Source organism: Cupriavidus sp. 8B (genome assembly GCF_054589115.1).
Map to the genome: position 1 here is coordinate 1 of NZ_BAAILO010000039.1, position 51,189 is coordinate 51,189.

General features: G+C 61.6%; 50 protein-coding genes, 2 tRNA genes and 5 pseudogenes. 33 read left to right on the forward strand and 24 right to left on the reverse strand.

Going from position 1 to position 51,189, the window contains the following annotated elements; genetic code table 11:
• The first annotated feature begins 178 nt into the window (after positions 1-178).
• From ACYP5B_RS04115 to ACYP5B_RS04125, 3 genes are all read left to right on the forward strand, one after another.
• A tRNA-Gly gene (locus ACYP5B_RS04115) sits at positions 179-252 on the forward strand.
• A 2-nt stretch (positions 253-254) separates the two neighbouring features.
• A tRNA-Ile gene (locus ACYP5B_RS04120) sits at positions 255-333 on the forward strand.
• Between the two features lie 578 nt (positions 334-911).
• Positions 912-2,531, forward strand: a complete 1,620-nt coding sequence (locus ACYP5B_RS04125; RefSeq protein WP_400102908.1) for a methyl-accepting chemotaxis protein — start codon at positions 912-914, stop codon at positions 2,529-2,531.
• Between the two features lie 274 nt (positions 2,532-2,805).
• Here ACYP5B_RS04125 and ACYP5B_RS04130 read toward each other — a convergent pair.
• Positions 2,806-3,509, reverse strand: a pseudogene (locus ACYP5B_RS04130) (IS6 family transposase).
• 57 nt (positions 3,510-3,566) lie between these two features.
• The gene (locus ACYP5B_RS04135; RefSeq protein ID WP_459568648.1) at positions 3,567-4,946 is read right to left on the reverse strand and encodes a Fic family protein; all 1,380 of its coding nucleotides are present in this window, start codon (positions 4,944-4,946) and stop codon (positions 3,567-3,569) included.
• A 769-nt stretch (positions 4,947-5,715) separates the two neighbouring features.
• Between ACYP5B_RS04135 and ACYP5B_RS04140 the strand changes: the two genes are divergently transcribed.
• The 5 genes from ACYP5B_RS04140 (at position 5,716) to ACYP5B_RS04160 (ending at position 8,159) form a co-directional block, all read left to right on the forward strand.
• Positions 5,716-6,141, forward strand: a complete 426-nt coding sequence (locus ACYP5B_RS04140; protein WP_459568649.1) for a hypothetical protein — start codon at positions 5,716-5,718, stop codon at positions 6,139-6,141.
• Between the two features lie 423 nt (positions 6,142-6,564).
• Positions 6,565-6,855: a hypothetical protein gene (locus ACYP5B_RS04145; protein ID WP_267600393.1), complete on the forward strand. Its 291-nt coding sequence runs from the start codon at positions 6,565-6,567 to the stop codon at positions 6,853-6,855.
• 1 nt (position 6,856) lies between these two features.
• Entirely contained in the window at positions 6,857-7,468 is a 612-nt protein-coding gene (locus tag ACYP5B_RS04150; protein WP_459568650.1) for a DUF6036 family nucleotidyltransferase, read from the forward strand.
• Positions 7,469-7,612: 144 nt separating this feature from the next.
• On the forward strand, positions 7,613-7,822 hold the full coding sequence (locus ACYP5B_RS04155; protein WP_459568652.1) for a hypothetical protein: 210 nt from the start codon (positions 7,613-7,615) through the stop codon (positions 7,820-7,822).
• 208 nt (positions 7,823-8,030) lie between these two features.
• Entirely contained in the window at positions 8,031-8,159 is a 129-nt protein-coding gene (locus tag ACYP5B_RS04160) for a hypothetical protein (protein WP_459568653.1), read from the forward strand.
• 247 nt (positions 8,160-8,406) lie between these two features.
• On the opposite strand, the gene ACYP5B_RS04165 is transcribed toward ACYP5B_RS04160, so the two are convergent.
• The gene (locus ACYP5B_RS04165; protein WP_459568654.1) at positions 8,407-8,745 is read right to left on the reverse strand and encodes a helix-turn-helix domain-containing protein; all 339 of its coding nucleotides are present in this window, start codon (positions 8,743-8,745) and stop codon (positions 8,407-8,409) included.
• Between the two features lie 856 nt (positions 8,746-9,601).
• Positions 9,602-10,207, reverse strand: coding sequence for a hypothetical protein (locus tag ACYP5B_RS04170; RefSeq protein ID WP_459568655.1), 606 nt, complete (start codon positions 10,205-10,207; stop codon positions 9,602-9,604).
• 56 nt (positions 10,208-10,263) lie between these two features.
• Between ACYP5B_RS04170 and ACYP5B_RS04175 the strand changes: the two genes are divergently transcribed.
• Positions 10,264-10,752 (forward strand): hypothetical protein, encoded by a 489-nt coding sequence (locus ACYP5B_RS04175; protein WP_459568656.1) that lies wholly within the window; start codon positions 10,264-10,266, stop codon positions 10,750-10,752.
• Between the two features lie 649 nt (positions 10,753-11,401).
• Here the strand turns inward: ACYP5B_RS04175 and ACYP5B_RS04180 are convergent.
• Entirely contained in the window at positions 11,402-12,283 is an 882-nt protein-coding gene (locus ACYP5B_RS04180) for a LysR family transcriptional regulator (RefSeq protein WP_459568657.1), read from the reverse strand.
• A 506-nt stretch (positions 12,284-12,789) separates the two neighbouring features.
• On the opposite strand from ACYP5B_RS04180, the gene ACYP5B_RS04185 reads away from it, so the two are divergent.
• A complete protein-coding gene (locus ACYP5B_RS04185; RefSeq protein ID WP_459568658.1) occupies positions 12,790-13,179 on the forward strand; it encodes an ester cyclase in 390 nt (129 codons plus the stop codon).
• A gap of 118 nt (positions 13,180-13,297) precedes the next feature.
• Here ACYP5B_RS04185 and ACYP5B_RS04190 read toward each other — a convergent pair whose 3' ends face one another.
• From ACYP5B_RS04190 to ACYP5B_RS04210, 5 genes are all read right to left on the reverse strand, one after another.
• Positions 13,298-13,603 carry a Dabb family protein gene (locus ACYP5B_RS04190; protein WP_459568659.1) on the reverse strand — a complete coding sequence of 102 codons (306 nt, stop codon included), beginning with the start codon at positions 13,601-13,603 and terminating at the stop codon, positions 13,298-13,300.
• Positions 13,604-13,640: 37 nt separating this feature from the next.
• The gene (locus ACYP5B_RS04195) at positions 13,641-14,498 is read right to left on the reverse strand and encodes an intradiol ring-cleavage dioxygenase (protein ID WP_459568660.1); all 858 of its coding nucleotides are present in this window, start codon (positions 14,496-14,498) and stop codon (positions 13,641-13,643) included.
• A 55-nt stretch (positions 14,499-14,553) separates the two neighbouring features.
• Positions 14,554-15,531, reverse strand: a complete 978-nt coding sequence (locus ACYP5B_RS04200; RefSeq protein ID WP_459568661.1) for an amidohydrolase family protein — start codon at positions 15,529-15,531, stop codon at positions 14,554-14,556.
• Between the two features lie 74 nt (positions 15,532-15,605).
• Complete coding sequence (locus ACYP5B_RS04205; protein WP_459568662.1) at positions 15,606-16,874, reverse strand: acyl-CoA dehydrogenase family protein; 1,269 nt, start codon at positions 16,872-16,874, stop codon at positions 15,606-15,608.
• Between the two features lie 277 nt (positions 16,875-17,151).
• Positions 17,152-17,679, reverse strand: coding sequence for a MarR family winged helix-turn-helix transcriptional regulator (locus ACYP5B_RS04210; protein ID WP_459568663.1), 528 nt, complete (start codon positions 17,677-17,679; stop codon positions 17,152-17,154).
• A gap of 60 nt (positions 17,680-17,739) precedes the next feature.
• Here ACYP5B_RS04210 and ACYP5B_RS04215 point away from each other — a divergent pair, with 60 nt between their 5' ends.
• The 4 genes and pseudogenes from ACYP5B_RS04215 to ACYP5B_RS04230 form a co-directional block, all read left to right on the forward strand.
• Positions 17,740-18,351: a flavin reductase family protein gene (locus ACYP5B_RS04215; protein ID WP_459568664.1), complete on the forward strand. Its 612-nt coding sequence runs from the start codon at positions 17,740-17,742 to the stop codon at positions 18,349-18,351.
• 33 nt (positions 18,352-18,384) lie between these two features.
• Positions 18,385-19,653 carry an MFS transporter gene (locus tag ACYP5B_RS04220; protein ID WP_459568665.1) on the forward strand — a complete coding sequence of 423 codons (1,269 nt, stop codon included), beginning with the start codon at positions 18,385-18,387 and terminating at the stop codon, positions 19,651-19,653.
• A 107-nt stretch (positions 19,654-19,760) separates the two neighbouring features.
• Complete coding sequence (locus ACYP5B_RS04225; protein ID WP_459568666.1) at positions 19,761-20,855, forward strand: porin; 1,095 nt, start codon at positions 19,761-19,763, stop codon at positions 20,853-20,855.
• A gap of 246 nt (positions 20,856-21,101) precedes the next feature.
• Positions 21,102-21,941 (forward strand): annotated as a pseudogene (locus tag ACYP5B_RS04230) (ISKra4-like element ISBusp5 family transposase); the annotation flags it as partial.
• Positions 21,942-22,045: 104 nt separating this feature from the next.
• Here the strand turns inward: ACYP5B_RS04230 and ACYP5B_RS04235 are convergent.
• Positions 22,046-22,927, reverse strand: a complete 882-nt coding sequence (locus tag ACYP5B_RS04235) for a LysR family transcriptional regulator (protein ID WP_459568667.1) — start codon at positions 22,925-22,927, stop codon at positions 22,046-22,048.
• Between the two features lie 118 nt (positions 22,928-23,045).
• Between ACYP5B_RS04235 and ACYP5B_RS04240 the strand changes: the two genes are divergently transcribed.
• The 3 genes from ACYP5B_RS04240 to ACYP5B_RS04250 all read left to right on the forward strand — a co-directional run bounded on the left by ACYP5B_RS04240 (position 23,046) and on the right by ACYP5B_RS04250 (position 26,399).
• A complete protein-coding gene (locus ACYP5B_RS04240; RefSeq protein ID WP_459568668.1) occupies positions 23,046-24,482 on the forward strand; it encodes an amidase in 1,437 nt (478 codons plus the stop codon).
• Positions 24,479-25,477, forward strand: a complete 999-nt coding sequence (locus ACYP5B_RS04245; RefSeq protein WP_459568669.1) for a tripartite tricarboxylate transporter substrate-binding protein — start codon at positions 24,479-24,481, stop codon at positions 25,475-25,477. Before ACYP5B_RS04240 ends, ACYP5B_RS04245 begins: the two co-directional genes overlap by 4 nt.
• Positions 25,478-25,601: 124 nt before the next feature.
• Positions 25,602-26,399, forward strand: coding sequence for a class II aldolase/adducin family protein (locus ACYP5B_RS04250; RefSeq protein WP_459568670.1), 798 nt, complete (start codon positions 25,602-25,604; stop codon positions 26,397-26,399).
• A 30-nt stretch (positions 26,400-26,429) separates the two neighbouring features.
• On the opposite strand, the gene ACYP5B_RS04255 is transcribed toward ACYP5B_RS04250, so the two are convergent.
• From ACYP5B_RS04255 to betC, 6 genes are read right to left on the reverse strand one after another with little or no spacing between them, the layout of a single operon-like run.
• A complete protein-coding gene (locus ACYP5B_RS04255) occupies positions 26,430-27,116 on the reverse strand; it encodes a GntR family transcriptional regulator (protein ID WP_459568671.1) in 687 nt (228 codons plus the stop codon).
• 31 nt (positions 27,117-27,147) lie between these two features.
• Positions 27,148-27,891, reverse strand: a complete 744-nt coding sequence (locus ACYP5B_RS04260) for a hypothetical protein (protein WP_459568672.1) — start codon at positions 27,889-27,891, stop codon at positions 27,148-27,150.
• Positions 27,892-27,895: 4 nt separating this feature from the next.
• Complete coding sequence (locus ACYP5B_RS04265) at positions 27,896-28,867, reverse strand: Bug family tripartite tricarboxylate transporter substrate binding protein (RefSeq protein WP_459568673.1); 972 nt, start codon at positions 28,865-28,867, stop codon at positions 27,896-27,898.
• Between the two features lie 38 nt (positions 28,868-28,905).
• Positions 28,906-29,781: a 3-hydroxyisobutyrate dehydrogenase gene (gene mmsB / locus ACYP5B_RS04270; protein WP_459568674.1), complete on the reverse strand. Its 876-nt coding sequence runs from the start codon at positions 29,779-29,781 to the stop codon at positions 28,906-28,908.
• Positions 29,782-29,807: 26 nt separating this feature from the next.
• Positions 29,808-31,310 carry an aldehyde dehydrogenase family protein gene (locus tag ACYP5B_RS04275; protein WP_459568675.1) on the reverse strand — a complete coding sequence of 501 codons (1,503 nt, stop codon included), beginning with the start codon at positions 31,308-31,310 and terminating at the stop codon, positions 29,808-29,810.
• Positions 31,311-31,320: 10 nt separating this feature from the next.
• Positions 31,321-32,844, reverse strand: a complete 1,524-nt coding sequence (betC, locus tag ACYP5B_RS04280) for a choline-sulfatase (protein ID WP_459568676.1) — start codon at positions 32,842-32,844, stop codon at positions 31,321-31,323.
• Positions 32,845-32,926: 82 nt separating this feature from the next.
• Between betC and ACYP5B_RS04285 the strand changes: the two genes are divergently transcribed.
• Together ACYP5B_RS04285 and ACYP5B_RS04290 are read left to right on the forward strand one after the other, a co-directional pair.
• Positions 32,927-34,150 carry a CaiB/BaiF CoA transferase family protein gene (locus tag ACYP5B_RS04285; RefSeq protein WP_459568677.1) on the forward strand — a complete coding sequence of 408 codons (1,224 nt, stop codon included), beginning with the start codon at positions 32,927-32,929 and terminating at the stop codon, positions 34,148-34,150.
• A complete protein-coding gene (locus ACYP5B_RS04290) occupies positions 34,147-34,878 on the forward strand; it encodes an enoyl-CoA hydratase/isomerase family protein (protein WP_459568678.1) in 732 nt (243 codons plus the stop codon). The genes ACYP5B_RS04285 and ACYP5B_RS04290 overlap by 4 nt, the downstream gene beginning before the upstream one ends.
• Positions 34,879-35,325: 447 nt before the next feature.
• Here ACYP5B_RS04290 and ACYP5B_RS04295 read toward each other — a convergent pair whose 3' ends face one another.
• Positions 35,326-35,664 (reverse strand): helix-turn-helix domain-containing protein, encoded by a 339-nt coding sequence (locus ACYP5B_RS04295; RefSeq protein ID WP_459568679.1) that lies wholly within the window; start codon positions 35,662-35,664, stop codon positions 35,326-35,328.
• A gap of 885 nt (positions 35,665-36,549) precedes the next feature.
• Here ACYP5B_RS04295 and ACYP5B_RS04300 point away from each other — a divergent pair.
• A pseudogene (locus ACYP5B_RS04300) lies at positions 36,550-37,022 on the forward strand (transposase).
• Positions 37,023-37,550: 528 nt separating this feature from the next.
• On the opposite strand, the gene ACYP5B_RS04305 reads toward ACYP5B_RS04300, so the two are convergent.
• From ACYP5B_RS04305 to ACYP5B_RS04320, 4 genes are all read right to left on the reverse strand, one after another.
• On the reverse strand, positions 37,551-38,783 hold the full coding sequence (locus ACYP5B_RS04305) for a type II toxin-antitoxin system HipA family toxin (RefSeq protein WP_459568680.1): 1,233 nt from the start codon (positions 38,781-38,783) through the stop codon (positions 37,551-37,553).
• Positions 38,783-39,256, reverse strand: coding sequence for a helix-turn-helix transcriptional regulator (locus ACYP5B_RS04310; RefSeq protein WP_459568681.1), 474 nt, complete (start codon positions 39,254-39,256; stop codon positions 38,783-38,785). The genes ACYP5B_RS04305 and ACYP5B_RS04310 overlap by 1 nt, the downstream gene beginning before the upstream one ends.
• A 291-nt stretch (positions 39,257-39,547) precedes the next feature.
• Positions 39,548-40,030 (reverse strand): hypothetical protein, encoded by a 483-nt coding sequence (locus ACYP5B_RS04315; RefSeq protein ID WP_459568682.1) that lies wholly within the window; start codon positions 40,028-40,030, stop codon positions 39,548-39,550.
• Between the two features lie 484 nt (positions 40,031-40,514).
• Positions 40,515-40,787 (reverse strand): hypothetical protein, encoded by a 273-nt coding sequence (locus ACYP5B_RS04320; protein ID WP_459568683.1) that lies wholly within the window; start codon positions 40,785-40,787, stop codon positions 40,515-40,517.
• Between the two features lie 104 nt (positions 40,788-40,891).
• On the opposite strand from ACYP5B_RS04320, the pseudogene ACYP5B_RS04325 reads away from it, so the two are divergent.
• The 3 genes and pseudogenes from ACYP5B_RS04325 to ACYP5B_RS04335 form a co-directional block, all read left to right on the forward strand.
• Positions 40,892-41,161, forward strand: a pseudogene (locus tag ACYP5B_RS04325) (zinc ribbon domain-containing protein); the annotation flags it as partial.
• A 44-nt stretch (positions 41,162-41,205) separates the two neighbouring features.
• Positions 41,206-41,349 (forward strand): annotated as a pseudogene (locus ACYP5B_RS04330) (RNA-guided endonuclease InsQ/TnpB family protein); the annotation flags it as partial.
• A complete protein-coding gene (locus ACYP5B_RS04335) occupies positions 41,309-41,602 on the forward strand; it encodes a GyrI-like domain-containing protein (protein ID WP_459568694.1) in 294 nt (97 codons plus the stop codon). The pseudogene ACYP5B_RS04330 and the gene ACYP5B_RS04335, both read left to right, overlap by 41 nt.
• Before the next feature lie 12 nt (positions 41,603-41,614).
• Here ACYP5B_RS04335 and ACYP5B_RS04340 read toward each other — a convergent pair whose 3' ends face one another.
• Positions 41,615-42,622 (reverse strand): LysR family transcriptional regulator, encoded by a 1,008-nt coding sequence (locus ACYP5B_RS04340; RefSeq protein WP_459568684.1) that lies wholly within the window; start codon positions 42,620-42,622, stop codon positions 41,615-41,617.
• A 168-nt stretch (positions 42,623-42,790) separates the two neighbouring features.
• Between ACYP5B_RS04340 and ACYP5B_RS04345 the strand changes: the two genes are divergently transcribed.
• From ACYP5B_RS04345 to ACYP5B_RS04390, 10 genes are all read left to right on the forward strand, one after another.
• Positions 42,791-43,738: a ketopantoate reductase family protein gene (locus tag ACYP5B_RS04345; RefSeq protein WP_459568685.1), complete on the forward strand. Its 948-nt coding sequence runs from the start codon at positions 42,791-42,793 to the stop codon at positions 43,736-43,738.
• A 10-nt stretch (positions 43,739-43,748) separates the two neighbouring features.
• Positions 43,749-44,144 carry a VOC family protein gene (locus tag ACYP5B_RS04350; protein ID WP_459568695.1) on the forward strand — a complete coding sequence of 132 codons (396 nt, stop codon included), beginning with the start codon at positions 43,749-43,751 and terminating at the stop codon, positions 44,142-44,144.
• A 1-nt stretch (position 44,145) separates the two neighbouring features.
• Positions 44,146-44,604 (forward strand): MaoC family dehydratase, encoded by a 459-nt coding sequence (locus tag ACYP5B_RS04355; RefSeq protein ID WP_459568686.1) that lies wholly within the window; start codon positions 44,146-44,148, stop codon positions 44,602-44,604.
• Positions 44,604-45,815 (forward strand): CaiB/BaiF CoA transferase family protein, encoded by a 1,212-nt coding sequence (locus ACYP5B_RS04360; protein WP_459568687.1) that lies wholly within the window; start codon positions 44,604-44,606, stop codon positions 45,813-45,815. The genes ACYP5B_RS04355 and ACYP5B_RS04360 overlap by 1 nt, the downstream gene beginning before the upstream one ends.
• A gap of 7 nt (positions 45,816-45,822) precedes the next feature.
• Entirely contained in the window at positions 45,823-46,656 is an 834-nt protein-coding gene (gene aroE / locus ACYP5B_RS04365; protein WP_459568696.1) for a shikimate dehydrogenase, read from the forward strand.
• 19 nt (positions 46,657-46,675) lie between these two features.
• Positions 46,676-47,119, forward strand: a complete 444-nt coding sequence (gene aroQ, locus ACYP5B_RS04370; protein ID WP_459568688.1) for a type II 3-dehydroquinate dehydratase — start codon at positions 46,676-46,678, stop codon at positions 47,117-47,119.
• Between the two features lie 987 nt (positions 47,120-48,106).
• On the forward strand, positions 48,107-48,601 hold the full coding sequence (locus tag ACYP5B_RS04375) for a site-specific integrase (RefSeq protein ID WP_459568689.1): 495 nt from the start codon (positions 48,107-48,109) through the stop codon (positions 48,599-48,601).
• A 144-nt stretch (positions 48,602-48,745) separates the two neighbouring features.
• Positions 48,746-49,177 carry an HU family DNA-binding protein gene (locus ACYP5B_RS04380; RefSeq protein ID WP_459568690.1) on the forward strand — a complete coding sequence of 144 codons (432 nt, stop codon included), beginning with the start codon at positions 48,746-48,748 and terminating at the stop codon, positions 49,175-49,177.
• A gap of 368 nt (positions 49,178-49,545) precedes the next feature.
• A complete protein-coding gene (locus ACYP5B_RS04385; protein WP_459568691.1) occupies positions 49,546-49,839 on the forward strand; it encodes a DUF2269 family protein in 294 nt (97 codons plus the stop codon).
• Between the two features lie 73 nt (positions 49,840-49,912).
• Positions 49,913-51,004 (forward strand): saccharopine dehydrogenase family protein, encoded by a 1,092-nt coding sequence (locus tag ACYP5B_RS04390; RefSeq protein ID WP_459568692.1) that lies wholly within the window; start codon positions 49,913-49,915, stop codon positions 51,002-51,004.
• On the opposite strand, the gene ACYP5B_RS04395 is transcribed toward ACYP5B_RS04390, so the two are convergent.
• A partial coding sequence (locus ACYP5B_RS04395; RefSeq protein ID WP_459568693.1) for a hypothetical protein occupies positions 50,979-51,189 on the reverse strand: 211 nt, incomplete at its 5' end. The genes ACYP5B_RS04390 and ACYP5B_RS04395 overlap by 26 nt on opposite strands.

The following is a 51,189-nucleotide window of genomic DNA, read 5'->3' on the forward strand; positions in this document are numbered from 1 at the left end:
ATCCTGAGCGGGAGCATAAATGCGGCGTCAAGATGGCGCCGTCTCCTAATGACCGCTCGTGGCAAGCCGATTACTTTGGGGCCGCAATTCGAGGCTGGCGCAGAAAGATTAAGGTTGTCCAACCGAACAAATCGTGCCACGCCGATTGGGGTAGCTGCTATCATGCCGCGCATCGCGCGCGGGTGTAGCTCAATGGTAGAGCAGAAGCCTTCCAAGCTTATGACGAGGGTTCGATTCCCTTCACCCGCTCCATCGGGCCTCTAGCTCATGCCTGGTTAGAGCAGCGGACTCATAATCCGTTGGTGCCGTGTTCGACTCACGGAAGGCCCACCAATAGAATCTGGGGGTTACTGCGTTAAGCCCCTTGTCCGTTTTGGGTTGCCCCACTCGAGCGTCGGCCTTCCCCCACGCTCCTGCTAGCGGAAGCTGGTTCGCCGAAGGCGGAAATGGACTCCTGGATCGGTGGACTGCCGCCTGTAGGCACGTCGACCGCTATCATTGACAGTAGTGCGGCTCGACGATAGCTCGGAATGGACGGCCCGCGAGGCCAAGTACTTGAATAAGGTCGTCGAGCATGATCGTCGGGCGGTCGATCGAGTCATTTAGTCCAGGCTCGGTTTCAAAATGCTTTGCGGTACGCGCATCCTTCTGGCAGACGTCGAGCCCATGATCACACTGCGTAAGGTATAGGAAATACGCGTACCCGCTGCCGGACAATTCTATGCCTCTACCATATGAAGGATCGCTCGTCGCAGCGCGCCCGCCTAATTGGGGCGACGCGCGGGCGCCATTGAAACGCCTGATCCCTTGCAGTAACCTAGGCGACTCCGGCCCCGGCAGTCGCCCTGACCGCTACGGCAGTTGCTTGCAGCGCACTGCATTCCCACAAGAATCCTAAAGAGAACCGCACCGTGAACTACTGGACCATCCGTACGCGCATCCTGGCCAGCTTCGCTTTCATCCTGCTGATCATGGCGCTGATGGGGGTGGTCGCGCACAACCGGCTGTCGGCAATCAATCGCGAAAGCGACGTTATGCAGAAGGACGCCCTGCCCGGACTCCATTACAGCACTGCGCTGCGCGCCACATGGAGCGAACTCTATGTCCTGGGCTGGCAGACGATGACCGCATCCAGTGACGAAGAACGCCAGCGTTATTTCGGGCTGGCACGCGACGCCAAGCAGCGCTTGGACGCTTTGGAGCAAGGCTATGAAGCCACCATCTTCCGTGACGACGACCGGATGCGCTTCCATGCCTACAAGGAAATCCGCGCCAACTACGAACAGGCGTCTCGCATCTTCAGTGAGCCCACTGCCTGGCCTGGCGCCGCAGCAGCTCAGGCCGCCCTTCTCGGCCCGCTCCACACCACCTGGGTCGAGGGCCGCAAGGCAGCGCAGGCCCTGGTCGCTGACAACGATAGCATGGCCCAGAAGGGCGCAGCCAATATCGCCGGCTCGGTCGATCTGGCCAAGACGAGCATTGAGGTGGCCTTGCTGGTGGCAGCTTTCGCCGCTGCGATCTGCGGCTATCTACTTTTGCGCGCCATCACCGTGCCGATGCAGGGCATCGTGGGTCTGCTCGCCCTCATGCGCGGCGGCGATCTGAGCCAGCGCTTGTCGCTGAACCGCAAGGACGAATTCCTCGAGATAGAGCAGGGCTTCAACCAGATGACCGGCGAACTCACCGGACTGGTCGGCCAGGCCCAGCGCTCGGCCATCCAGGTGACCACCTCGGTCAACGAGATCGCAGCCACCGCGCGCCAGCAGCAGGCCACCGCCACGGAAACCGCCGCCACCACCACCGAGATCGGCGCTACCTCTCGCGAGATCTCGGCCACCTCGCGCGACCTGGTCCGCACCATGGCCGAGGTTTCCGGCGCCGCCGAACAGACCGCCGGCCTGGCCGGCACCGGCCAGGTGAGCCTGTCGCGCATGGAATCGACCATGCACCACGTGATGGAAGCCGCCGGCTCGGTCAACGCCAAGCTGGCCACGCTCAATGAGAAGGCGGGCAATATCAATCAGGTCGTCACCACTATCGCCAAGGTGGCGGACCAGACCAACCTGCTTTCCCTGAACGCCGCGATCGAGGCCGAGAAAGCCGGCGAATACGGCCGCGGCTTCTCTGTGGTGGCCACCGAGATCCGGCGCCTGGCCGACCAGACTGCGGTTGCCACCTACGATATCGAGCAGATGGTGCGGGAGATACAGTCCGCGGTGGCGGCCGGCGTGATGGGGATGGACAAGTTTTCCGAGGAAGTGCGCCGCGGCATGTCGGAGGTGAGCCAAGTGGGCGACCAGCTCTCCCAGATCATCGGCCAGGTGCAGTCGCTGGCCCCCCGGGTGCAAATGGTCAACGAGGGCATGCAGGCCCAGGCCGGCGGCGCCGAACAGATCAACCAGGCGCTGATGCAGTTGTCCGAGGCCGCCCAGCAAACCGTGGAATCCCTGCGGCAGTCCAGCCAGGCGATCGACGAGCTGACGCTAGTTGCCGACGGCTTGCGCACCGGCGTGTCGCGTTTCCAGGTCTGACTCGACATGTGCCGACTTGTGTCGCGGACTTGCCCGTCAGCATATGCGGGCGTTGGGTAGGTGATCCAGAGCGGGTCAGCCGTCGTCATGCCAAACGCAATTTGCTGGTGTCCAGTCTCCTACCACCAAGGCCGCCTTCTCCGAGGCGGCGTCACTTTTGTTTTGTTCTACGGCGGCGGCAATGGCAGGGCGAGCCAGCCAGACGCCTCGACCGCGTCAAAGTCATAGGCGTTATAGATGCACACCGCTGCGATGACATAGTGGACGGCGAGATTCATCGACGAACAGCAAGCTGTTTGCAATAGAGGGCCGCGCGCAGCAGATGGCGCGTGAGCGCGAAGTGCTGCCGGACGGGACAGAAGCTCGACAGGAATGCCTGCGTGCGCCTCGGGTCGCGAAAACCACGCATGCGCCGCTCCCGCTCGCGGGCCGGCAGGTGACTGTTCTCGGCCGATTGTTCACCCGGGCAGCGGCTTTGACGAACACGTGCTTGACGTGCGCGAGTTCGGGGATCTCGGCCTTCGCCGCCGGATAGCTGCGCAACTGGTCAGTGACGATCTTGTGCGGCGCCTCAAGACAGGCCGCGAGTACGCGTTTGAAGAACCGTTTTGCCGCGGCCTTGTCACGCCGCTTCTGCAGCAGGATATCAAGTTCGGCGCCGTGCTGATCGACTGCACGCCACAGCAGATAAGGCTCGCCGCGCAGCGTAACGAACATTTCGTCGAGGTGCCAGATACTGCCTGGCTTGCGGCGGGTAGCCTTGACGCGATGTGCGAAGCCCGCGCCGAACTTGTCGCACCAGCGACGGATCGTCTCATAGCTCACGACGATACCGCGCTCGAACAACAGTTCTTCAATATCACGCAGGCTGAGTTAAAACCGGAAATGCCAGCGTACTGCCTGACTGATGATCACTGCTGGAAACCGGTGACCGTGATAGAGAGATTTCGTTTCGCGCGGTTGGTGGCGCTGTCGCAGGTGCTGTCGCCATCCTTGGCCTCCGGTCTGATGGCCGGGGCTTGCCGCGCATTCCGATCAGTCGCCTACTGGCCGGCCGTCGGCGAGCCACTGCTGTACCTCTCTCATCCGTAGGCGGTAACGAGAGAAATTGTGCTCTCCAAGCCTGGAGAGATCACCTTTGACCATCTCCTGGAGTTGGGCAGCAATGCCAGGCTCTAGGCCGAGATCCGCGATCACTTTGGTTAGGGGCTCTCGGTCTCGCACAACCTGCGCGACGACTTCGTGGATCGTCTCTCGATACTTTGCTCGGAATGGATCGGGCTGCCCGGCCGCCGCGATCTGGGCGGCATACTTCGCGATTGATCGGCGATAAGTCCAGGCAAACAGGTCGGCAGCGATACTGGCATCAAGCAGTTCGTAGACGCCGATCCTAGCTCTACCGTAGTCGTCATCGCTGACATCGAGGAAACTGAGCGGGGCGCAGTTGTAGAGCAGAAGCGGGATGTTTGCGCTGAGACGACTGGTACGCTTGTTCCCATCCTCGAAAGGTTGGAGGTATGCAATGTTCACCCAAAGGAAGAACGCTGCTTCCGCGGGATTTTTGATCACTTTTGCCTTCTCGATGATCTGCGTCAGCATCTCGTCTAGCAATTGCGGGGCGTGCGAGGGGACGTACACGGTATTGCTGATGCTTACCACCTTATTGCGGATGGTCCCCAGTGCATCCTCATCCTTGAGCAACCCTTGCATCAACAGCGTATGGAGGTTGCGAATGATCGGTACGCTCAACCCGTATAGCGGTACCTCATCAATCAGGAACTCGATGGCCTGCTTGTGGTTCAGGAGCATCGTCGCATCCCGATCGCCGGGATCTGCACGCCCCGCTTTGAACAAGACCTCCGTATCAAGCCTGGAGTACCTGTTCCCCTCAAGACGAGAGGATGAGAACGACAGATCGATCAGCAGCGGAGCGATGACATTGCGCGCGTATGTACCTGCTGGCTGCTGGCCTTGCATCCGGCCTTCGCTGTATAACTCGTTGGCCAGGGACTCGGGAAGCAAGAAGGTCTGGTTTGGCTGGTAGTCCTCGACAAACTTCCGTTGATAGCTGACGGGGGTACGTACGCCCAATGGAGCATCGAGTTTGGCCATCAGATTCCTAGCCTCGGCGGACCAGGTCAGCGCGGCAGTTCCCACCTGCGCTGCTGCTGGTGGCGTGCTCGATACCCGGGCGACCGGTTGCGCCAATCCCACGAGCCGGTATCGCGTGCTGGAAGACCTGCCGAGCCGCTCGATCATCCCGTCGGCCTCAAGCCGTTCCAGATAACGGAGAACGGTGGCCGGAGGCGCATCCACAGCGCCTTCCACGTCGCGGCGACGCAATTCGACCTGGCCCGCGGCGGCGCGGTCCCTGAAGAGCTTTAGGATGCCCTCGAACAGTTCGATTCTTGCCATCTGGGTGACTCAGGAATGATTCGACGTTGATCTCCAATCAATCGTACATCAAAATTGATCGGAGAATGCTTCTCAAATCATTCTCGAATCAATTTCGATCAAAGATGGTGACGTATGAGGCATGCTGTGCGCAGGAGCTCAAGGCGCTGAAGCGGTTGGCCGCCGAGAAAAGAGAAGCTCGCGTCAATGGTCAACTGGTCGGACACGCGGCACGGTCCGTGCGGGCATATGGGAGCTGGCCAAGTGGACTCGAAATCGGGAGACGGCACCGCTGGGAGGGCGAAGATGACAGGAAGGGCTGGGCGTATCCAATGCAAAAAATGTGCCTCCTGGGGCATTTGCAGACATTGTGCATTGTCCGATCTTTTGAGTGCGTTCGCTTCCCGCGTACATTTCACAAAATCGGACGATTTAACATGATGGCCGCCTGTCTCGTCGTCGCCACGCGCGAAGCTCACCGCGCAACGCATCGCGCTTGTTGGGGTCGTCGTACTTTTTTACGCAAAATCTGGCGGTTTTGATCCGAAAATCCATACGGATCCAGGACTTGCTAAATTGCCTGCCTCGCGAAAGGAAAGAGGTGGGCCTGCGGAGCCTTGCTGCAAGCGGCCCTCTGGGCAATCATCGCCAGATTTTGCGCAAAAAGTACGGATACCCCTACTTACGCGCCATTCGACCCCTCGTACGTGCCGCAATAGGCGCTTTTTCGAGAGTGTCGACTCGTAACTTTCATATGTGAAAGTCGCACCATCCCCCGTCACCCCGGAGGATGGGTGTCGTATACGACACTTACCACCATCAAGGCACGCCGATCATAGGAAGGAATCAGAATGTCCGTGAGTCGCTGGTCGCCGGGTATGAGCATCTGATTGCGTCCGTCGTTTTGCCCGATCCAGATGATCGGTATGTGGTCGCTGCCGCCATCCATAGCGGGGCCGAAGCGATCATCACGTTTAACATGAAGGACTTCTCGAAGGCGGCGCTCGACAAGTTCAACATCGAGGCGATCCACACAGACGATTTCATCGTGGATCTCCTTGACCTTAACGCAGGCAAAGTTCTCGCCGCAGTGGCAGAACACCGTGCATCGCTCAAGAACCCACCGAAATCTGTCCCCAAGCATTTGAGCACTTTGACCGCCCAAGGCCTTACGCAGACGGTTTCCATCCTTACACAATTCGGCATGGCGGTCTAACGCGCTCGGGTCGGGTCAATGCGCTGGCGACGAAGCGATTGTTCGGGACGTCCAACTCCACGCGGGGGGATACCCTCGGGGCTCATCCTTCTCGGACATCACCGCCTGGGTCCGAGTAGCAATCTGCGCAGGTTTGCGCGTTGCTGCCACCCCCAAGACCGCGGCTGGATATCGAGCCGTGGGCGGCGTCGCTGCCTGCAGGCTTTCGCGGCTGTCGGGGTCCCATTCAAACCAATGGGATCGCCGCACTCATTGTTATATAGCATAACAATTTAGCATAATAACGATTATGTGCTTTACGCGCCGCATTTAGCGCGGCGCTACCAAGTGCCGCCCGTCGAGATTGCCTTGGGGCCACTGGGAACGGTACAGTTGGACTACTGGCTAGCAATTGGCCAGCAACAGAACGTTCGGAGCAAAAGCATGACATCGAGGGACGACGAGCGCAACGTCTTGGGCCGGTGCGCGGCCGCGGCGCGCGGTGACGTCACGGCAGCATTCGATCAGCGAGAAGCCAACGTCTTTCGTCTTGCCGCGATGGTGCTGCAGTCGCGTTTGCCAGTGGAATCAGGTCGCTTGATGCATGCAAGCGACCAATACTTCCGTCTGCATCCGACCGACAAGGTGTCCAGCGCTGAGGTGGTTCGGAAAGGCTGGGTATTGGGCTTGCCTCGGCTGCGCGATATGCTGACGATGCAGCTGCGGCCTCACTAAAATGGTCCGCAACATTTCCTTTCACACCCGCACGGCACTTGCCGAGGGCCTTCGCGAGCTGTTCAAACAGCTTGAGCAGCGCCTTTCCCTTCGGCAGCCACTGACGGTCTACCTGGCTGGCGGGATGGCCGTGCACCTCTATACGGCAAGCCGAGTCACGACGGACGTTGATGCCGAGTTCGCTGGGCGGGTGCTGCTGCCTCAGGATGTGCTTGTGGACGTGGTTTTGGAGGACGGGACGCCTCAGGTCATCTACCTGGACACCAACTACAATCCAACGTTCGCGCTGATGCACGAGGACTACCAGGAAGACTCTATACCGGTGGACCTGGGCCTGGATCAGATACAGGTGCGCGTGCTCTCCCCCGTGGATCTCGCTGTCAGCAAAATCGCGCGGCTCGCCGATAACGATCGCGAAGACATTTGCGCGCTCGTTGCAGTTGGACTGACGTCGGCAGACGAGATCGAGGAACGTGCGACAAGCGCCCTTGGGGGTTACGTTGGCGGAATCGAGATGCTACGCCTCAAACTGCGCGACACTCTCGAGATCGCGCGTGAACAGGAACGCATCGCCGCTGCGGCGACTGGCACGAGGGAAGGCCCTACGTTCTAATCTAATCGCTCGCCACGCTGCGGCGGACGCCATTGGCGGCGCGAGTCGCGCCTTGTCAGTTTCACGCTGAATTCGCTAAATCACCAATACGTTTCCAACAAGCGGCCACGAGAGGAAACTCCAAACCCCAGCGGCTGCATCGCGATGCAGCGCTCCCAGCTCGGCCAGTACCTGAACGGCTTGTCCTGCCAACCGTCTGAAAAAATCGGGCGCTTTCCCAACGGCATGCCCTACTTCCGCCACGCTGGCCCGTTCTCGGTCGGCGAGCGCGTCATCCACGCTTACCGCCATCTGCAGCAACTCATCGCGCCGCGGCGGCGGAAAATGCGCAGGCGCCTGGCTTTGGCCCAGTAGCGGTAGCCACCATGGGTGAGGGCAAGCTGGTTCGGCTGGAGATCCTTCAGGACGACCCAACGGGACACGATATGCTCGCGGTTACCGTCACCTCCTCGACGTCGGCTTGGGCTGTTAGGCCGCACCGTCCGTAGAAAATCTTCCTGATGGCAGGGCGGCGGGGGTGCCATCGAGCTTGGCTGCAAGGGCATTGGCTTCCAGATAGCCATTGGACACAAACCTGCTCGAGTGCGCCCCTGACCCCGACGAGGGAGACCGCCGGCAGGCGATAGAAGAGATGCTGGACGCCCACTATCCGCGCTATGCCCGCCTCAAGCGCAACCCGCATCGCGCATGAACACGTCGAAAGGTCCAATCTTCCCCCTGCCATCGCAAAAGCGGGCATCAATCGCCGGACGCACTTGGTTACAGCACCGCCACGCGCATGCGCTATCTGATGCTGCTGGACCGGCTGAGCCGACATCCTTTGACGTTGGCATTTAATGCTGGCGGTTAATTGCAAGAATCCGACGATTCCCTCAAATCCCTCTCGCGATTGCGTCGAACAGGCTCCTTACGTGCGAGCTGACGTGCGTCGACGGCGATTAATCCCACGCCCGATCCCTGCCCCGCCCTTCTTCGTACACCTTAGACTCTCGTGCCGCATGGGACGCCGCCTGCTCGAGGAGAGGCACGTGATCCTTCGGCACAACTAGCATGGTCAAACCCAAGCCGTCTAGAGCGCGGAGAACATAGTCAAGGTGAACACCCTTCCCGTTCTCCAGCTTCGACAGCATACCCACGGAAACCCCGCACGTTCGGGCGGCCTGATCGATTGGTAGGCGCTGGGCAGCGCGAGTCGCGCGTACTCTATCCCCAAGATGCGAGCTCATCTTGATCGCGGCGCGGGATGGCAAGGTTGAATCTGGCAATGGGCGTGGCATATCGAGTTCAAGAAGATCAGAGCCGCGAGACAAACAGCCCGATCGTTATTTCACGAAAGTGAAATTATATCGGAGAACGTCCGCTCTCGCGCCAGTGCTAACGAAGGTGACCGCCAGAGAAGCGCACACGACTGGTTGAGGAGCCGCAACGCTCATCCAGCGGGGTCCGCCAGGGCGATATGCGTGGCCGCCCGAAATATGATGTACCAAGTACGAAGCCGGCGACACGCGTAGCAAGGCCTCGCCTGTCGGTGCGCAGAGCCGCAAGCAGGCTGGTCGGCGCATTTGACCTCGCCGGGAACCGCGACCTTGACTTCCGGCAGGCCCCTGTAGATTGGATCTACATTCACCACGTAGGTCACCCGATGTCAGCGCATCCCACACAGCTCTACCTCTTTGATGAAATTGTCCGCGCGGCCGTCGCTCGCCCGTTGGTCCTCATGGCGTGCTCTGCCACGAAGCTCGATCGCCCTGCTCCGGCCATGGACCTGTGCCGCGGCGTCATGTATGAAACCTTCCGCGCTCACGTGCAGGCTGATGCGCAGCCCGATCTGAGCATATTCCTATCGGCACCTGCTAGGTATCCCGCCCAGATGGGCGACCATCAAGGGCCTGTTTCAAGGGCCCTGCGGTATCACTGCCTAGGTCGACGTCGAGGAAGTAACAGGAAACCGCTCTCATATCGTTTCCCGTTGGATCGGCCTGCAGAATCTCCAGCCAAACCTATGACAGTCATTAACCTGCAGTTGGAAGCTAACACCCTCGCCGTGCTCGGAAGCCCCTCTCAAACGGGACCCTATATGGAAATTGCCACAGCATTTCCCCTAAACGCCTACAGCTCAGCCGGGAACAGGGGTCATAGCACGCTATCGTTATTCGGAAGCCTGTGCTTATCCGATGTAACCGTTTCCAGGCTGCGCTCCAGCAAGCTCAAGTCATCACGAAGCAACTGAAGAATCGCCGACGGCCCTGGGGAACTCAACTTGCGGTTGGCCGGAAGTTCGACCGAACTCAGGGCCATGTCTGCGATCTGTGCGGCTACATCTTCCATAGACACTTGTCCTTCGGGATTGAACCACCACGCAGTCCAATTGCACATTCCGATAATGGAGAACGCTGCAACCCTGGCGTCATCGCCGATGCCGGCGGCTCGCCGAGCAAAATCAGCGAGGACATGGCCTTGCGCCGCATGGAAAAGAACGGCGTCACGCTCTCCAGTACGAATCAGGTGGTTGCTGAGCTTGCGGGCAGTTGGAGCACGCCCGAAGGGATGCATATTATGCAGGAAGTGGTAATGCCCGCATTGCAGGGCTAAAAGAGTGAGCACCTCTTGCCAAGCCAGAGGTGCTACTCCGATGGGTTGGCGGTGCGGCCTATCCGCGAGCGACAACGTGAGGGCATCGCGCTCGCCGAACAGCGCGCAGAAGCCGGTGTTCCCGGCGTCGTGTGCTTTGGGAATCAAATGAAGTTCTAAACGTCCAGTCGACCTCTCTTAGCGATGCCTCCTGAAATGCAGCAATGACGAACATCAGAATCCGACTTGCATTCCGGCGCTGGCATACCGCCGCACGAAGTGCTGTCCGACCAGGAACTTCACGTGCTGCAGTGCTGGCGGCTGGCAAGAGCATCAATGACGATGAAAGCAAACCAGGAAGACAGGGGGACGGTCCCAGCGAACTGATCGATGCCAGGGCCGCCATGGCGATGCTGGGGATCAAGTCGCAGACGCTCTACTCGTACGTCAGCCGCGGATTCATCCGTGCGGTCAGTGCGCCACCGGGTAGCAAGGGAAGTCTGTACTATCGACAGGATGTCGAGGTATTGCAGATGCGTAGACGCAAGGACCGCCCTCGCGTGCAAATGGCTCAGCGAGCGCTGCGGATCGGTGGAGAGCCGGTGCTCAAGAGCACCATTACCGCCATCACGAACGAAGGGCCCGTCTACCGGGGGTTACCTGCGATAGAACTGGCGCGCAGCGGCGTACCTTCGAGAACTGCACAGAACTAACTGCTCTGGGGCGGCGTGCTGCCGGTGCAACCTTCTTAATTGGCAGCCGCAATCCCTGCCGCCGGCATTCGATGGCTTTCTTGAGTTCGTCGCGGCGCCGGTGGGGGGCAGTAATACGCGGCGGCTCTTCTCGGCGTTGGCGATATGTCGTAGCGGCAACGCCGAGCTCAGTTCGGGAACATCCGTGCTCGCGGCACGACAGCTCCTGCAAGTCCTCGCATCCACGCTCGGATTCCTGCGGGAGCGTTCCCGTTTCCAGCCGGCCTTTCCAGCCGGCCGATGGCCACGCCTCGTAAGCCGAATGGTTGTGCCGGCATGGTGCGCCCCCCAATTCATTCACATGTTCACGACTTAACACAAGTATCACTGTGAGAACAACAACAACAACAACAACAACAACAACAACAACAACAACAACAACATCACAGCACTTTTGGCCGTTTTTTCTAATGTCGTACTTGGGTTGATGTAAGCACGTGGCCAACGTCCCGACCACTTTGGCGCGCTTTCAGGTACCAACGCATGCACAGGACCATGACATCCCGGTCGAAGTGCCGTCTGTTGAATACCCAATCGACCTCGTGCAAGCTTGCACACGTCAAAGAACCAAACATCAACCACCGCCGCCTCGGATTTGCACTAGTGCCGTCTATCCGAACACCTCTACTGCGAAATCTAGAAAGCTGCGCAGCTTCGGCGTCATCCGGCGGTCCGGGGCGTAGAGGATATGGACTGGACGGGTTGGCGGTTCGTAGTCCGGTAATAGGCGCACCAGTCGGCTGGCAGCCAGATCAGCCTCCACCAGTTCAAGGGGCTGCAGAAGGATGCCCTGCCCAGCCACTGCAGCCATGCGCAGGGCTTCACCGCTGTCTGCCATCAGCCGCCCGGTCACCGGCACGGTGATGCGGCCATCTGGACTACAAAAGTCCCAATGGGTTCGCAGAGAGGTATGGGAGAAGCCGAGGCATTGGTGTTGCTGCAGATCCATCGGGTGATTTAGTGCCGGACAATTAGTGAGATAGGTCGGCGCCGCACACAGCACGAGTTGATAAGGCCGCAGCGTGCGGGCCATCAGGCCGCTGTCGGCCAATTCGCCCACCCGGAACACAGCGTCGTAGCCCTCATCGATCAGGTCGACCATGCGGTTTGTGAGGGTGAGGTCCACGGTGACTTCCGGGTGGGCAGTCAGGTAGTCGGTCAGCCTGGGCGTCAAGGCATGGATTCCGAAAGTGACTGGTGCGTTGATCTTGAGTCGACCGCGCGGTGTGGCGCGGGTCTCGGCGACAAGTGATTCTGCGGCTTCCACTTCGGCAAGGATGATTCTGGCCCGCTCGTAAAACGTCTTGCCGATTTCCGTCAGGCTATGGCGCCGGGTGGTGCGGCGGAGCAATCGAACGCCCAGGTGCTGCTCCAGCATCTGGACATGCTTGCCAACCAGTTGGGGTGAGGTCTGCAGAGCGTCTGCTGCCGCCGAGAACGAGCCGGTCTCGACGGCCTTGACGAAGATCTGCATGGCAGTAAGACGGTCCATTAGAAATATCTCGTTTGCAGTAAATCAGCGTTTTACCAATTTATCGCGTTTGGTTTGCTGTCGTACAGTGTCCATCGCGCTTCACGGACAGGAGGACACATTCGGAGCGCGCATCTGGGGGCACCGGGCACGTGGGCAGGGCTTCGCCAGCCTGCTACCTGATCGACAGGATGAGGTGGTGGTGGTAGGACATCGCAACCCAGCCCAGTCGGCAGCGCTGGCGGCCACACTGGGCGCGCAAGTGATACTGCCGTCAAGCGCGGAGACTCGCATCCAGCGAACGTGGGCGAGTTCGAGTCGGTTGATGCTGATCCTCTGAGCAACGGCCGATTCGTCAAGCCGAACGGTGAAATGAACATCACTACGGCAAATTGGGCTGGGATCCCGTGACGGCACCGGCGTGGATCAAAGTTTGATCTGCCTAGCGGCAGTCAACGACGGACAGTTGTCCATACTTTTTTTGAGAGGCTGAGCATATTATGACGGCAGAAACAAACAAACTAATCATGTCCCGCTTTGTGGACTTCATCAACACCGCCAGCGAGCAACTCGCCGAAGAGCTCATTTCTCCTCACGCAATATTCCATGTTCCGGGTCGGCCCGACCCCGTGGTGGGCCCGGCCGGTTATCTTGAGATCATAGGCATGATGCGCGGCGGATTTCCGGATATTCAATGGACGTTGGAAGAGTTGGTCGCCGAAGGTCAGAATGTGGCAGCTCGGTTCACGATGCGTGGTACGCACCAAGGCACCTTCTTCGGCGTTCCTCCTACAGGTAAAAAGATTGAAGTACAAGCGACGAACTTCTATCGCCTCTCCGGTGGCCAATTTGTTGAAGAGCGCGGGCAACCTGATCTGCTTTCCTTGCTGCAACAGATCGGCGCTGTTCCGACGTAACCCCCATTGGAGCTATTTGTCGCGCTGTCCAAAGGACATGTCGCTTATAGTCTCCCCTTTCTGTCGAACCATTGATGTACCTTGGCGACCATCTCGGTGATGGCCGGCTCGCTTCCTTTCAGTCGGGAACGGCGTAGTCCACCTGCTGCCGCCAAATGCGCACGCCTTCCAGTGCGTCGCGCACTGCGGTATGGGCGGGATGGTCAGCATAGGCGCGCAACGCGGACGCCGACTCGAAGTCGGACAGCAGCACGACATCAGCGGCGTAGTCGATATGGCTGATGTCCACGCCAACCTCAATATGCAGCAGCCCGGGAACGCGGTCGGCCAGGCTCTCGAACTGGCGCTTCACCAGTTCGCAGGCGGCCTGGCGTTCGGCGCCGCTGCCGGCCGCGACCTTCCACATGACTATATGACGGATCATGCGCGGCTCCTGAAAGGTGGAATCACTGTGACGGGAATTAGCATCGGTTGAGGACAAAGTCATGGTGCAAGGTGTAGTAGGGTTGATCCAGTGCAGTCCCGTCGGGCGCGATGCCGGCCGGGTGCGAGATCCAGTTGGACACTAGGGTCGAGCGGACGCCGAACACGGCATCTGAGTCAAGATACGGGCCATCGCTGCGGAAGATGTGCGTGATCAGCCGGTCATAGTTTTCGGCTTCAATCTTGAAGTGCAGGTGCGCCGGCCGCCACGGATGACGCTCCAGAGCTTGCAGCATGCGGCCTACCGGACCGTCATAGGGGATCGGATAGGGCACGGCCAGGATCGAGCGAAAATGGAAGGCACCCGTGGCATCTGTGCGGACTCTCCCCCTGCCCTGCAGGTGATCCAGCCCGGCACGCTGGACATCGTAGAAGCCTTCGTCATCGGACTGCCAGACCGCCACTTCCGCGTCCGCGACCGGTTCGCCGCCGAGTCCCCTGACGGTCCCGGAAACGAAGCACGGGATGCCACTGGCTCCGTTGGCGATATCCCCGCCGTTCTCCACGACGGGCGAGTCTTCCACGTAGAACGGGCCGAATACCGTGGCCTCGGTGCAGCCAGGCGGCTTGCGGTTGTTCAATGCAGTCACCAGCGTGGAGAGACCAAGCGTGTCGGATAGCAGGATGAACTCCTGGCGCTTGTCATCGCACATCTGGCCAGTTTCGGTCAGGAAGCAGATCCCTTGATGCCACTCCTCCTCCGTCAACTCCACTTCACGGGCAAATTCGTGGAGGTGCTTGACCAGACTCTCCATGATCTTGACCAGGCGCGGATTCCCCGAGCGGTTGGCTGCGAGCACAGCCTGGGTGATGCTGACTTCGTCGATGTCTTTCATTGTTGCCATGATCCGGATGAAGGTGCTGGCGTCCGCCGCGGCGGACGCCAGCCGGCTACTTCAGTTTGAACAGCTTGATGGCATTGCCGCGGCCGATCTTCTCGCGATCCGCGTCGCTGATGCTCGCGTGGTCAAACCACTTCGCGGCATGATCGACGTTCTCGAAAGGCCAGTCCGTCGAGAACAGGATGCGGTCCGCGCCGACCTCCAGAATGGCATCGATCAGCGTCTGGTTGTGGAAATTGCCAGATGTGGTCAGATGGAAGTTGCGTTGGAAATAGTGGCGGAAGCTCTTCTGCGCTGGATAAGATTTGGGAGTCTTGACCCAGGCATTGCGGTTGTCCATGCGCCACAGGCTGTACGGCAGTCCCTCGCCCAAGTGGCCGAGGACGATCTGCAGCGCGGGATGCCGATCGAACAGACCGGAAGCCATCAGGCGCAAGGCATGGACAGCGGTCTCCTGCCCGAAGGCCCACGTCGGACCCAGCAGCCAGGGGTGACCTTCGTAGATCTGGGCCCATGATGCGATCGGGTTGCGCGGATGCAGATAAAACGGAACATCCAACTTTTCCACAGCAGCCCAGAACGATGCGTATTGCGGCGCGTCGTAATAGACGACATTGTCGGGTGAATCTATCTGCGAGAAGCCGTTGACCAGCGCGCCGCGCATGCCCAAATCCCGGATGCAACGCGTCAGCTCCGTCGTGGCGAAGTCCGGATCCTGCAGCGGCAGTGCAGCCAGCCCCTGGAACCGGTCTGGACGCCGCGCCACCTGCTCCGCCAGAAAATCGTTGGCACGGATGGCCAGCTCGCACGCCTTCTTGCGATCGGGAATCGCCTGGATCGCCGGTGCATTCAGTGACAGCAGCATCATCTCCATGCCGTTCTCGTCCATCTGCCGCAGGCGGTCGTCCTGGATGTCGAGCAGTCGCCGGCTCAATTCCTTCCAATAGTCGCCAGGGACGAAGCCGGCGGAGTCGTTCAGCGTTTCGGGAATGGCGAAATGCTCTTCCAGTCCAATCTTTCCTTGCATGGTGTTCCTTGTTGTCGAATCTAAGGTCCCGGGATAAGCCCGGGCGAACGCGAGGGAGGCGCCATCGACGCGGCTCAGTACTGCCCCTTGGCCTCCAGGCCGAGAAGATGCTGGCCAGCCATGGACGACACCGCATCCCAGTTCAGGCTGATGTGCTTGGCGATGGCATTGCCGTCACGCCAGAGGCGCTGGATCGGCTGCGACAGCGCCAGGCCGTTGCCGCCCGTGTTATCGAAAATGGCGTTGATCGAATCGCGGGCGAGCCGCGCGGCGAAGGCATGGTCGAGTCGGTTGCGGATGCGTGTATCGACGTCGATTTCCTGGCCAGCCAGGGCAAGTCGCTCTACTTCGGCCACGTCGCGATAGATCAGCAGGCGGGCGGCATCAATCATCGCCGACGCTTCCGCGACCCGAGACTGGACCGGGAAAAACTCTGCAAGGCGGCTGCCTCCCCCCGCCACGGCGCCACGCGTGACGCGCGAGCCCGCGGCGGCAAGGAAGGCATCGATAGCGCCTTGCGCGGCACCAAGAATCGGCGACACCAGACACACCGGCAGCGCCGACAGGAAGGGGATGCGGTAGAGCGGATTGGTGTTCACCGCCGCGCCGGGCGGCAGGTTAGATGAGGCCTGAGCGAATGTCAGCTTCCGATGTGCCGGCACCAGCGTGGGCACCTTGATCTCGACGGCCTTGGAGCCGGTTCCCGCTTGGCCGGCGGTGAACCAGTCGTCATGGATCGTCCATTGCTCACGCGGGACGAGCAGGAACCCGGCATGTGGCACCGGCGTCTCGTCGTCCGGCGCGAACTGCACGCCGATCAACGCCCACTGGGAATTGTCGATATTGGAAGCCCAGTGCCATCTGCCGGCGACGACGTAGCCGTCCTGGACGCGCTCGGCCTTTACCGTCGGCGCATAGGAGCCACACACGATAGCATCCGGGTTGGTGCCCCAGACGTCCTCCTGAGCCTGAGCCGGAAAAGTGCCGAGAAGCCACTGGTGGACGCTACCCAGCGAGCAGCCCCAGGCCGACGAGGGGCAGCCTCGTCCGAGCTCGCTGATGATGTCCACGAATGCCGAGAAGCCGTACTCGTAGCCACCGAAGCGCGCAGGCTGCATGAGCCGGAAGAAGCCTGCCTCGCGAAAGAGCGCCGTGGCCTCATCGGAGACGCGTCGTGCCTCTTCGGTCTGTTGGGCATGCGGCCTCAGGAAGCCTTCCGAGATCTCCATGGCGCGCTCCATCAGCTTGGAGAGTTCGGGCGCGCTCGCCACTGGCGAGTGCCTGCCTGGGGCGTCTGCCGTATCCACACGGGAGGCCTGGGTGGGGTTGGGGAAATCGTTCATCGCTGCACTCGTTTCGGGACATGGCGTCGTTGCCTGCCTACAATCTACGTCCACATATTTGCAAACGCAAATATGTGGACGTAGGGAATTACCCTCGGTCGAGTGATTTTTAGGATGTCAGTGCGATGTTGCGCCGCGTCTGTACAAGGAACTACGCGGTTTTCTGTGCTTTTCTAGGGAATTCCCCGTTGGGAAAAACCCCGACGCAAAAAACCCGCTCAGGTCAGATGCGAGAATCTATACTCTGTAATAACTTGCAAATGCAAATAGATTGGTCTTATCCGGCGAGCGGCGAGAGATTGGAATACATGCGCACAAGCATCTGCTTGAGCACCTTAACTTCCTCCGCGCTGAAGCCGGCGATGGCCACCCTTTCAAACAAGGCACCAAGCGGGATGGTCTGGGAAGCGAGCTGTGCACCCGGGGCAAGCAGTTGAATTTTGATTGAACGCGCATCCGCAGTGTCGCGGCGGCGGGCAACCAGGCCCTTCTCCTCGAGCGAAGTAATCAGGCGCGACAGCGTGGAAACGTCGATGCTGGTGTGCTCCGCGAGTTCGACAATGGCTTGCTTGTCGCGATGCGAGAGTGAGGCGAGTACGCGATAACCGGGCAACGTAATGTCGAACTGCCGCAGGTACTTCGAGAAGGCGACGCCGATGCCTACACCAGCACGATTGAGGAGATACGGCACCGATTGCTCGAGGTCGAATCCCTCCGGAACGGCAGCGTTAGCAGGCTCGATGCCCCGGGTTTTCGGCTTCGCTTCTTGAGCAACAGACTGGGTACTTTTTTTGGTCGGCTTCATGCTGGCGGGTCGGTGGCTGTCCATACAGCGTCGCAGTGTCGGTGCGAAGTGAATTTTAGCATGCACATGCATGTAAGCCTGAGCGGCACCACCGTTTCGGGAACAAACTCTGAGGAGACTATCATGAGCTGGGAAAGTGCATGGGCCACTTCGCCGGGCGATCTGCCGAACGGCGAACTAGCAGCGCCGGACTTCGATCCGCGCGATCTGCGCAACGCATTGGGGCGCTTTGCTACCGGGGTCTGCCTGATCACAACCATGGGATCCGACGGCAAACGCGAGGGCCTGACCGCGAATTCATTCAGCTCCGTTTCGCTGGAGCCTCCCATCGTCCTGTGGAGCTTGCGTCGGGGCGCTGGCAGCCTGGCCACGTTTATCACCGCAGAACACTTCTGCATCAACGTGCTTCAGGCCGATCAGATCGATATCTCACGCCACTTCTGCCGGCCTCAAATGGACAAGTTCACGGAAATCGAGGACGCATTCGATAGCGGAATCGGGAGCCTGCCCACGCTCAAGGGAGCGCTGGCGACGTTCGAGTGCAAGCGCATTTCCCACCAGGTCGTGGGCGATCACGTGATCTTCTACGGACTCGTGCAGCGCTACACCTACTGCGATGCGAATCCCCTCGCCTTCCACGCTGGCAACTATGCCTGCCTGCAATCGGCTTGATGCCGCTATCGCCCCTTTTACTTGGATAGAATCATGGACCGTACAAGTACTTCGTTGGCGGGGACGCAAATGGCCACGCGCGCAGTTCCCGGTGAAGTTGCCTTCTGGTGCGCCCTCGTTGCACTGCTGGATGGATTCGATACGCAGGCCATCGCCTATGTCGCTCCTGTCCTTGCCGAGGCGTGGCGCATTCCCGCGGCCTCCTTCGGTATGGTATTCGCGGCTGGCCTGCTGGGGCTGACCGTCGGCACACTCTTCGTCGGCCCCTATGCCGACAAGATCGGCCGAAGGCCCGTGATCATTGGGTCGACTATCTTGTTTGGTGGCTTCGCCCTAGCGACGGCCTACGCCGGCTCCATCGAGCAGGTGCTGGTGCTGCGCTTCCTGACCGGCATCGGGCTGGGCGGAGCCATGCCAAATCTAATTGCCCTGACCTCGGAGGTGTCGTCACCCACAGCCAGGGCCCGTATGGTGACCATCATGTTCTCGGGCTATCCCCTTGGGGCAGTGGTTGGCGGCTTCGTCAGCGCCGCGCTGATCGGGAAGTTTGGCTGGCAAGTCGTGTTCTACCTCGGTGGCGGATTACCGCTGCTGGTGGCCCTGGGTCTGCTTCTGCGGCTCCCCGAGTCTCCGAGCTTCGGCGCTGTGTCGCAAAAGACCATCGCGCAAGAACCGACCTCCGGCGTAGTGACTCCCCCAAGCGTATCCGAGTTGTTCCGGAGTGACCACCGCCGGACCACGCTTCTGGTTTGGCTCGCCTACTTCTGCACGCTGTTGGTTGTGTTCACGATGACGGCCTGGCTTCCGACGCTCCTCAAGCAACGGGGGATGAGCGTGTCGCTTTCCATCGTTACCACCGCACTGCTGAACCTGGGCGGGGTAATGGGCGGCGCCTTGCTAAGTGCGTCCGTTCGTCGTTTCCACCCTTTGTCACTGATCGCTGCGTCATACGCGGCCGCTGTGTTCGGAATCATCGTCGTCGCGGCAAGCGGTGGCAACGGCCAGTTGCTCATGGTCGCAACCTTCCTGACGGGTGCCGGCCTGGTCGGCTCACAACTCCTGATGAACGGGGTCGTAACGGAACTCTATCCGACGCGCATTCGCGTTACCGCGGTGGGGTGGGCTCTTGGCGTGGGGCGCGTCGGAACGGTGCTAGGGCCCTTGATTGGCGGATTCTTCCTGTCACAAGGGTGGAGCTATCTGGCCATGGTCGCCTGGATGGCCGCACCAACAGCGGTCGCCGCCCTGGCTGCACTCCTGCTTCGCCGGCAGGGCGCGGCCAAGCGCGAACGCGCCGTTTGACATTTTCTCTTAGTAACTGACAACGCAGTAGCCATCGGCCGGCGACCGCGCCTGCCTGGGTCGCTGCGCGCCTGGACATATTGAATTTAGAATAAGAAGGAGAAGAGATGAGATTCCGGATTCTGGCGGCAAGCCTGGCCTTCGCAGTGCCTTGCGCGGCCAAGGCGCAAAGTGTGACGCTCTATGGCGTGGTCGACACCGGCATCGAGTATGTGAACCACATAGGCGCGGGCCACAGTAGCGTGGCGCGCATGGACAATCTGTCCGGCACGGTGCCCTCGCGATGGGGCATGCGCGGCACCGAAGATCTCGGCGGCGGCCTTAAGGCAGCATTCGCGCTCGAATCAGGCTTTGCGCCAGACTCAGGTGTGTCGAACCAGGGCGGTAGGCTGTTTGGGCGTCAGGCTTGGGTGGGCCTTACCGGACCGTGGGGCCAGGTGGCACTGGGACGGCAGTACACCATGCTGTTCTGGTCGACGCTCGACGCCGACATGCTGGGACCGAACACGTTCGGCTCATCGTCGCTAGACAGCTACCTGCCGAATGCCCGCGCGGACAACGCCATCTCGTACAAGGGCACGTTTGGCGGCCTGACAGTTGGCGCAACCTACAGCTTCGGGCGCGACGGCGCCAACGCGGGGCCGGGACCGGCTGGCACCAACTGTGCCGGCGAGAATCCCGCCGATCACCTCGCTTGCAGAGAGTGGTCGGCCCTGCTGAAGTACGATGCAAGAGCTTGGGGCGTAGGCGTGGCCTATGATTCTCTGCGTGGCGCGCCGGGGGCGTTCGCGGGTCTCACCAGCAGCGGGCTGAAAGACGATCGCCTGTCGGTCAACGGCTACGCGAATATCGGCTTGGCCAAGCTGGGCGGAGGCTGGATCCGGCGCGACAACAATGGCAATCCCGCCACGCCGCTCAGCGATCTCTGGTACGGCGGCATCTCGTACGCCGTAACACCGGCATTCAGTGTGGACGGCGAGGTTTTCCATCTGCGCTACCACGGCAGCGCCAATAAGGCCTGGCTATACGCGGCGCGCGGAACGTACGCGTTCTCCAAGCGGACCTCCGTGTATGCAACGGCTGGCTTCATCGACAATCGAGGGAGCCTGGCCTTGTCAGTCAGTTCCGGGGCGACAGGATCGAACCCGGCGCCGGGCGGCAATCAGCTCGGCGCCATGCTTGGCGTAAAACATATCTTCTGAGGGGAGAAGGCCAATGTGAAGAGCGCCCCTTCACGCCGGCTGCTCTCGCCGCGGTTCCGGCATTATCGCTGGGTTAGGAGCCCTTCGCCGTCGATGCGCTCGGCCAGGCTCTCGATGTCGCGCTCCGTGACGCCGGACTGGCAAGAGTCGACTGGTTGCGTTGATTTATGGCGGTTAATTGCAAAAAATCCGCCTCGTCACACTGGGAGACAGATAGCGAAGTCGACGTAACAAACGGGGGCTGCCATGCGACGCTCAATCGTTCTTGGATTTCTTGAGTTCGATGATGGCGATGGAACTGCGGTCAAGCGGGTCGAGGAAATGCGGCTTCACCGGGCCGCCGGAAGTCAGGCCTCCGGCGACGTCGGAAGGCAAGTCACTGGTCAATTGCATCCCGCAGGAGTTCGTCGAGCAGCTCGAGCGTTTTTGCGCGTCGCGCAGAGCGTGCGTTGCCTGCGGCGTGCGCCGTCGCCTGCACGATAGTCATTGCTCGGAATTGAAGACCAGGCTCGGGAAGGTTTTCTACTGCCGAGAACGATGGAAAGCCTGCAAGTTCGGTGCTGACGCCTCCAGATATATGTCGCCGCTCAAAAGTTACTTGACGGACGCAAACACAGGTGAGCTGCGATGGCTGCATGCAGAGCTGGGGCCACAATGCCCTACCGGCAGGCCAAGCGGGTCATGGCGCTCCTGTTACCGACGTCCGGCCGCGACAGGCACGTGACCACCCGCAATCACACCGTGGCCGCCAGCAAATCCCTACTGCGCGCCCAGCCCGTGCGCCGGTGGTGCAAGGAGACAAAGCCGAATGCCGAGCTTGGCATTGATGTCGGCTATGTTCGGCGGGCTCGAAGCAATGCCAAGGGAGCCGGCAAGGAAAATCGCGCGGGAACAGGCAATGAATCATCGTCGATCGATAGCTGTCGTCGTTGCGGCATTGGACCAGACAGGCAGATAACACGCGCCTGGGCTTCCGCTATGCCGCGCACCAAGCGACTGCAGGAAGAAATGACGAGATGCTTGCAGGACAGCGTGTACGAGGTTCCCAATGACGTCTGCGTCCTGGCCGATAGCGCTCTTCCTCTGTAGCCGGGCCAGCGCCGCTATGCGGCTTGTGGATACGGGACCCAGCTTGCTGTCCTTAAGGGCTTAAGGGGGTCGACACAACGTTATCCGCAAATGCATAGCCGTCATCGGAGTGCGTGCCGCGCCGCCGCGATGAACGGCTCGATGAAAGGGCTTTCCAGATCGCGGCGCCGGCAGACGGCCACCTCGAACCCTTCTGCGACGCCCTTAAACTTTCGGAACACGACACCCGGAGGCCGGCCAATTGCCGCGCACGCCGGCACGATCGCATACCCCTCACCTGCGAGCACCAGAGCCAGTGCTGCGTGAACCGTCTCCACCCGTTCGACTATTTGCATGGTTACCTGGTGGCGCCGCAGTAGAGCGGCAACCATCGAAGTGTCTGCGCCCACTGTCAGTGTGGGCAGCGCAATCAATCTCTGCCCCTGCAGCCGTGCCATCGGGACCGACGAAAGCCGTGCGAGCGGTGCACGTGCAGGTAAGGCCAGCCGTAGCGGTTGCATGCCCACGATCGTCGTGGACAGGTCAGGCCGCTGAATCGGTGGCATGCACAAACCAAGTGTTACCTTGTGGTCGACGATTTGCGCTTCATACGTGGCGGTGCTCATCTCGACGAACTGCAGTTCGACGTCTGGGAGTGTGCGGCGCAACTGCGGCACGAGCTTCGGCAGTACAGCGTAGCCGAGCGAAAACATGTAGCCGACAGACAGCCGCCCGCGCCGCCCGGACGCTACGGCGCGTGCGGCCTCGAACCCCTCGTGAGCCAACGCCAAGGCTTCGCGCGCGCGCGCGAAAAGCGCGCTTCCCGCGTCTGTAAGTCGCATTCCGGTGGATTCGCGCACAAAGAGCGCCGTGCCGAGTTGTGCCTCGAGGTTGCGAATTTGGACGGACAGCGGCGGTTGCGCCATATGAAGGCGCTCGGCGGCCTTGCCCACGCTGCGGGCCTCCGCTACAGCAACGAAATAACGCAGGCTCTTAAGGTCCATGGGTCATACGATTCCGATATGGCCTGATTGTGAACGAGTATTTGACCGGGTGGGGGGGTGCGTGTCAACTTTGATTCGTTGCCGGTCACTTGAGCCGGAATCTCCCAGGGTGTTTTGGATGAATGAGGAACTTTGCTTTTTGCCTGCTGTGCGGCTTCGCGAAGCGATAACTGCCCGCGAGGTTTCCCCGGTCGAAGTGACGCGTGCCGTGTTGGACCGTGCCACCCGGCTTCAATCGAAACTCAACTGCTTCATAACGCTTTGCCCGGACGAGGCCATGCGCGAGGCACGAGCCGCAGAGCAAGCGGTCATGCGCGGGGAGCCTACAGGATTGCTGCACGGCATTCCTTACGCCTGCAAGGACCTGGTGAACACGCGGGGAGTACGTACAACCTTCGGCTCGCTGCTGTTCGCGGACAACGTCCCGACCGAGGACGCGGTGGCCATCGCCAGACTACGCCGCCAGGGAGCCATCCTCATCGGGAAAACGACCACATCGGAATTCGGAGCGAAGTGCCTCACCGATGCGCCTTTGTTCGGCTGCACTCGCAACGCCTGGCACCCTGACCGCACCAGCGGCGGCTCTAGCGGCGGCGCCGCAGTGGCAGTAGCGACCGGCCTTGCCCCGATAGGCATCGCGACGGATGGTGGCGGTTCCACCCGCATTCCGGCGGCCTGCAATGGCGCTGTTGGCCTGAAGCAAAGCATCGGCTTGGTTCCGCATTCTCAGGTGGAAGATGCCTTCGGCAATCTCACCTACGTCACGCCCATCTCGCGCACAGTGGCCGACACTGCCCTGATGCTCCAGGCAATGGCTGGCGAAGACGATTCCGACCCATGGTCTGCCGGCGCGCGCTCTGCCGATTACGTCGCTGCAACGCGCTCTGCCACAGACCTGCGGCGCAAGCGCATCCTGTTCGCAACCGTGCCACCTGGCCGACCACTGGCGGCAGATGTGGCCGCGTGTTTCGCGTCTGCCCTGGAGCGGTTGCAGGACCTGGGTGCGGAGCTCGCAGAAATGCCTGGCTCGGCCTTCAACATCGAGCCACTCTGGCGAACGATCAACCACACGGTATGGCGAGCGCGCTTCGGTCAGATGGCTCGGGAGCAGCCGGACCGGCTCAGCCCTTCGCTGTTGCAACAGTTGGCCCTTGCCAATGACTACAGCGCGGTCGACTACCAGAGGGCCAACTTCGAACGCACTCGGCTGTTCCGGCACGTGCAGGCGCTGCTCCGTGACCACGACTTCATCGCCGTTCCCACCATTTCGTGCACCGCGCTGCCGATTGACCAGGACCTGTTCGGGCAGATAGAGATCGACGGCCGGCTGTACGACGAGGTTCGATCCAACTGGTTCCCGTGGACCATGCCGTTCAACCTGACCGGCCACCCCGCCATCACCCTGCCTTGCGGTTTTGGCCGTGACGGACTGCCCATCGGGTTGCAGTTGGTGGGTCGTCTGCGCGGGGAGTCCGACCTTCTCGGCGCGGCTGCGCTGTTCGAGGCTTCTCAGAATCTCCTGTCCCGCTGGCCAGATGTGGAGGTGCCATCATGAAATCGATACGCCGTTTGCTTGCGGTTGTCTGGGTGGCGGCCCTGGCCGCCGTGGAAACAGATCCAGCCTGCGCGCAAACCCCTGCAACGACGGGAAGCGCAATTCCCTTGCGGCTTGTTGTCGGCTTCCCGCCTGGGGGGGCGCTGGACACCCTCGCGCGCGCGCTGGCCGAGCAATTGCGGTTGGCTGGCATGGACCAGGTGATCGTGGAAAACAGGCCAGGCGCATCGACGCGCATCTCCATCGACTACGTGAAGCGATCGCAGCCGAACGGCAGGACTGTGCTGCTTTCATCAAATGCGCCGATGGTCATCTTCCCGATGACCTACCGACGGCTTAACTACGACCTTGATCGCGACTTCATTGCCGTGGCTCAGCTTGCAGAAGTCCCCACGGTGATATCGGCGGGTGCGGATCGCCCCTACAAGACGCTGCAAGAATACGTGAGCTGGGTCCGTGCGAACCCTTCTCAGGGAAGTATCGGCCTCACCTCGCTGGGCGGAACACTGCATTTCGCCATCCTCGGCATGGGACGAACGGCAGGCGTACCTCTCAGGCCGGTTGCCTACAAAGGTGGCGCGCCGCTTGTGACGGATCTCGTGGGCGGGCACGTTCCGTTAGCCACCGACGCCCTGGCCAGCCAACTGGAGCTTTATCGCGCAGGAAAGATTCGCATTTTGGCCGTGTCTGGCACCCATCGAAACGCGGCCCTCCCCGATGTGCCGACTGTGCGCGAGGATGGCATCGATGCATTCGATCACGCGAATGCGTCGTACAGCGCCTTTGTGCCTGCGGGGACGCCCCCGGAGGTGGTGCAACAGTTGGAGCGGGCGTTCGTTGCCGCAATGCAGAAATCGGAGATGAAAGTCTTGTTGTCGCGTGTCGGTCTGGAAGCGACTGGCCTGCCTGGCGCGACCTTGACCCGCACGCTGCACGCCGAGCGTGAGTTCTGGCGTCCGATCGTCCAGGCATCGGGATTCCGCAACGAGGACTGAGTAGGCGCCGAGCACCTTTCCCACCCGCCCAATGAGTCGCGCAAGCCTATCTCGCACACGAGATCGCCACATCCTGGTCCCGGGGCGCACAGACCACCAATGGCAACAGCAAGGAGACAAAGAAATGAGAATCGATACCGCGCAGCTTTCTTCCCGCGTGATGCCCGACGGCATGGGTCCGGACGAGTGGCGGCTGCGCTGCGACCTCGCCGCATGCTATCAACTCACCGACCTTTATGGAATGTCCGACCTCGCGTCGACGCACATCTCGGTCCTGCTGCCCGGACCCGAACACCATTTCCTGGTCAACCCGCTGGGCACGCTTTTCGACGAGATGACGGCTTCGGCCCTGCTCAAGGTGGACCTGGCCGGCCGCGTCGTGGAGGGCGATCCGTCGCTGCTCAACCCTGCTGGCTTCATCATCCACAGCGCCATTCACATGTCGCAGTCTGATCTGCTATGCGTCATGCACAGCCACACGCGCGCCAACAACGCTGTCGCGATGCAGGCCATGGGCCTGCGGCCTCTCAGCCAAAAGGCCTGCGTCATGCTGGACTTGCTCGGCTACCACGACTACGAGGGCGCTGCGCTCGATGATGACGAACGGCAGCGACTGGTGCGCGACCTCGGCCCAGAAGGTCGCGTTCTGATCCTTCGCAACCACGGTGCGCTCACGGTTGGCCGCAGTGTGGGAGAGGCGTTCTGCTGGATGCTGCGCCTGGAGACGGCATGCCAGTATCAGATCGATGGCCAGGCCGGTGGCGTGGCCCTTCACGAATTGTCTGAGGCCACCATCCGGCATACCCGCGCTCAGGGTCGCAAGATGCTCGGTCCTGGCGGCTTCCTGGAGGTTGGCAAGGTGGAATGGCCTGGCCTATTGCGCAAGCTCGAGCGGGAGCGAGGTACCTCGTACCGCACTTGAGCGCCTGCCTGGGCGGCTGCAGTCTGCGGTCTAGAAGATCGAGAAGGTAATCGACTTCGCGACCGCATCACGGATGTGCTGGATGCGCTCCCGGTTTAGCTGCTCCGCCGCGGCGCCATCGCCGCGACTGATGGCATCCAGCAACTTCTCGTGTTCCTCGATCGCGGCTTCCATGCGGCCCGGCAGCATAGCGGTTCGATTGCCCATCAGGCGCAACTGATTCTCGATGGCGAGGACGTACTCAGCCAGCGTGTCGCTACGGCAGCATTCGACGAGCACACGGCGAAACGCCAACGCGTGGTCAAGATAGCCGGCGACATCTCCCTTCTTCGCGCAGGCAGTCAGTTGCTGGAGCAACTTCTTCAGCTTCTGCAGGTGCTCGGCATCCATATGCCGCGTCGCCAAACGTGCCACCAGACCCTCGAGCACCTCGCGGATGTCCAAGAGCTCAAGCACATCTTCTGGGGTCAGCTGCCTCACCGTGACACCTACGAAAGGCGTCCGGCTGACAAGCCGCTCGGTCTCGAGTTGGCGGATAGCCTCCCGGATGGGTGTGCGGCTCACTTCGAATTCCGCTGCAAGGTCTTGCTCTGTGAGCTTTGCGCCTGGCCGCAGGTCTCCGCGCAGGATCGCGGAGCGAATCCGCTCGCAGACCTGCTCCACCGACAGCGGCTGGGGATCCCGTTTACGCAACGCGTTTGATTTTGGTTCACTCATGACGACTTTATACAGGAGTCTGTGAGGTGCTTCAACGGACAGCCAGGTACTCCGCAGCCATGGCCGGCATCTGCAATACCAGGAGGTGAAGGCCGTCCGGGCCCGCACGGCACGCACCGCCGTGCTCACCCGTTGACATGAACCGGCTCTCCCACTCCTGCAACCGGCATTCCGGCGCGCTCAGTTCACCAGCAAGGACGAGCTGGAACTGCCCCGAGCCGCGGGCAGCCGGGACGTTCACTTCCGAGAACGGAGGGAGCTGCAATGCGAATGCCTCGGGTTCGTTTCCATCGGCGCCAATCAGTTCCGCACGCACAGGGGCCTTCAGTGCTCGGAGCTGCTCGATCGTACGGGGTTCATGCGTTGGCCCGTGCGCGTGCCGCTTCGGTCCGCGGCGCAGCTTGTCCCGCGCAACCGGAAGAAAGTTCGCGCCCGTTTCGAACGCCGCACGGATGGTGAAGTAACTCAGCCCCTGCGGCCCCGCCACCAATGGCCCATAACCTGTGAATGCGCCTGCATAGTGGACGGAGCCGGGCCCGACCGCACGAGATCCCAGGGATCCCGATCCTTGCTTGAAGACCTGGAATTGATTTTGTGTATGAAAGTGCGCAGGCAGCACCGAATGCGCAGGCTGCTCCACCAGAAAGACGGTGGGAGACAGCTGCGGGTCGGATCCGGTCTGCATCCACTCGCTGCGATGGAAGCTGAATCCGTTTTCCAAAACCCGATGGTGCCGCGTGTCACGAGCGAGCGTGGCAGAGCCAACAGCAATCATGACATCACTCCAGGCGGGCGCCGGACGCCTTGACGACGGCCGCCCACCGCCCCATTTCGCCGCGCATGAAGATTCTGAATTCCTCCGCCGTGCTGCTGCGTGGGCGGCCGCCAAGGGCGGCGATCCGTTGGGACAGTTCGGGAGACTGGACGATCCTGGCGAGCTCTGCGCTCACCCGGTCCACGATAGGTTTCGGAGTGCCGGCGGGCGCGAGCAGACCCACCCACGGGACCACGTCGAAGTCTTCCAGGCCCAAGCCGCTCTCAGCGACTGTTGGCACGGACGGCAGTGCGGTCAGGCGCTCCCGGGAACTCACCGCAATCGCACGCACCTTGCCAGTGGCGAGGAAGGGTTGCGCGCCCGCAAAGGCATCGAAGGCAACCTGCACCTCACCTGCGGCAAGGTCAGTCAGCGACTTGGCGGAACCGGCATAGGGGACGTGCGTCATTTCCATGCCGGTTCGCCGCATGAGCTCCGACATCGCAAGATGGGACACCGAACCGTTGCCGGGGGAGGAATAGTTGACCTTTCCCGCGTTCGCCTTCGCGTAGGCAACTAGCTCCCTCACAGAGTGAATGGGAAGCGCGCTATTGACCATCAGCAGGAGCGGGGCATCGTAGACCAAGCCGATCGGCTCGAAATCTCTAGCGGAGTCGTAACGCAGGTTCCGATACAGGAAAGGGTTGCCAGCCAGAGCCGCCGAGGCGGACAGCGTCATCACGCTGCCGTCGGCGGGCATGCGCGCAACCGCTGCCAGGGCCAGGCTGCCGGACTGGCCCGGCATATTCTCCACGATCAGCAACCGCCCGATCGTTGGACCGAGGCGGTTGGCCAGGATCCGGGCGACCACGTCGACAGATTGGCCCGAGGGATAACCCACAATCAATTTACCCGTTTCCTTCTGCGCGAAGGCAGCGCCGCTGGCAAACAGAACAGCAACAACGGCCAGCTGGAAGACTTGTCGGACGATTGCCATGGTTGGTCTCCTTGCTTCTTGATTTAGCTGCGGGCAGCTTATGCGCCGAGCATCTTGATGATGGAGGAAAAGTCGAGCCGGCCACGCCCGGCGGCACAATGCATGGCGTAGATCGAGGCGGCCGCCGCGCCTAGCAATGCCGGCGACTGGCTGGCAACTGCAGCCTGCTCCGCCAGCCGCAAGTCCTTCAACATCAGCTCGGAGGCGAAGCCGCCTTCGTACCCACGATTGGCCGGAGCGGACGCCACTAAGCCGGGCTCAGGCGCATAGCTCGTAAGCGCCCAGCATTGGCCGGAAGACGTCGAGGCAATCTCGTAGAACCTCCGTGGATCCAGCCCCAGTCGCTTGGCCAGATGCAGGGCCTCGGAGACGGCCACCATGGAAATGCCTGCCAGCATGTTGTTGCAGATCTTCGCCGCCTGGCCGGCGCCTGCCGCGCCTGCATGGAAGATGTTCTTCCCCATCGCGCGCAGCAGTTCGAGGGCACGCGCAAAGGCGGCTTCCGTGCCTCCGACCATGAACGTGAGCGTCCCCGCCGCCGCGCCGCTTACGCCGCCGGAAACGGGAGCGTCAAGCGTGACAAGCCCCTTCTTGTGCAGCGTTTCATGGAAGACAGCGCAGGACGCGATATCGATCGTCGAGCAATCGATCACAAGCGCTTCAGGCGCGAGCGGCAGGGTGTCCGCCGTGAGCACGTCCAGCACGTGCCGACCGCTGGGCAGCATGGTGATGACGACCTCCGCCCCGGATACCGTTTCCGCGACCGAAGCCCGCGGATCGAGGGCCGCCTGCAATGCGCGCCCCATCGAGCTCGCGTTGAGGTCGAAGCAGCGAACATCATGCCCTGCCTCCTTCAGTCGGCACGCCATGGGAAATCCCATATTGCCCAATCCAATGAAACCGATCGCAGCCATTCTTGTCTCCTTGTAACGAGCGCAGCTTAGTTCATGTTGAAGATCACGGTCTTCTTGTGCGTGAAGTGGTCCAGCATTGCCTCCAACGACGCCTCGCGGCCAAGGCCAGATTGCTTCACGCCCCCGTAGGACAATCCAGGCTGGACCACAACGTTCTGATTCACCTGCACGAAGCCTGCCTGCAGCCGCCGGGTGGCATCCAGCGCGATCTTCAGGTTCTGCGTCCAGATGGTTGCAGCCAGTCCATAGTCGCTGTCGTTGGCTTGCGCTACGGCTTCTTCGAAACTTGAGAAGCGGATCACGCACGTCACGGGTCCGAAGATTTCTTCGCGCGCCAGCCGGGATGCGTTGGTCAAACCGGTAAAGATGACCGGCCTGACGAACAGACCTTTCCGAAGCCACTCGTCTGTCGGCAATTGGGAGCATTCGAGCGCCCGGGAATGAGGCTCGGCTCGACCGCTTTCGATGTAGCCGTGAACCTTGTCGAGCTGGGCGCGCGAGATGACCGTGCCGATGTCCGTCGCTTCATCCAGGGGGTCGCCCATCTTCAGCGCGTCAACTCGCGCCTTGAGCAAGCCGACGAATTCTTCATGCACCCTGTCGTGCACGAAAATGCGGCTAGCGGCCGTGCAGCTCTGTCCCTGGCGGGTGAAGCGCATGCCGCTCACCGCGCCGGCGACGGCCTTCGCGATGTCGGCATCCTCCATCACGATCATCGGGCTCTTGCCGCCGAGTTCCAGCGTGACGGGGATAAGCTTCTCTCCGGCAGTGCGCGCCACAATTCTTCCGGTTTCGACGGAGCCGGTGAACGTCACCTTGCCGACGGCGGGGTGCGCGACCAAGGGCGCCCCGCATTCGGGGCCGAAGCCTGAGATGATGTTCAGCACCCCGGCGGGCAGCTCCTGGTTGAGGATCTGGCAGAGCCTCAAGACCGCCAGCGGCGCCTCTTCGGCCGATTTCACGACAACCGTGTTGCCGGCCACCAGCGCCGGGGCGATCTTCAGCGTCATTAGCATCATGGGGGCATTCCAGGGAATGATGACGCCCACTACCCCAATCGGTTCGCGTTGCGTGAATGTCAGCATGTCTGGGCTGAACGGCACGGTTTCGCCCTTGAGTTCCGAAGCCAGGCCACCGTAGAACTGCAACGCATCGGCAACGACGGAGGCTTCGACCCGGCTCTCAGTGCGCAGAGCCTTGCCGGTCTCGAGAGCCACCAGCCGACCTAGCTCCTCCACGTGCTCGGCAATCAGGCGCGAGCACTCGGCCAGCAGGGCGCCACGCTTGCGAGCCGGCATCGCAGCCCACGCGGGCTGCGCCTGGGCCGCCGCACTCACTGCTCGTTCGACGTCGCTTGCGTCGCTTTGAGCCGCGTGCCCGATCTCGCGTCCGGTTGCTGGGTTGACTACCGGGAACATATTTCCCGAACGGGCCCCCACCAAGTCGCCACCGATCAGGTTGTAGCCGCTAATCGCGCGAGCCAAACGGTGCGGATCGATGTCCGCCGTGAGCTTGTTCTGAGTCATCATCGGTCTCCTTTCACTTTGCGACAGGCGCCACAGCCGGCCAGCGCTTTTTTACCTTGATCACGCGAGCGCTGCCTCGGCGCACAAACCGGCGTGTGTCGTCCGTGGCCGCCTGGTAGTCCCAGGCGGGCTGAATGCCCTCGGGCAGCGAGTTGATAAACTTGCGGCGCGCCTGGCTGGCAAGCACCTGCTGCGTGATCGCCGCGGGATCCCACCGGGAGAGTACGCGTGCCTTGAACTCGGCAAGCACCTGTGGCTGCTTTTGCGAGATGTTCACCAGCTCGTTCGGGTCGGCCTCCATGTCGAACAGCAGGTCTGGATGGCCATGGGTGTACACATACTTGTATCGGCCACGTCGCAGCATGCAGCATGGACCAGTGACTCCCTCGGCGGTGTACTCGACGAACGCTTCCGCCTCGCCGTTTCCATCGCCCGTTGCGACCAGCGGCACGAGGCTGCGTCCGTCGATCGGCTCGACCCAGGCCGGCGTTTGCCCATCCATCGCAAGATCCAGCAATGTGGGGAGCAGGTCCACGTGAGAAACCGGCTCCGCGATTCGCCGGGGTTGGCGCGCGCGCGGATCGTAGACGAGCAGCGGAACTTTGGCCGACCAGTCGAAGAACACCCGCTTGAACCACATGCCGCGTTCGCCCAGCATGTCGCCATGATCGGAAGTGAACACGACAATCGTGTTGTCCTCGAAGCCCGCGCGTTTGAGCGTCTCCAGAAGGCGGCCCACTTTGTCGTCGACGTAGCTCACCATCGCATAGTAGGCATGACGCGCACGCCGCACCTGTTCGTCGGTCGCCCCTTGCTTGTCGAGCCCGTGGGAATACTGCACCCACTGGCTGAGCTTGTCGCGCACCTGCATCGGCATGTCGCCGACGATAGGCAGGTTAATCTCCTCCGGCGAGTAACGATCCAGGTATTCGGGAAGGATGTGATAGGGCGGATGCGGGTGCGTATAGGAAACGCACATGAAAAACGGTTGCTCGTCTTCCCTCGCGAGGTCGTATAGACGCTGGATCGCCTTCGCCTCGACCTCCTCGTCGTAATCGAGTTGCAGGCTGCGGAAGCAAGAGCCGCTCTCATCCACGGTGGTCAGGTTGTGCCCAGGTGGGTAGAAGCTGAACTCCCCCTCCGCCCAGTCCGCTGCCCAGCCGAAGTCCGCCGGGTAGATGTCGGTGGTAAGGCGCTCCTCGAAGCCGTGCTTCTGGTCAGGGCCTACGAAGTGCATCTTCCCGCTGAGGATTGTCTTGTAGCCCTGTTGCGCGAGGTAGTAGGGCAGCGTGGGCGTGGCAGCCTGGAACTCGCACGCGTTGTCGAACGCGCCGATGCGCGTCGCGAACTGGCCTGCAAGCAGCGAGAACCTGGCAGGAGCGCACAAGGGGAAGTTGCAGTAGGCGTTGTCAAACACTGTGGACCGTTCGGCGAGCGCCTGGAGGTAAGGCGCCTTCACGACGGGGTTGCCGTGGAAGGGCAAAACCGGTGCCGAGAGTTGGTCGGCCATGACGAAAAGAATGTTGGGCTTGCGCATGATTCTCCTTTATTGCACAACGGTTGCATTTCCGTTGTATACAACATAGAGTAGGAAATACGATCTGACAAGAGGAGAACACGTGACCGACCCAACATCCTTGCCGCTTTCGGGGATTCGTGTCCTGGATCTCACCAGGGCGCTTGCCGGCCCCTTCTGCACGATGGTCCTGGGCGACCTGGGCGCCGACGTGATCAAGGTCGAGCCCGCAGGCGGGGACATGATCCGCCACTGGGGGCCATTCGATCGCGGCACCAGCGCTTACTATCTGAGCGGCAACCGCAACAAGCGCGGGATCGCCGTCAACTTCCGCGATCCTCGCGCGCTGGACCTGCTGCGCGATCTCGCCCGCCAGTACGACGTGATCGTGGAGAACTTTCGTGCCGGCGCCATGGAGTCCATGGGTCTCGGGTACGAGGCGCTTGCCGAAGCGAACCCTCGGCTCATCTATGCGAGCGTCACCGGCTTCGGCCGTACGGGACCAGCGAGTCAACGTCCTGGGTTCGACCAGATTGCCCAGGGGTACTCCGGACTCATGAGCGTTACGGGCATGCCGGAATCGGGACCGGTCAGGGTCGGTGTAGCGATCGGCGATCAGGCTGCCGGGATGTGGTGTGTCATCGGCATCCTTGCTGCCGTTGCGCAGCGCCATGCAACAGGGCGCGGTCGCCTGGTGGAGACATCACTGTTGGCAGGACTCGTTGGACTCATGAGCGTCCAGGCCCAGCGTTACCTGAGTCTGGGGGAGATTCCCAGTCTTGCCGGAAATACGCACCCCGTGATTGCGCCGTATGGCGTATTCCAGACCGCAGATGGGCCATTAAACATCGCACCGGCGACAGCCGAGATGTGGAGGCGTCTCTGCGAGGTGCTTGGACTCCAGGACCTGATCGATGATCCGCGCTACGCGACGAATGCGGCGCGGATCGAGCGGCGCGCCGAGCTCAAGGAGGTGATCGAGGCCAGGTTGAAGGCGCACAGCCGCAACGAGTGGACGGAACGACTGCTGGAGGCCGATATTCCGGCTGGCCCGATCTACAACGTCGCGGATGTCTTCGCTGACGAACAGGTCATTCACTCTCGGCTTGTGGAGCAAGTCCAGCACGCAGAGCTGGGGTTCATCCGGCAAGTCGGCTGCCCGATTGCCTTCGACGGCCGCCATGGGGAATCCATTCGCCGCGCGCCGCCCTTGCTCGGCGAGCACACGTTTGACGTCCTTCGGGAGCATGGATTCATCACGTCTGACCTAGAAGCGCTGGCGCGCGAAGGCATCATCCTGCAGCACGGCCACGACCCCAAGCCATGAAATCCGCAAAGCCCACCCTTGAAATCGCCGGCGGGACGGCGACGATCACACTTCGACGCCCTTCCGAGCACAATCGACTTGACCCCGACGATGTCGGGGTCCTGCTGCGGCTCGTGGAACAAGCGAGGTGCGACCCGACCTTGCGGCTGCTCGTGCTGACGGGCGAAGGCGAGAAGACCTTCTGTTCGGGCTATACGCTAAGCCAGATTGGCACCCGCCTGGACCGATCGCTCGAAGACATGATCGACGCCCTGGAAACCCTCGAGCTCCCGACTTTATGCGCGATGAACGGTAGCGCCTACGGTGGTGGCACGGACCTCGCGTTGGCCTGCGATTTCCGTATCGGCGTTCACGGTTGCAAGCTGTTCATGCCCGCCGCGAAGTTTGGGCTGCACTACTACCCAGGGGGGCTGCGACGCTTCGTTTCGCGCCTGGGTTCTCCAGCAGCCAAGAAAATCTTCCTGACTTCGATGACACTCGAAAGCGAGGAATTGCTGCGGATCGGCTTTCTCACTGACCTTGTTCGCCGCGAGGACCTCCCCGCCGCCATCAACACGTATGCCGAATACATTCGGCGTTGCGACCCGGGCGCTGTTCGTTCCATGAAGCGGCACATCGATGCGATTGCCGGCGGTGAATGGAACGAAAGCATCGGCAGATCGGACTATGAAGCCTCCCTGCGCGCAGAAGAGACTACGCGACGCCTTGCCGAGCTCGCGGCCAAGTAGACGTCCAGTCCCATCCGTTCCGCAGTTATAACGGGCACGGTCGTCCGGGCTCAGCGGCCGCCGCAACTGGGTGCGACCACATGAGAACGGGGCAATCGTGCAACAGGTTGTTGCACGAATTTCTCGTCAAGCCATGCCCCGGCCAGCGCGCGCATCTCCTTCAGGGTTCCAGGCCGAGCAACTGGCAACTTTCACGGCCATGCGGCCCGCCGCGGGTAAAGAAACGTTCGCTGCGTTCCTGAAGCGGTCCAACGCGGGAGTCTCTGGACGCGCGGCGCGAGCCTCTCTGAAGGTGACATTGAATTTTGGCCGTTAATTGCGAAAATTATCTCATCACGCTGGAAGACAGATAGCGAAGTCGACGATGCCCCCAAATCGCGACAGACGCAGCAAAAGCCTCTTCGCAATTGCTCTTTACGTGCTAGCTGACCTGCCTCTGGATGGCAACTAATCCCATTCGCGATCCCTGCCCTGCCCTTCTTCATACGCCCTAGCCTCTTGTGCCGCATGCGATGCTGCCTTCTCGAGGAGAGGCACGTGCTCCTTCGGGACGACCAGCATTGTCAAACCCAAGCCGTCCAGAGCGCGAAGAACATAGTCAAGGTGAACGCCCTTTCCGTTCTCTAGCTTCGACAGCATTCCCACAGACACCCCACACGTTCGGGCGGCCTGATCGATTGGTATACCTTGGGCGGCGCGAGTCGCGCGCACCCTATCCCCAATATGGGAGCACATCTTGATCGTGGCGCGGGATGGCAACGTTGCATCTGGCAGAGGTCGTGGCATGTGCAATGCAAAGAAATGAGAGCCATGAGCAGAGCGGCCCTATCGTTATTTCACGGAGGTGAAAGTATATCGGAGGCCAGATTGCCGCGTGCCATGTTCGAGGATCACCGCATCAGCCGGCAGCGACATTGCCGCTGGCACCATCAGCGCGGACCTGATCGACTGCGCCTGAAAGATGCTCCGTCATTCGAGGACAATCCGGCCGAGAAATGGGTACGCCAGGCGCATTGGCCAGAGGAAGCGCTAGAACCCTTCCACCAGCAGCCTGAGGATGCGACGCCCGCGCTGGGCACGAGGGGCGAGGGGATTCACCCCTAGTTGAGCCACATCATGCTGCCGCACCGAGGTTGCGCGAGCTGGTAACTGCCTATCTGCGATACCAAGCCGGCGAGGTACACCTTCATCGGGAGGCCATACATTGCGTCGCCGCCTGTTGTCCATACTGGCAAGGTCGGAACGCGCTGCCCTGCCGTTGGCGGCAGATCCGTAACCTGGTGGTGCGTTTCGAATTCGATCTCGCTCGCACCCTGTTCCAGCCCGGCCGGGTCTATGCAGTCGGACAAGAACTAGCACGAGTGACGTCAATCGAGTAGCTGACCAGGCTGGTGCCGGCGGGATGTCAGCGGTTCAGCGCCACAGCATCAAACGCCATCGATTGATGCCCCGAACGTCGTCTGTACATAACCGCTCATATGGCCTGGACCGCCCCATCCGGTCGTTCAACCCGATCCTCGCCTTGCCGATATGTATGCCCGCGCCGCCTCGGATCCAAGCTCCAGCCAAGTTCGCAGGCTGCGTGCCTGGCCTTCTTCCCGCAGAAATTGGTTCGCAAGGGGCGCCTAGAGCGTGTTATGCACCTTTTGCCGAGAATACAGTCGGAGGTGGATGGCGAAAAGTAAACGGTATCCCAGCGATGTTTCGGATGAGGAATGGAGCTTCGCGGCCCCGTATTTGACGCTGATGAGCGAGCACGCACCGCAACGCTCGCATGACTTGTGCGCATGGTTTTAATGGGCTTCGCTGGTTGGCCAGGGCAGGCGCGCCGTGGCGAATGCGGCCATACCGTCAGGATAGCCTTTGCAGACCAGGCTTACACTGGTGACGAACCAGCACAAGCTGCTCGCGACGCAGGGATGGAGCTGCAAGTGATCAAGCTGCCCGAAGCCAAGAAGGGCTTCGTTCTCTTGCCTCGGCGACGGGTCGTTGAACGCAGCTTCGGCTGGCTCAATCGGTTCCATAGACTAGCTCGCGACTATGAGCATTTGCCCGGCACATTGGCCTGCCTGCATTTTGTCATCTTCGCGATGTTCATGCTTGTTCATCTCATCCCGACAGCACGAGTGCATAGCACGCTCTAGTTAGGGGGTTTCTGTCGCATCTACAGTGCATCAGAAGGAGCGCCGGGCTTGAGGCCGGAGTATCACGACCACTACTATGGCGAACCTCCGAGACCCTGAGGGAAACAAGCTCTGTGTTGCTTGCCATTTGCCTGCCGGCTGAGTCCGCGTAGCCTCGCCCCAGGACGACACCTAACCCCTCCATCGCGCGGATATCCAACGGCGTTCCACCGTCTTCGCGGCGCTGATGCTCGCTCATCTCAGCCCACCAGCAACAGCGCATAACACGCTCTAGATTTCACGGCGCCACAAGCCGAGTCCAGCGCTGGCGAGCCGATGGTCCCATCATGGGCTTGCTGTCGCGCCAGCGTGGACAGCCTGACCACCGCCAAGTGCGAAGGATGCTCGAAGCGCATGCGCGAGCGGTAATCCAGGAGACAAACGCTGCGTCCAATTGACATCCTATATGCCATTGGCGAGTCGCCGCTACTGAACAAGGTCCCCTTCGGCACGGCTACTAGGCCCAAGCACAAAATGGCAGCGGCGCCGCTAGCGGAGCTCCATGGCAGGGGCGAAGTCAACCAGTGCGCTGCTACTCATGCCCAGTTGCGAGCCTACGTTACGCCAGGCGCTCACCGCCGCCTCCACTTGGGCCCATATCGTGGCGGCGTCCTGCCGGGTGAGCCGGAAATACTGGGCGCCGTCCATGAGGGTCTGCTTGCTGTCGATGAGGCCGGAGTCCTCAGTGAGCCACGTCTTGCTCTCGCGGCGGTCGCCCGGCATTGGGTTAAGGTCGAACGCCGGCGCCAAGCGCCAACCCTTGCCGCGTGCGTCGTAGAGCAGCCCGGTATTGTGCAGGTGGTCGTCCGTGTTGCAGATGAGGAAATTGAAGACCAGCCGGCGCCACAAGTCTTGGATGTCGGCGATGGCCCTCGAGCCCTCTTTCAGAAGTACATCCACCAGTTCGGTGTAGGCGTGCTCTTCCTCACGGCCGTCGACCAGCAGCATGGTGGCCGCGGACATGTAAGGGATGCGTGCCCCATTGGCGGTGCGGTCAAAGCGCCGGATCACCGCCACTGCTGTGTCATCGATCATCGCCACCCGGGCGTCGGCAACGCGGATGCCAGCCTTGGCGGCGAGGTGCATGGCCAGCACTTCCCCGCGGACCACATCGCGCTTGTCCGCTTGGCTGGGAAACTTGCCCAAGGCCAGCCAACCGTCAGTATCCAGCACGGTCGACTTGGGACGTGCGCCGCCCAGCGACGTGCCGCACCCAATTAGATACCGCAGATCCTCGGCGCTCTCTGTGCCGTCCTCCAGCGCCTGTGCCGCGTGCAGCACCTTGCCGAGTTCCACCAAGGGCGGAACGCGCCGATGAACGCCAGCGGTATGCAGATAGATCCGCTGTTCGGGATCGAAGAGGCGTAGCGCGCCGATGCGCGCCTCATCGTCGACCCACGTCAGATAGTCAACAGGATCCAGGGGGGGCACATCCCTTTCTTTCTCGCGCATCTTAGCGTGCACGCGGCGGATCACGCGCTCTCCCCACGAGTCCGGGCCGGTGTCCTCCAGCGAACGGAAATACACTCCCGCCGGGTGCTGCACGGTGAGCACCGGCTGCAGATCCGGGGAAACGGCAAAGTAGCGATCGCTTTGGAGCCATTGCTCGTCGTAGCGAAACGCGCTGCGCTTACCGCTGCTGAAGAGCAGGCGGCCCACCACCTGACTGCCGGCACCGAGATGAACTTCCAGTTCCTGCCGTTTTGCTTGCTTGCCCGCCATCAGAAGCCCTCAAAGTCGTCCGAGTCGGTTGGCCGGTCACGGTTCGGAGTGCGATCATCCCGGTTCGTTTCGGAAGCCTCGGGGACGGGCACGCCCTCGCCGGCCCGCTTGCGGTAGGCGGCAGTACTCACCGCAACACTCGGTTTTCGACGCCCGTGAACGCGCTTCGGTAGTTGCTCTCGCGCCAGTTCCAGGCCCAGCGCATCCTGCTCCGGTGCTAGCACCTTCAGCACCGCGTCTAAGCGCCCCAGAATGTGCAGCGCGCGCAGAAAGGTGTGTAGCGCTGTGCCCGGATGACCGTCCTCCATACGCCCGATGGTGTTCACCGACGTCCCGATGCGCTCCGCCAGATCCTCCTGCGTCATGTGGCGCGTGCGACGCGCCGCCGAAAGATCCTGTCCTAGCGTCCGTAAAGCCCGCTCGACCGGCCGCGGCATGGCCACCTGCGCACCGGATCGCTTCGTCAGGGTCATCTGTAATCTCCCAAATATAAGGCCTTACACGAGCTAAGCTACCAAATATGGATGATTATCGATCATTTCGCAAGAAAACAGAATAACCAATCAAATTTGGTGTCTTAAGCCGCTTAAGACACCAAATTTGCTATGTTTTATGTCAGATCGATCGTGTCCTCGACTGACCACACCACGATCGAGCAGATGTGGTTGGCGCCGCACCCTGGCGCGCCGACACTGTCCCCACGACGCCGTTGACCCAAACCCAAGGCATCTACGACTCGGGCTCACGCATGGCGACCATCACTATTAGATAAGGCCAGGCGCCTGCGGTGTCTGGGCGACATCGGGAATTTCGCGAAACCACGTGCAAGCGCGCCAAGGGGGAACGAAGCCGTCCGACGCTCTGCATCGTGAGGGGATGAAACGGGTTGTAGAGGCTACCGCCCCGCGTTTGTCGTACAGCGCCTGCATGGTGTGCGTCCGGTCGATCATCCTCGGCGTGATGGCATTGAACGCTGGGACGGATGATTCTGACCTCTTCAGTTGTTTGATTTCACCATAGCCGGCTGAAAGATCGACATTCCATTTCTCCACAATTGGGTGGCATGGCGTGCGTCTAGGCTCGGACTCGATCTCCTTGAATCGCGTCACGAGTCCCATGAATATGAAGCGAAGCAACTCATCCGGAATCTCCTTTGCGGGCTTGTTGGCGTACATCGCATCGATCTCTTCGTCGGTGATCGCAGCTGCGGCGTCAGGCGTTGCGACGATCGTCCAGCACCGGGCCATGTTCGAGCACTTCCGACGTCATCTGCTGGCAAGCGGCTTGACCGTTGCCCCACCTCCGGTGCGGACCATATCGATACCTTCTGGCAAACGCCCGACGCGTGCGGCTACAGCACCCGCATGCGTTACCTGAACTGCTGGACCGCCTGTGTCGGCATTTGGTGGCCACGGGGTGCGCGAGGACAATCCGGCCGAGAGATGAGTCCGCGGGTGCTACGCAACACTTACTGCCGCCGCCAGTTGCTCGCCGGCAGCGGTCAAGCGGAAGTCAGCGAGTTGCTAGGCACGCGAACGGCCGACCGGATTGCCGCCACCATTGACGATAGTGATATTCCAACCTAGCAGCCCTCCATGAAGCGAAACACCATACAGTACGTTGCCTACAAGTGGTCGGGTTGCGCCTGCCAAACTCGGCGCACGCGCAGACCAGACGCTCGCCGCTTGCTAACCAAGGTGCTCACCTCCATCGCCATCGTTTGGTGCGCGACTATCGGATCGCCGAGAGTTCCCCGGTCACCCGGTAGTACAGACCATTCAGGTACAGATGCCGAAATCCATGCGAGGTGACATGCAGCTCTCGCTTGGAATCATAAGACGCAACCACTGACGCGAGCAGGGCATGCTCGCGCGTCTCCCAATAGCCCTCTTGGTACTGCGGCGAGTTGCGAGCGACTAGACGGGTGATCTGCGATTGATTGACGCGCATGAACGCCAGCTCAACTTCGGCGCGTACCTGTTTCTGCGTGCCAACTGATGCCACGACTAGAATCGGATCCCTCCCAACTCCTTGTCGGCCCGACGACCGGACGGCTTCATGGAAATCGAGAGGAATTCCTGCAGCGTCCCGATGAACCTCGTCGGTCTGCGAAGTCCTGCCTGAACAAAGCCATCCTCGACCAAGGCTGGTTTGAGTTCCGCAGGCAGCTGGACTACGAGCTGGCGTGGAGTGGCGGTTGGCTCATTGCCGTGCCGCCGAAAACCACAAGCCGGACCTGTCCGTGCTGCGGCCACGTCTCGATCGAAAATCGCAGGACACAGGCTAAGTTCTTGTGTGTGGCGTGCGGCTTCGAGGAACAATCCAATGTGGTTGGCGCAATCAATGTATTAAGGGTGGGACACGCCCGGTTCGCCTGTGAAGTGAGCGGCGCAGCAATGCCGCCAGCAGCAGGAACCCACCGTTCGTCTTCAACAAGGCGCTGGCGTTGCAGAAGCAGAACCACGAGGCCGGTGGTAAGTTCATCGGCTACGTGGCAATGGCTAAGGACCTCACAGCATGGCGCAATGGGGCGGACACACCGTGGCTCAAGGCTGCACCGGTACATCGGTGATTGCTGTAACCCCGACGGAAATGGCGGCTTCGATTGCATCGCCGTGCTCGAACATACCGGCCCGCTCTGCACGCTCCCGCAAATCTGCATGAGCATCTGGAAAAAGTGGTTGCCGGCGTGGGGTATGGAGTCGGCGTTCGCGCCGGATTTCGAGCGCTACAGCGAAGACTTCGAGCCTGTCGCGGTGGCTGCCAGTCAGGGATTGTCGCGGTATCGGTCCTGCATGGCCCTATGGAACTCGCGCTGAGCTTCGACTCCCCTATGGACGTTCTCCTGGACGTCTTCCCGTACGCTTCTCCGGTACCGCTTTCGCCCTGCCTGTCGGCTCGCCGCGTTTGATCTGACGTCCCTGGAATAAGGTCTCACAGATTCCGCGTAGCCAGCGGTTGGCGGAATCATGGTGATAGCGCGCATGCCAATGCTGCTTGACCGTGAACGACGGAATCTCCACGGGGCAAGGCAGGACCGACAGCTCGGACATGACCGCAAGCGTCTCGCCGATGTGCCGCGGCACCGTGGCAATCAGGTCGGTCGATGAGGCAATCGCCGCCAGGCCGAGAAAGCCCGGCAGCTCCAGCATGATGCGGCGCCGGATCTGCTGGGCCTCCAGTGCGCTTTCCAGCAGTTGCGCGCCAGTGCCGCCAACGATGCCGATGTGTCCTTCCTCGCGATAGCTTTGCAACGAGAGCGCCTCCCCGACGCGCGGATGGCGCGCGTTGACCAGGCACACCCAGTCCTGTGGAAACAAGGTCTGCTGGTAGAAGCCCGCATCCAGCCAGGGCACCAGCCCCAGCGCCAGGTCGGCTTCGCCGGACTGCAGCGCCGCCGCCGTCTCGCCATCGATCCGCGCTGCCACCAGCCGCACGTTTGGGGCGAGCGCGCGCAAGTGCGCCAGCAGCCGCGGCAGCAGCGTGATGTGGCTGGCGTCGGTCATGCAGATTCGGAACGTGCGTTCCGCTGTGGCGGGGTCGAAGCTTACGTCGCACGTAGTCAATAGGCGCAGGGATTCCAGCGCATTGCGCGCCATCTCGATCAGCGCGTCGGCTCGCGGCGTTGGTTGCATACCAGTGGGCGTGCGCACGAACAAAGGATCGTTGAGCTGGCGGCGCAGCTTGCCAAGCCAGATGCTGACCGTGGACTGGCTTTGCCCCAACGCCGCCGCCGACTGCGTCACGCTGCGGGTGCGGTAGAGCAAATCCAGCAGGCGAAGCATGCGCGGCTCGATCAGCTCGTCATCGGGGTTGGGGATGTGCTGCAGGTTGGGCATGGGCGGCGCAGGGATTTGTGCTTCATGCAATACATGCATGGCGCGAGAGACTCATTCATATTGCGTTTTGCAATGAATACTATTGTCACCATTGTATTTACCGATTCGCTCGCGGTCCATATCGTTCACCCATGGCCGTATCCCTTCGACGCGGCGTAAGGAGACAAGGTGAAGATTTATGTCCTCGGAGCCGGCGCACTCGGTTGCGCGATCGGCGGAACACTGGCCAAGGCCGGCTCGGATGTCACGCTGATCGATCGATTCCAGGCGCATGTCGATGCCATCAACCACGATGGCCTGATCATGCGGGACGGCGACTCGGAACATTGCGTCCGGGTGAAAGCCGCCACCTGTTGCGCCGGCCTTGCGCCGGCCGACCTGGTGATCGTGCTCGTTAAATCCTTCCATACCGCCGAAGCGATCGCTTCGGCAATGCCCGTCGTCGGCGCGCAGACCGTGGTCATGTCGCTGCAGAACGGCATGGGCCATGAAGATGTCCTGGCACAGGCCGTAGGCCGCGAACACGTGTTGGCCGGCAAGACCTATGTTGGCGGCGTGTTCCTTGGCCCCGGCCGCATCATTGCCGGCACCCAGGGCAAGCTGACCATCATCGGCGAACTCGACGGCACGCTGAGTGATCGCGCACTGGCCATCGCGGCCGAATTCGAGCGCGCTGGCCTGCGTACGGAGGTCAGCGACAACATCGTCGGCACCATGTGGGACAAGCTGCTGATCAACGTGGCCACTGGAGCGCTCAGTGGCATCACCGGCCTGCCCTACGGCAGCCTCTACGCCGTGCCCGAGGTGGAGGCCTGCGCCGTGGCGGCGGTTGCGGAGGCCATGGCCGTGGCGGGCGCCAATCAGGTCAGGCTCTCGATCGCCGAGCCGCGCGATGCCTGGACAATGGCGGCCGATGGCCTGCCGCCGGACTTCAAGGCGTCCATGCTGCAGAGCCTGGAAAAGGGCTCCGCCACCGAGATCGATTTCATCAACGGGGCAGTTGTGCGAGCCGGCGCGCGCTGCGGCGTGCCCACGCCGGTCAACGAGGCGCTGGTGGCCTGCATCAAGGGCATCGAGAGCGGCCTGCCGCAGCAGCCGGCCGCGGGGAGCCAATGACATGACTGACATGAGAGTCGCAACCAACGCCTATGTGGAGCATGTTGCCGTCTGGGTGAAGGACATCCACTGGCATATCCGTTTTTTTCACGACGTGCTGGGCATGACCCTGCGCGAGGTGGACGGCACGCCGGAACAGCCGCGGCAGTACTGGACGCTAGGCGGCATGCAGTTCATTGCCAGCCCCGAATTCGAGGGCCCCGAAGGCCGCCTCGCTCACCTGGGCGTGATGTGCGAGGACCTGGAGGCCGCGCTGGCGGCAGCCCAACGCTTCGGCGTCACCGAGATGCCGCAAGGCCGCAACTGGCTGCGCCTGCCGGACGGCCTCGCGGTCGAACTGATTCAGGCCACGCCCGCCGCATGCGTCGCGCAGGCGCTAGCGATCAACCCACGTGCAGAGATGTGACATGACGATCTTTGAAAAATATTGGGACGACGCCCGCGAAGGCGACGAGTGCGTGAGCGCCGCTTACACAGTCACCAAAGAGCGCATTCTGGCCTACGCCGACCTAACGGGTGACCACACGCCGGTACACGTCGACGAAGAGTATGCCAATGCCAGCCACTTTGGCTCAATCGTGGCGCACGGCCTGTTCGGGTTGTCGATCGCCGATGGCCTCAAGACGCAGAGCGACTACCGCTTCCTGCCGGGCATGTCGCTGGGCTGGACATGGGACTTCCTCTTGCCAATCAAGGTCAATGACGTGCTGCAAGTGAAATTCCGCGTGGGTGCCATGCGGGCGAGCAAGAGCCGACCGGACTGGGGCATCGTTGTACTGCCGTCCGAGCTGGTCAATCAGGACGGCAAGGTCGTCCAGCGTGGCGAGCATCGCCTGATGGTGCCGCGCCGGCCGGGAGCAAAGTGATGCAGGACCGTCCTCTCGAAGGTATTCGCGTCGTCGACTACAGCCACTTCCTGGCCGGCCCGTACGTAGGGCGCTGCCTCGCGGCGCTCGGCGCCGAAGTCATCAAGGTCGAACGCCCAGGCAGCGGCGACGCAGGGCGCCAGCATGCGACCGTGCTCGACGACCAGCAAAGCGGCTACTTCCTGCAGCTCAACATGGGCAAGCGCGGCGTCAGCGTCAACATGAAGGATCCACGCGGCAAGGACTTCATACAGCGCTTGTGCGACTCGGCGGACGTGTTCGTCGAGAACTATCGGCCGGGCGCGCTGGACAAGCTGGGGCTGGGCTATGCCGAGTTGTCGGCGCGCAATCCGCGCCTCGTCTACTGCTCGATCTCGGCTTACGGCCATACCGGGCCGGATGCGCACCGCGCAGGCTTCGGGCTGATTGCCGAAGCGAAGAGCGGCATCATGCAGATGATCGGCGAGCCCGGCGAGCCACCGCCGCTCATGCGCATCTCGCTGGGCGACATGTACACGGGCATTCACGCGGTGGCGGCCATCAACGCCGCACTGCACGGTCGCGTGAAGAGTGGGCGCGGCCAGCACATCGACATGGCGCTCTACGACACGCTGGTGTCGATGCACGAGTACGCCGTGCAGTGCTACACGATGCAAGGTGTGCTGCCTGAGCAGACGGGTCACGACATGCCCACGTCGACGCTATATGGCGTATTCCGTGCCGCCGATGGTGACCTGGTGATCGCGGCGCAGGTGGACGACGCCTGGAAACGCTTCGCCGCGCTGGTCGAAGCGCACGGAGGGCCCGCTGGCTTTGGCGCCGACACGCGTTTCCACGACCTGACGGGGCGCAATACTCATCGCGTGGAGATCCTGTCGGTTGTGAATCCATGGGTGGCCGGCCGACCGGTCGCGCAGGTGCTGGAACTGCTGGATGGCATCGACGTGCCTTGCGCCAAGGTGCAGCGCATTGACGAAGTGCTCGCCGATCCACAGATCATCGCGCGGGGCATGGTGGTCGAACAGCATCACCCGCGCTATGGGACGCTGCGTTTGCCCAACCTGCCGTTTCGCTTCTCGGATTGCGACACAACGATCCGCGAGGTAGCGCCGGACCTCGGTCAGCACAACGCGGAAGTGGCGCAGTCGCTGGGCTTCGACCCGGCCGAAATCGATGCCATGCAGACCGATGGCGTTCTGTATTCAAAGTGAGGCCATGATGACTGACCAGTACGCAGTGATCGGCAACCCGATCGGACACACGAAATCTCCTTTGATCCACGGTCTCTTTGCGCGGGAGACGCAGCAGGACATGTCTTATACGGCCATCGAGGGTCCCCTGGAGCCGCAGGACGCCTTTGCCGTGACAGTGCGTGCTTTCGCCGCCGCGGGCGGCAAGGGAATGAACGTGACAGCGCCGTTCAAGCTGAAGGCGTTCGCGATGGCGGATGAACAGAGTGAGCGCGCCAAACTCGCCGGCGCCGCCAATGCCCTGCGATTTGAAGACGGGCGGATTGTGGCCGAGAACTTCGATGGGCTCGGACTGGTGCGCGATATCGAGGTCAATCTGGGCTTGTCGATAGCCGGCAAGCGCGTGCTCGTGCTCGGTGCGGGTGGAGCGGTGCGTGGCGCATTGCTGCCCTTCCTCGCAGCGCGGCCCGCTGAACTGGTCATCGCTAACAGAGACATCGCCAAGGGCCAGGCACTGGTCGCGCAAGCCGGCGGGCGCGGTCCGCTGCTCGCCTGCGGCTATGGCGATCTCGAGGCGATGGGACGCTTCGACCTTGTGGTCAACGCCACGTCGGCCAGTCTCACTGGCGACCTGCCGCCCGTGCCCCCAGGCGTCTTCAGCCCGGAGGGCACGGCATATGAACTTGCCTATGGCAAGCGGTTGACGCCCTTCCTGCGGCTCGCACGCAATGCTCCCGTGGCGAGTGTCGCGGACGGCGTCGGCATGCTGGTGGAGCAGGCGGCGGAAGCCTTCGCCTGGTGGCGTGGCGTGCGCCCTGAGACACGGGCCGTCATCGACCGCCTCACGGTGCCACTCGATTGAACCCGCAGCGGAGACATAAATGAGAAAGGTCCTGATGCTCCACGGCATCAATCACAACATGTTCGGCAAGCGAGACCCGTCGCAATATGGGACGATCACGCTGGACGAGATCAATACACAGTTGCAGGCTCTGGGCAGCGAGCTGGGTGTACAGATTGAGTCCTTCCAGACGAACAGCGAAGCGGCGATGTGCGAACGCATCCATCGTGCATTCGAAGAAGGCCAAGACGCCGTTCTGATCAACGCCGGCGCCTGGACACACTACAGCTACGGGATTCGCGATGCGCTGGCTATACTCACCTGCCCGGTCGTCGAATTGCACATGTCCAACATCCACGCCCGAGAGACGTTCCGTCACCACTCCATGTTCGCGGAAATTGTTCGGGGGCAGATCTGCGGCTTCGGTATTCAGAGCTACCTCCTCGCGTTGCGGGCGGTAGCCGCAGATATTGATCGAGAGTGAAAGGGTCCTCAACTGGTGGCGCGGACGTTCACCCGCAGGTGCTCACTGGGGCGATTCGCCGGCAACGATATCGGACAGGACGTGATCCCGGACGAGGTCGACGGTCTCCAGATTCCGTAGCAGCCAGCAATTTCCAAAGTTCATGTGGTCGACAACGCGGAAACCGACCCGGCGGCCCGCGTAAGTCGCGGTGTATTGCCAGCACTGAGACCGCCCAGCCGCAGGATGGTGTCGTACGGAGTCTTTGCGGGCGCTTCGTTTGGCGTCATCTCAATAGGATCCGTCATACGGAGCTATTCCGTCCGCTTGGTTCATCGGCACGCGGCGGCACGGACCGCACGGCTGGATAATTCGCGACAGACGCCATCCAAGGCACGGACGCAAATCCTCTTGCACGCCGGTGACCGCGTGGGTTGCAAACCTGCAGTCCCGTATCTCTCAGAAATTTTGCCCGTCAACTGTAACATTTGCAAACGGCGCCCCCATCCGGACATCCGCGCTACCCCGGTCATGTTGCGAGCAGTATCCGCCTCGAAGAGGCGGTAGGTGGTTGCGAAGGAAGATTTTCAGTATATAACTTCTTGAATGGACCGAATCAACCGCCGCTGACTAACTAATCCGACCCGTACCTATGCCGACTGGCAGGCCCGCGAGGCCGCCGGCGCGGACCGGCGCCCGTTCTCCGCGCGCTCCATTGTCCAGCACGAGGCGATGTTCGAACGCTTCCGACGGCACCTGGTCGCGGACCCTGGTCACCTTCGGCTCCGACCACATCGAAGCCTTCTGGCAGGCGCCGGAGGCCAGCAGCTACAGTGCTGCCACCCACATGCGTTACCTGAAATTGCTCGACAAGCTGTGCCGCCACCCGGTGGCCATCGGTGTGCGAGAAGGCAACCCTGCCGAGAAACTGGTACGCCATGGCCAATGGCCAAAAGACGACCCTCTGCCAATCTTCCTCCCGGAAGACGCCGATACCTGCAGGCCCATGTGCAGCCGCGCGCCGGCGACGATCTGCCAACGCTCTGCAGCCGCGCCATCGTCGCCTTTTTTCTAGGCACTGGCGTCACTGTCGCAGAGGACCGAGCTGCCCAGGTGGCCGGCCTGCACCCCGCGGCCGTGCCGCCCTATCTGCGTGTTCCTGCGCATGGCGCAGGTGTCACCCGCACCGTGCATCTGGACTCGTTCGCCGTGCCCATCCTTTCGGCATGGCTCGAACACCGTTCCTCCCTGCCCCACTCCGGGGATCTGGTGTTCTCGCTCAAGCCTAGCGGAATTCCGATCGCGGAAATGAGCTTGGGAAGTATCGTGCGCGCAGCGCTCGCGATGATTGATTTCGAGGCGGACGATATGAGCCCCCGGATCCTGCGAAATACATCCTGCCGACGCCAGCTGCTCGCTCGACGCTCGAGCGAGGATGTCAGCAAGCTGATGGGCTTGATCGGCTCAAGGACCTGTGACCGAATCGCCGCCAAGATCGAATAGGCGTCGGCGCGCGATCGAACACTGCAGCCGTGTTGAAAACACGACGGTTGGTCACAGTTTGCCTAGATTTTGCTATCCTCCACCCAGCGCCAATGCCGCCGGCACGCTGGCGCCTCACTTAATCGACAACGAGTACCCGTCCATATGGCAACCAAAACTAAACCAGTCGCGAAGAACGCCACGCCTGTGGCCAAAAAGGTAGCACCGGCCAAGAAGGCGGCACCGGCCAAGAAGACCGCAGCAGCAGCTGCACCGGTCGCCAAGCCACTGGCGGAAAAATTCAACAAGTCCAGCCTGCTCGCCCACCTGGTCGCAAAGACCGAGCTGGATGCCAAGACCGTGAAGACCGTGTTGGCTCATCTGGAAAACACGGTCCTGAGCGCGGTGCACAAGAAGGGCGCAGGCGAGTTCACCCTCCCCGGCCTGTTCAAGGTGGTGGCCACCCAGGTCCCGGCGACCAAGAAGCGCTTCGGCAAGAACCCGTTTACCGGCGAAGACCAGTGGTTCGCAGCCAAGCCGGCAACCGTCAAGGTCAAGGTTCGGCCGCTCAAGAAGCTCAAGGACGCCGCGCTGTAAAGCGTACTGACCTGCTGAACGAATGGAGCCCGCGAGGCTCCATTTTTATGTTTGCCCGGCTGGCAAAAGAATAGGCCCTTACATGGCGGTGCGAAGGACGGGCGCAGAGTGGGCATCAATGCAGGCGGACGGCTGAGATCGGCCAGTATCGGCCGTTCGCTGGCGTGCGCCCCCAGCCGCTCAAACGGCCGGTCCGCAGTAGGCAGCCGACGTTCACACGCCAATCACTCTCGTCGCGCCATCGGCCTTTGTGCCGCTCGCCGCGATCGCATGCCACCTTGCAGGCTAGCCCAGGCTGGCGGTCAAGCTACCATTCTTCAGTTATTTCTGTTTTGACAGAAATAACTGAAGAACCTAGGCTTCTAGCCATGGAACTCACACCCATCTCCGAACGCTTCATTCTCCACTGGGGAGAAATGGGTACCCGTTTGGGCGTGAACCGGACCGTGGCGCAAATCCACGCACTGCTGGCTGCCCGTCGTAGGCTTCAGCTTCTTATGGCCGACATGGCTGCCCTAGCCCTGGCCGCCGGCCGGAGTACGCTGCCACGGCGCTACTGGCGTTGCGCGCGGCGGTGGGAGTGGCTCGGATACCCGGCCTTCGCCTCGATGATTGCCGTGTACTTCCTGATGGTGACCAAGCCCACACTGGCGGGGCCATGAACAGCACCGCCAAGATCATCCCGGCGCTTGCGGTGCGGATCAAGCAGCAGATGGAGGAGCAAAGATGAGGATCGTGGTACTCGGCGGCACAGGCAATTTTGGGGCGCGAATCTGCAGAAGCCTCGCGGCAGACGTCGGGCATGAGATCATCGCCACGCGACGCAGCGAGGGTTCATGGTGCAAGCCGTCGTGGACGCAGGGCGTCCGCACTGCCACGCTAGACATCCTCTCACCCAATTTCCGGACGGACCTTGCTGAGCTGCGACCGGAGTTGGTTGTCCATTGTGCCGGACCGTTCCAGGGGCAGGACTACCGCGTTGCTGAAGCCGCATGCGCGCTCGGCGCGCACTACGTCGACCTTTCCGATGGCCGCGACTTTGTCGCCGGCTTCGCAAAGCATCTGGACATCTGCGCACGCAGCTCCGGAATCTGCGCCGTCAGCGGCGCGAGCAGCGTGCCCGCACTATCCAGCGCAGTCGTGGACAAGCTTTCGGCAGGCTTCTCCCTGGTGGATTGCATCAGCGTGGCGATTGCGCCGGGCCAGCAGGCGCCCAGGGGCGTAGCCACACTCAAAGCTGTATTCAGCTACGCCGGCGCCCCCATCGCGAGGTGGGAAGATGGTGCATGGCGGGAGGCATATGGCTGGCAGGATCTGCGCACCATGATGTTCCCCGGTCTGGGTAAGCGCTTGGCTGCCGCTTGCGATGTCCCTGATCTCGCGCTATTTCCACAGCGGTACCCATCCGTGCGGACCGTAGAATTTCATGCTGCGCTCGAACTGCGAATCCAGCATGCGATGCTGTGGCTTGCCGGCGCACTACGCCGGTACGGCCTGACCGTTCCACTTGTGCGCGGCGCGCGGCTGCTCGACCGCATGTCAACGATGCTGCTGGACCGGTTCGGCAGCGAAAACGGGGGCATGCGGGTCAGCGTGAGCGGCGTGCGCCCCGACGGGACACCGGGCCAGTCTGTATGGCACCTGACCGCACCACACAAGAACGGGGCCGAGGTGCCCTGCATGGCGGCATTGCTGGTCACTCGCAAAATACTTGCTGGCGCGCCACCCTTTCGCGGCGCCCGCGCCTGCATGGGGCTGCTCGACCTGGCGGAATTCGAGCCGCTGTTCCGCCTGTGGGGCATCAGTACATCTGTCGAAGAGCAATGACCATGGCCAGACGATGCCTAATTCTGACCGTGCCCGGCTCAGCCGCCAACGCCTTCGAGGTATTCCACAACCACGAAAAACGCCTTCTCTGGGCGGCCTCAAATCTGAAGTGCAACACCTTGCTTCGGGTAAGGTGTTCAGATGCAAAGCAGAACTTCGTACCAACAACTTCAGCCTGAGGAGCG

What these genes read in the sequence shown, in the direction of transcription:
- ACYP5B_RS04155 (WP_459568652.1), top strand. Translation starts at nt 7,613, where the DNA reads ATGCAGCGCTCCCAGCTCGGCCAGTACCTGAACGGCTTGTCCTGCCAA.
- ACYP5B_RS04250 (WP_459568670.1), top strand. Translation starts at nt 25,602, where the DNA reads ATGAGAATCGATACCGCGCAGCTTTCTTCCCGCGTGATGCCCGACGGC.
- ACYP5B_RS04275 (WP_459568675.1), bottom strand. Translation starts at nt 31,310, where the DNA reads ATGATGACTCAGAACAAGCTCACGGCGGACATCGATCCGCACCGTTTG.
- aroE (WP_459568696.1), top strand. Translation starts at nt 45,823, where the DNA reads ATGACTGACCAGTACGCAGTGATCGGCAACCCGATCGGACACACGAAA.
- ACYP5B_RS04310 (WP_459568681.1), bottom strand. Translation starts at nt 39,256, where the DNA reads ATGACCCTGACGAAGCGATCCGGTGCGCAGGTGGCCATGCCGCGGCCG.
- ACYP5B_RS04235 (WP_459568667.1), bottom strand. Translation starts at nt 22,927, where the DNA reads ATGGACCTTAAGAGCCTGCGTTATTTCGTTGCTGTAGCGGAGGCCCGC.
- ACYP5B_RS04290 (WP_459568678.1), top strand. Translation starts at nt 34,147, where the DNA reads ATGAAATCCGCAAAGCCCACCCTTGAAATCGCCGGCGGGACGGCGACG.
- ACYP5B_RS04385 (WP_459568691.1), top strand. Translation starts at nt 49,546, where the DNA reads ATGGAACTCACACCCATCTCCGAACGCTTCATTCTCCACTGGGGAGAA.
- aroQ (WP_459568688.1), top strand. Translation starts at nt 46,676, where the DNA reads ATGAGAAAGGTCCTGATGCTCCACGGCATCAATCACAACATGTTCGGC.
- ACYP5B_RS04225 (WP_459568666.1), top strand. Translation starts at nt 19,761, where the DNA reads ATGAGATTCCGGATTCTGGCGGCAAGCCTGGCCTTCGCAGTGCCTTGC.
- ACYP5B_RS04350 (WP_459568695.1), top strand. Translation starts at nt 43,749, where the DNA reads ATGAGAGTCGCAACCAACGCCTATGTGGAGCATGTTGCCGTCTGGGTG.
- ACYP5B_RS04260 (WP_459568672.1), bottom strand. Translation starts at nt 27,891, where the DNA reads ATGATTGCTGTTGGCTCTGCCACGCTCGCTCGTGACACGCGGCACCAT.
- ACYP5B_RS04150 (WP_459568650.1), top strand. Translation starts at nt 6,857, where the DNA reads ATGGTCCGCAACATTTCCTTTCACACCCGCACGGCACTTGCCGAGGGC.
- ACYP5B_RS04265 (WP_459568673.1), bottom strand. Translation starts at nt 28,867, where the DNA reads ATGGCAATCGTCCGACAAGTCTTCCAGCTGGCCGTTGTTGCTGTTCTG.
- ACYP5B_RS04335 (WP_459568694.1), top strand. Translation starts at nt 41,309, where the DNA reads ATGGGGCGGACACACCGTGGCTCAAGGCTGCACCGGTACATCGGTGAT.
- ACYP5B_RS04190 (WP_459568659.1), bottom strand. Translation starts at nt 13,603, where the DNA reads ATGATCCGTCATATAGTCATGTGGAAGGTCGCGGCCGGCAGCGGCGCC.
- betC (WP_459568676.1), bottom strand. Translation starts at nt 32,844, where the DNA reads ATGCGCAAGCCCAACATTCTTTTCGTCATGGCCGACCAACTCTCGGCA.
- ACYP5B_RS04200 (WP_459568661.1), bottom strand. Translation starts at nt 15,531, where the DNA reads ATGCAAGGAAAGATTGGACTGGAAGAGCATTTCGCCATTCCCGAAACG.
- ACYP5B_RS04355 (WP_459568686.1), top strand. Translation starts at nt 44,146, where the DNA reads ATGACGATCTTTGAAAAATATTGGGACGACGCCCGCGAAGGCGACGAG.
- ACYP5B_RS04165 (WP_459568654.1), bottom strand. Translation starts at nt 8,745, where the DNA reads ATGCCACGCCCATTGCCAGATTCAACCTTGCCATCCCGCGCCGCGATC.
- ACYP5B_RS04175 (WP_459568656.1), top strand. Translation starts at nt 10,264, where the DNA reads ATGACGAACATCAGAATCCGACTTGCATTCCGGCGCTGGCATACCGCC.
- mmsB (WP_459568674.1), bottom strand. Translation starts at nt 29,781, where the DNA reads ATGGCTGCGATCGGTTTCATTGGATTGGGCAATATGGGATTTCCCATG.
- ACYP5B_RS04195 (WP_459568660.1), bottom strand. Translation starts at nt 14,498, where the DNA reads ATGAAAGACATCGACGAAGTCAGCATCACCCAGGCTGTGCTCGCAGCC.
- ACYP5B_RS04210 (WP_459568663.1), bottom strand. Translation starts at nt 17,679, where the DNA reads ATGAAGCCGACCAAAAAAAGTACCCAGTCTGTTGCTCAAGAAGCGAAG.
- ACYP5B_RS04255 (WP_459568671.1), bottom strand. Translation starts at nt 27,116, where the DNA reads ATGAGTGAACCAAAATCAAACGCGTTGCGTAAACGGGATCCCCAGCCG.
- ACYP5B_RS04315 (WP_459568682.1), bottom strand. Translation starts at nt 40,030, where the DNA reads ATGGCCCGGTGCTGGACGATCGTCGCAACGCCTGACGCCGCAGCTGCG.
- ACYP5B_RS04140 (WP_459568649.1), top strand. Translation starts at nt 5,716, where the DNA reads ATGGGTGTCGTATACGACACTTACCACCATCAAGGCACGCCGATCATA.
- ACYP5B_RS04240 (WP_459568668.1), top strand. Translation starts at nt 23,046, where the DNA reads ATGAATGAGGAACTTTGCTTTTTGCCTGCTGTGCGGCTTCGCGAAGCG.
- ACYP5B_RS04305 (WP_459568680.1), bottom strand. Translation starts at nt 38,783, where the DNA reads ATGGCGGGCAAGCAAGCAAAACGGCAGGAACTGGAAGTTCATCTCGGT.
- ACYP5B_RS04185 (WP_459568658.1), top strand. Translation starts at nt 12,790, where the DNA reads ATGTCCCGCTTTGTGGACTTCATCAACACCGCCAGCGAGCAACTCGCC.
- ACYP5B_RS04135 (WP_459568648.1), bottom strand. Translation starts at nt 4,946, where the DNA reads ATGGCAAGAATCGAACTGTTCGAGGGCATCCTAAAGCTCTTCAGGGAC.
- ACYP5B_RS04215 (WP_459568664.1), top strand. Translation starts at nt 17,740, where the DNA reads ATGCACATGCATGTAAGCCTGAGCGGCACCACCGTTTCGGGAACAAAC.
- ACYP5B_RS04380 (WP_459568690.1), top strand. Translation starts at nt 48,746, where the DNA reads ATGGCAACCAAAACTAAACCAGTCGCGAAGAACGCCACGCCTGTGGCC.
- ACYP5B_RS04295 (WP_459568679.1), bottom strand. Translation starts at nt 35,664, where the DNA reads ATGCCACGACCTCTGCCAGATGCAACGTTGCCATCCCGCGCCACGATC.
- ACYP5B_RS04205 (WP_459568662.1), bottom strand. Translation starts at nt 16,874, where the DNA reads ATGAACGATTTCCCCAACCCCACCCAGGCCTCCCGTGTGGATACGGCA.
- ACYP5B_RS04220 (WP_459568665.1), top strand. Translation starts at nt 18,385, where the DNA reads ATGGACCGTACAAGTACTTCGTTGGCGGGGACGCAAATGGCCACGCGC.
- ACYP5B_RS04340 (WP_459568684.1), bottom strand. Translation starts at nt 42,622, where the DNA reads ATGCCCAACCTGCAGCACATCCCCAACCCCGATGACGAGCTGATCGAG.
- ACYP5B_RS04180 (WP_459568657.1), bottom strand. Translation starts at nt 12,283, where the DNA reads ATGGACCGTCTTACTGCCATGCAGATCTTCGTCAAGGCCGTCGAGACC.
- ACYP5B_RS04245 (WP_459568669.1), top strand. Translation starts at nt 24,479, where the DNA reads ATGAAATCGATACGCCGTTTGCTTGCGGTTGTCTGGGTGGCGGCCCTG.
- ACYP5B_RS04360 (WP_459568687.1), top strand. Translation starts at nt 44,604, where the DNA reads ATGCAGGACCGTCCTCTCGAAGGTATTCGCGTCGTCGACTACAGCCAC.
- ACYP5B_RS04145 (WP_267600393.1), top strand. Translation starts at nt 6,565, where the DNA reads ATGACATCGAGGGACGACGAGCGCAACGTCTTGGGCCGGTGCGCGGCC.